Origin of the sequence: Chitinimonas sp. BJB300, assembly GCF_002735695.1 — a bacterium.
GTDB lineage: Bacteria > Pseudomonadota > Gammaproteobacteria > Burkholderiales > Chitinimonadaceae > Chitinimonas.
The window spans coordinates 1-51,526 of sequence record NZ_PDZH01000013.1; the positions used below are offsets into that span (position 1 = coordinate 1).

Here is a 51,526-nt window from a genome sequence, read left to right on the forward strand (position 1 = left end):
ACGATCCACGCTTCCTTCCCACGCTCGGTCGCCCTCACGCAGTTGCGCTTCACTTCGTTCGCTGTGATCAACTTACGGCGGGACTTCCACCCGCAGGAGTGCGCCCATGCTGGGCGCACATAAAAAAACCCCGACTCTCTTGAGTCGGGGCTGAGGCATAACTACTGCAACCAACTATTAGTCACTAGTATTTCAACAGACCATGCTGCGTTTTTCAGGTCTGGCGTACTTTAGAAACTGCCTTGCAAACCAAATCCTAAAGCGTTGCGCTTCTCTTTACCCAAACCAAACGTGTGGCTGTAGCTGACATAACCGGCCAGGGTCTTGGTGAAGCTCGCCCGTACGCCACCCATCGCTACCATATAGCTGGAGTCAGGTGCACCGACATCGGTGTTAAATGTAGTGGGTTGCGTCACCAAGCCAGATCTCACAGTACGTGCATCGTCCTTGGTGTCCTTATAGGCCATGAGCGAAGCAAACGGCGTGACATTGCCCATGTTCATCTCAGCCTTACCACCCAAACCGAGTAAGAGCGACTCCATCCGTTGCTTGTCGAAACGCATCGTGGTGCTACAGGCAATCGGCGCCGCGACAGTGCCACACTGATTCTTTTCAGCATAGCCACCTACAGTCTTCTCGCTAAAAGCCAAGCTGGCAGTAGGAATCAGGGATAGTGAACCCAAGGCCATGGTATAGCTACCTTGTAAACGGAAACCCACCGTCGTACCACTGGTATCGCCGCTCTCAGTACGCGTTGCTGTACCCAACGTGATATGACGATCGATGCTATCAAAGCGAGACGAACCAAAGAATACATCACCACCCAATGACATCATGCCCAGGTCGTACCGGCCATACAGCGACATCAAACGGCTGATGGCGCGGAATTCGCCGACACCGTTGGCGAATTCAGTGCTGTGGCGGACTTGGGTAACAGCCGCACCCACGACAGCATTCGCACCAATCTGGGTATCCATACCCAAGGTCGCGGCAGTATTGGCGCCACCACTTTCCAGAGTCTCAGCACTACCTTGGAAATCGTTATGCAAACGATTCATACGGAAGTAAACGTCCATACCGTTTACCGAACGTGCCCGTACACCACGCTCATCAATAGCAGCTTGTGCGGACTGTGGCGCAGCCGTCTGGGCGTTGACCAATTGAGCAGCGAAGTAAGGGGCATCCAACACCGAGGCAATGTATTGGTATACCGCGCGATGCACTTCCGGGGTGGGGTGGAACGTATCGGAGAAGAAATACTGCTGGCTACCGTCGTAACCTGCTGACATCGGTACGCCATTCGCACCGCTAAAGCAGTTATTGGCATCGGTAGCACAAGCATTGCCGGTTATGTTGGCAAAACCATAGGCGCTTGGATTTGCTAGTACTTCCTTCATCAGACGGTTCACATCCAATTGGATAATGGAACCATCAGCACCCAAGGCGCTCAGCCCTGCTGTAAGGCTAGGGTTAAAGACACTATCTACCAAGCCCAAAGCGCCTGCCGTAGCCGATGCATAACCTCCCGAAATCTGGCTATTGATAGTGGCTGACTGAGCATTGAGACTTGCGCTTGTCTGAGCCGAGATACCAGCGGTTAAGGCAGCAAGTGTTGCATTGTATTGCGCTGTTGTGGTGAGTACTCCCGCACCAAACAGCACGTCTGCAACTGCTTTGGCAGCGGCAGCCGGGTAACCAGAGACAATCGAGTTGGTCGCTGCCGTTGACGCGTTGCTCACAGTAGCAGCAGTGCTGGCAGCATTGGTATTCAGCGCAGTATGAACACTGCTGGCCAATGTAGCTGGTTTGACACTGGTCAGCGCCGTGGCCGTAGCCGCCACCAATGCGGCATTACCTGCCAGCGCAGGGTTGACGGCACCGAGCAAACTGGTTGCATAAGCCGTTGCACCACCCGCGCCGGCAGCAACGTTCTGCGCCACCGTAGCGGCAGCAGCATCTGCTACGGTAAAGAAAATACGCGGTGTCTTGCTGACATCTGGCGCATTCAACACCAGAATTCGCTTGGCCCCTGCGGCCTTAAGCGTGGCAACTTGAGTCACCGCATCGGTAGCCGCTTGCGTCATAATGGCCTGTCCTGCCAACGCACCACCTGTTCCCGTTGCCGCAGTTAGCGCCGGCACCACGTCATTGCCACCAATCCAAACGGTATAAAGCGCATTCGGGTCGGCCTTGCCACCATTATTGGCTAGAAAATTGGTTACCTGGGCTGCCAAGTCGGCTGGTGCGCCAGCTACTTCAGTAGCCCGAGCACCGCCCTGTGCGTAGTTATTGCCAGTCGTACCCAAGGCAGGATTCGCGCTGTTGACTGAGGTCAAAGTCTTACCATACTTGGCAGCCAAGTAATCGGCATAGAAGTTAGCCCAGTTGGTCGTAAAACGCACATTACCCGTGCCCGCAGCCGGGTTACCAAAGGCTCCCGTGTCCGTCAGGCTATCGCCAAAAAAGTAGGTATTCGAAAAACTACCTGCAGCCAGCACGGAGGCTGGAGCAAGCGCTGCGCTCACAGCAAAGGCGGTAAACGTTTTACGGGCCAAACCAATGCGTTTCATTTTTTTGTGTCTCTCTTAGAGGTAGTTGAGCTTTAGAATTCGATGCTGCCCCGCTCGCGCAGCATGTTGGACGCTTGGCCGACCTGGTTTACACACTGGGTCGATGAGTCAGAACCCGCATAGGGACTGGCTTGGCGGGGCTTATTTTGTCGCAACTATAGCGACTAGAGAGCTTTTACACTAGGTGGAACACTTGGAAACAGACGTTATTGTCATCGGTGCCGGCGCTGCCGGTATGATGGCTGCAGCCAGCGCAAGCCAACGCGGACGCGGCGTTACACTGATTGATCATAGCGAGCGCTTGGCCGAGAAGATTCGAATCTCGGGGGGTGGTCGTTGCAATTTCACCAATACACAAACCACCGCCGAACGCTATTTGTCGCGTAATCCACATTTTTGCAAGTCGGCGTTGGCGCAGTACACAGCGCAAGACTTCATCGACTTAGTTAATCGATACGGCATTGCCTGGCATGAGAAAAAACTTGGCCAATTGTTCTGCGATAAATCGGCACAGGACATCATCGACCTGCTCCAGGCAGAATGCGACCTGGGTGGAACGGTATGGCGCACGGGTACTGCTATCCAGGGCATTACCAAAACCAATACCGGGTTTCAGGTCGATACACTACAAGAACGCTGGCAATGCCAAAGCGTGATCATTGCAACGGGAGGATTGTCGATTCCCCCCATTGGGGCGACGGGTTTTGGGTATGAGATAGCCAAGCAGTTTGGCCTACCCATCACACCATTGGCAGCAGCGCTCGTGCCGCTGACTTTCGAGCCGAAAGATCTTTTCAATGAACTGGCGGGAGTATCGCTGGACTGCGATGCACATGGTGGTGAAGGGCCGAATTTCCGCGAAAACGTGCTCTTCACGCATCGCGGTGTTTCTGGGCCTGCCATTTTGCAGATTTCTTCTTATTGGCGACCTGGACAGGAAATTGCACTGGACCTACTGCCCGGTCGGGATGCCCATGCTCTGTTTGAGGAAGCAAAACGCGCCGATACGCTATTACCCAATGTATTGGCAGATTGGCTGCCCAAGCGCTTTGCCCAAGCCTTCTGCGAAGCCATTGTCCCCATCAAGCCGATGAAGCAGTACACCGTGCGCGAACTCGATAGCGTGGCGCAGCGCTTGCACAACTGGCGCGTTGTCCCCAGTGGCAGCCAGGGCTACAAGAAGGCCGAAGTCACGCGCGGTGGCGTTGATACCGATGCGTTATCAAGCAAGACCCTGATGTCTAAAAATGTCCCAGGATTGTTCTTTGTAGGCGAAGTAGTAGATGTGACTGGTTGGCTGGGAGGGTACAACTTCCAGTGGGCGTGGTCATCGGGCTGGGTGGCTGGTCAATACGCCTAGCATTAGTGCTCAAACATCTCTTGCCTGATCATTAACCCTATGTTTTACACGACGCCGAGCAATTGTTGACTACGCATCGCTATCGGAATCGGGTTGCTGGGGGGGACTTTCCGCCGTCTCCTCATTTTGAGGGGGATTTGGCACCACCTCAGCCAAGGTGGCTTCAATACGATGGGTCAACGCTGCGTCGGACGGCACCATGCTCGCGAGGCAAGCCTCCGCCTGTTCCTTGAATACTGGATCGCGCAAGGTTTGGTAACTCTTGGCGGCTGCATTGGCCGCGGCTGCAAGCAGGCGGTTGTTGTGGGTACGTTGGCCTTCGGCAATCAATATCTCGGTAGCGGCGCGGAAATTCTCCTGCACCATGAGTTCCGCAGCCTGGTTGGCAATTTGTGCGACATGGTCACCGGCAGAAGCCAGCACTACCAGCAATGAGGGGCGGTTGGCGAGCTTTTGCACCAACAATTCCTGGGCACTACGGCCTGTACCAAAACGCAAGGCGATGGGCTCGACCCATTCGGCCAAAGTTCCTGAAATATCATCGGCATAAAGTCGATCCACCACCGTGAAGTAGTCGAGCGCAAACTCAAAGTTGAAATCGAGCGCATCCCAATTGCCTGCCAGATTGCGCATGATATCAATCGCCGCCAGCGGCTCGCGTTTGGCAATGGCTTCACCAGCTTGTGCCAACTCGCCATACCATGCGCCGCGTAAGCCATCACAATCGGCATTTTCATGTTTTTGCTTGGCGGCCAGCTGCTTCACCAAACTGGCGGCATCGCCAGCATGACCTTGGTCGAATTGCAATAACGTAAGGTGAAACAAGGTACGGTAGTCGAGGTCAATCGCTTTGCCATTGATCTTTACCGCCTTGGTAAGGTATTCAGTCGCTTTGTCAGGCTGTCCCAGACTGTAAGCCAACTGACCGGCCAGTTGCAGTCGCTTCAGGCTGTGTGGGGTAATCTTGATGGCTTGCTCGGTAATATCCAGCGCCTCGGCGAAACGCTCGTCCGCGAGATAAAAATCGTTCAGTTGGTTGTACACCGGCAGATAACGCAGGTGCTGGCCGATGATGTCCTGCATCGCAGCCTCAGCCGTGGGCTTGTCACCCTGGCGCAATGCCACACGTGCCAACCCCAGCTTGGCCCAAGCTGGATTACGCGTTTCGAGTATCCGCCGGTACATGGCAGCGGATTCCTCCAGTCGCCCCAAGCGCATCAAAATATTGGCTGCTAATTTCGCGATATCCGTCAGGTATGGACTCTTGACGCCCATCATCTGCTGGGCAGCCTTCAACGCCTGGTTGTAGTTTTTGGCGTTGAGCCCTTCATAGATTTCCATCAAGGCCTGGCGGCGATTGAATGCCTTTTCGATCCGCTCGGACAAGTTACCTGCCTGGACTGGCTTGAGCATGTAATCGTCCGGCGTTTCCTCGGCCACACCCACCACGCGCGGATAGCTGGCCTCGCCCGTTACCATGATGAAGATGGTAAAAAGTGGCAACGCCTTCTTCTCTCGCATCTCTTCCAACAAATCCTGCCCGGTTTCTTCCGTATCGAAATGGAACTCGCACAGTACGATGTCGTACTTGTTTTCCAAGAGCCGTCGCTTGGTTTCATGGAGCGTGCTGGCCGTATCTATACGAGGGATGTCAAAGCCCTGAAGGATGGAGCGTAGCGATAGGCGGGCCGTGGAAGAAGGGTCGGCCACAAGAGCGGATAGGGAACGCTGTGGCAACATGTGAGGGCACCAATGGGGTTAAACCATCTTTAAGCCTGTCAATATCACGAGTAACCAAGCCCTTCATATTGCTCGGCATCGCGTCCTAATCAGCCTCACACTATTCGCTGCCTGTAGCGCCTTATTATCAGCGCTTGGCGTACAAGATACGTGCATCCAATGCATGCGCCAGCACAAACTCGTATCGACCACCTTCAGGTATTGCCGTTAGTGGAACCGTGGCGCTGCCACCTTTCAAATTCATTGCCAGCACACGTCGTTCGCTACCCACCTGCGTCACACTGAGGCTCGGGAAGGCTGCGGCATTCCAACTGACTATCAGCATGCCATGCTCTTCACGCCAATTCACCATCGGCGCGCTATCAACCGTACCGATCTGCTTTGCTGCAATAGGTGCCGGTTGATTCAATAGCCGGCCATTCTTCAACATCTCCAACTTAGCCAGCGGCCCAGGGTAAGGGATAGCAAGATTGAAATGCTCAAGGCCGGGTGCACCATCCTCTACCGGCACGCTACGAACCGGTTGCTCACGCACGGTACCATCCGCCAGCGTCATCCGGAGCCGGTATGCACCCCCAGCATCGTAACTAGGAAATCCGCGTTTGGCAGTCGGGGTGGCGAAGTGCACACCATTGGTGTCTATTGCCCCACTGATTACCAACAAGTCGGTTTCAGGTGCCTGGTTTATCAACAGAGGAAAGGTAATGGACTGCAAATAGGTTTGCGTTGCATTGTAGTTGTAATCGGAGAACCAACTGGAATCTGAACAATAACCCATGATGTCATTGAGTCCAGCCGGGTCAACTAAACTGCCCGGTGCACCCGTGCCACTGTAGTTAACAGCATAAACACTATTCATGTCATAGAGTGGAGCGCTACCCAATACACCACCTGCATAGGGGTAACTTGGATCAGGATTGCCGGCTCCACCGCAAGGCGCATGACGACGACTGAAGTTATGCCCCATTTCATGAATAAAGGTATCTGCCCAATCGGAGTAACCCGTATCCAAGCCAATGCCTGAAAGCGCACTACTGCTACCTACGCTATTGACATATGCCAAACCAGCTAAAAACGAACCATTGGTATTAGCCTTCGGCACAAAACCAAAATACTGCCGCCCATTACCTTCATTATCCCGTGTCGCTTCTAGATCACTGAGCACCGCACTCCAATCTGCCTGAGAAGATGGCGGACTGGCAACCGCTGGTGTGGAATATAAAGCCCGAGTGGTGATATCCAGATTAGTAGTGGCCAAGGGCAATGTCCGTAATATCGCTGTACGTGCAGCAGCCGGCGTTGGTGCAGTGCCATCTACAACGCCCGTACGGATAGGTACAAGTGTCAATTTAAGACTGGATGCGGTTCCCATCACAGGGGTAGCATCCAAACTAGCACCCCCAGCCCCGGCCGGCACACTGACCGTCACATTGAGCCCACTAACGACTTGCGCTGCTGTCAGTGTCGCATTGTAGGTTTGTGAGAGATCAAGCGGACTCTGCGTCGTAGGCAAGGTAGCTGGACCTCCTGTCATAGGCAGACTAACCAGCACATTGCTTCCATTCTTTACTAATAAAGTGATGCCTGGATTAGCCAGCCCATTCGTGCTTGTCACGTAGGCCCGTACAATAGCCGGCTTACCCGGAACCAAACGTTGGTATTGAGCTCCTGCGGTTTGTGAATAGGTCTGCACGAAATCAATTCGGCTAATGGTTGCGACTGCAGAGGAACTCACAGAATATTGCCCCGCATTAACGGGTGGCTGACTACTGGACATCAGTAAAATGGATCCTGTTGTCGCACTTGGTTGTACAGTAAAACTTAATGACGTATCAGTACGGCCTGCCGCAATGGTTTGTGCAACGCCGGACAAGCTCAAACTGGTCACTTCGCTAAAACCCGTCCCAGTGATTGTCACAACGGTTCCAGCCAAACCAAACTGTGGACTAAAACTGCTAGCCACAATCCTTGGAGCAACACGAAAGGTCTGCGTTGTAGTCAGGGAACTGTCATCGGCAACTAAAGTGAGTGTTCCACTAACCAAACTGGCATTAGTTGGTACCGAAACCACCAACTGACCAAACTGCTTGTTGCCCAACGTGCCCGGCACACTACCAAACAAAACCTGTTTAACTCGATCCAAACCCGCCCCCACCAAGGTGATGTCGGTACCAACCAGCCCTTCAACCGGGCTCAAGCTCGCGACTGCCAATGGTGTCAGTATCACCACCCCGACTTGGCTGGTGATACTGACACCACTCTTGGTAATCAATACAGGCGTACCCGTCAACGCATTGGTCGGGACCGTCACCACCAATTGAGTGGCAGACTGGCTGCTTATAGGAAGCGTCAACGTACCAAGTTGCACACTCGCCACTTGGTCTAGAAAGCTGCCGGTAATGGTGATAGTCAGGCCTGGCACGACCGAGGCAGGCGAAATACCTCCGACGGAGGGCTGTTCAACCACAATGCTGAAACTCGTGCTGGTGCTCGCTGACGCTGTCCCACTTGAAGCACTTAATGCCAATATCCCCGTATTTGTAGTGGAGGGTACAACTACTTTAAGAACAGTGTCGGAGACCACCGTAAAACTGGCATCCACGCCGGCCAAACGCGCAAGTGTAACCTTGCTCATCCCCACGCCAGTAACGGTCAACGTTGCACCGGGAACCGCAGATCGTGGGCTGACGTCACTGATGACCAAGCTGAGCACCGTCCCAGTGCCCGTGCCTGTTCCCGTGCTGGTCCCGGAACCTCCATCCCCACTACAGGCCGCCAGAAGCATGATCAAGCAAGTTATCAATATTCGGGCATGGATAGGCATGGTTCAGTCTCCATCAAGTAACCAAGAACCTATTCACAATCTCACGGCATAGCCGTAATCAAGGTTCATGTGCTGCTCAAAATCCACTGCTCGCGAGACGCCAGACTGCTATCGCGCTCCGCGCACGGAAATTCGCAGACTGTCATGTACCTCGGTACATTCAGCGCTGCACTTCAACTCACTGATAACCACTTCCAACAAGAGCCCAAAAAGGTTTTAGACTTGCTGACCTATGCCATTGCGAGGCAGCATGCACTTGTCAGCAAATCCTTGGCTGACGATGCTATGTAGCCAGCGATTGGGGTGAAACCACCATGCCATCTTCATCGGCATACAACCAATAACCCGGCTGAAAGCGCACACCGGCAAACTGCACCGGAACATTGCTGCTTCCTTCCCCTTTTTTCACACTCTTGCGTGGATGTGTGGCCAGAGCCCGAATACCAACGGCCTGGGTATTGAGCTCGACTGAATCGCGGACACAGCCATACACCACGATACCCACCCAGTTATTCTTAACCGCCAATTCACCTAGTTGGCCGCCCACCAACGCACACCGCAAACTGCCACCACCATCGACTACCAGTACACGGCCATTACCCGGGGTCTCCAGCGTGATACGCACCAAACTGTTGTCTTCGAATACCTTCAATGTAGCAATAGGGCCCGCAAATCGTACATTTTGGCCAAAGTGGCGAAACAACGGATCAAGCACCTGTACTTGTTCACCGTATTCATCACTAAGTTCCGTCGTCATGTAATGCATCAAGTCCATTCCCGTGTAAAAGTGCAAAGGGCTCAATCGAGCCTAGCAAAACGGGGAGCACTCGGCTCCCCGTTATTGTCTGAACTGATATTCGGCCGACGATCGGCAAGAATTTGTTTCTATTTGAATTTACGTTAATTGAATGGGCACTTTGGACAGTGTCGGCATCCAGCAGTACCATCCGACCTAACGTAGCCCTAGCACATCCTGCATATCGTAAAGTCCGACGGGCTGCTGACGCAACCATAATGCCGAACGCAAAGCACCTTGTGCGAACGTGGCGCGGGAACTTGCCTTATGCGTAATCTCAACCCGCTCGCCCTCTGCCATGAACATGACCGTATGGTCGCCCACCACATCCCCACCCCGCACAGTGGCAAAGCCAATGGTGGAAGGGTCACGTGCACCGGTAACCCCCTCACGGCCATAGACGGCGCATGTCTTCAGGTCCCTGCCAAGCGCATCGGCCAGCACTTCTCCCATACGTAAAGCGGTGCCTGATGGCGCGTCTACTTTGTGGCGGTGATGGGCTTCAACGACTTCGATGTCATACCCGGTATTCAGCACGCGTGCAGCGATATCGAGTAACTTGAAGCTGAGATTCACACCCACGCTAAAGTTGGCGGCAGACACAACACCTATATCGCGCCCCGCCGCCTTGAGTGCTGCCTTACCCACCTCATCAAAACCCGTGGTGCCCACAATCATATTCACCCCTAGTTCCCGGCAGATCGCCAGATGGGCCAAGGTCCCCTCCGGGCGGGTAAAATCAATCAAGACATCAGCGTCTTTCAAGGCAGTACGAAAATCACTTCGTATCGACACCCCGGTATTCCGGCCCAACGGCAAGCCGGCATCCTGCCCTAGCGACGTTGCCGTTTCACGATCCAATGCCACGCTCAGTACGCAATCTGGATGGGCTGTTACGGTATTGATCAGCTCCCGCCCCATACGGCCCGAAGCACCCGCAACGGCAATACGCAATGGCCGACTCATTTTGCCTGCTCCCTCGGGTTAGGCGGCGCCTTGCCGACAACGACAGTACGGGCTGGCAGGGACTCGCCGCCCATGCCAATCAAGCGATCGCCTTCAAACTGCACGTAATAGCGCTTGTTCTGGGAGGGTTTGCCTCCCTTGCTCTCGTAGTAAAGATAGTCCCAACGATTGGGATGAAATGCATCCGCCAGCAACGGCGTACCAAGCGCAAACCGTACTTGGGCACGTGACATACCGATCTTGAGTTTGTCTACTTGGTCGGCAGTGACGGCATTACCTTGTGGCACATCCAACTTATAAGGGGTGAGGTAGCTGCAGGCCGACAATCCAGCCAGCAGAAAGATAATCAAGAGTGTGCGCATGGGTTACAAATAAACCGTAAATAAGAGAATTCGGGAGCTTTTAAGCAATTTTCAACGGCCAGACAAATCTAGGCAGTAGAAACCCTAGACTGCGGCAAGGCACGGAAGTGCCGTATCATACTGCGAACCTTATTCCAGAACCTATCTCCCCGGACGCGATCATGAGCAAAGCAAGCGATCTCAAAGATGCCGGCCTGAAGGCCACTGGCCCCCGGCTGAAAATTCTCAACCTGTTTGAAACCAGCGACCAACGTCACCTGACGGCGGAAGATGTCTACCGTATGTTGCTTGATGAGCAAGACGATGTGGGCCTCGCTACGGTTTATCGGGTCTTGACCCAATTCGAACAGGCCGGCCTTTTGGTGCGGCACCACTTCGAATCAGGCAAGGCGGTTTTCGAATTGAACCAAGGGGGTCATCATGACCACTTGGTTTGTGTGAAGTGTGGCAAAGTCGATGAGTTCTTCGACGCTGAGATTGAAAAGCGTCAGGACACCATCGCCAAGAAACACAATTTCATGATCCAGGATCATGCAATGTACTTGTATGGAATTTGTGAAGACTGCCAGACCCGCCTCGCGGGCAAACTGAAAACGCAATGATCCCTTGGCTGGGCCGGGAGTTGGCCTTCCCCCCTTTGCAGTCCGCCTTGGTTGAGCCCAATGGCTTGCTGGCTGTCGGCGGTGATCTCAGTCCAGAACGACTTCTCCTGGCCTACGGCCAAGGCATTTTCCCCTGGTATTCGGCCGGAGAACCCATTCTGTGGTGGAGCCCGGACCCTCGCATGGTGCTTGTGCCAAGTGAGCTGCATATTCCCCGCTCGCTGGCCAAAACCCTACGCCACAAATCTTACGAAATACGCTTTGATACTGCCTTTCGGCGGGTAATGCAGTGCTGCGCCACCATACAGCGCGCCGACCAGGAGGGCACTTGGGTAAGTCCGGCAATCATTGATGCCTATTGCCAACTACATGACCTGGGGTGGGCGCATTCGGCCGAGTGCTGGATGGATGGCGAGCTGGCAGGTGGTCTTTACGGCGTGGCCATAGGTAGAATGTTCTATGGCGAATCGATGTTTGCAAGGCGGCCCGATGCATCCAAAATCGCTTTTGCGCACCTCGTACGCTGGCTTCAGACAGAAGGGTTTGGCTTGATCGATTGCCAGATGCATACGGCACACCTCAGTCGGTTTGGCGCCCGTGAAATCAACCGGGATGTCTTTTGCAACGAACTGGCTAGACTGAATCAACTACCCGGCATAGCCGGGCCATGGCAATACCCGACCACGCGAAAGTGGGAGGAATAACGTGAGCCATCCCAGCGACAGTCGCCTAATCCGCCTGCAGTTTTATGCGACAGCCCCCTATCAGTGCAGCTATCTGAATAACCAGATGGCGCGCTCGCAGGTGGCTATTCCCGCTGAGCTGATTGATGCCCATATCTATAGCCAACTGGTGCGCAGTGGTTTCCGCCGTAGTGGCTTGTTCACCTACCGGCCCTGGTGTGACCAGTGCCGCGCCTGTGTACCGGTACGGCTACGCGCCGATGAATTCCTGCCAGACAGAACCCAGCGCCGCACCTTGAAACGACACGAAAATCTGAGCGTCGCCATCCTGCCCTTGCTATACCAGGACGACCACTACGCGCTCTACCATCAATACCAAAAACAACGCCATAGCGGCGGCGGCATGGACGAAGACAGCCGCGAACAATACGAAAACTTCATCCTGAAGAGCCAAGTAGACAGTTTCCTGGCTGAATTTCGTCTGGATGGCCAACTCAAGATGGTCAGCCTGATTGACCAGCTCAACGATGGGCTGTCCTCGGTCTATACCTTTTTTGACCCCACTGATCTCAATGCCAGCTACGGTACTTACAACATTCTCTGGCAGGTAGAACGCACCCAACAGTTGCAACTGCCGCATGTCTACCTCGGGTATTGGATAAGCGAATGCCGCAAGATGGCTTATAAGACACGCTTCAATCCCATAGAAGGTCTGATTGACGGGGTTTGGCGGCTGCTTTCTCCATATGAAGAAACTGCCTAAAGCCTGTTGCCAGGCTGTAGCGGGCAACCTCTTAGAACGTGTCTAAAGTCTCGCGAGCTAAGGCAAGATAAGGCGAAAACAGCCGAGGAAGCAGAGTTTACAAGTTGTAAATGAGCATTCCGAGGATGTTTTCAACGCCATATTGCCGACGCGCAGCAGACTTTAGACAGGTTCTTAGCACTCAGGTATGGCTTGCTGATGGTACCCCCACACGAAAATGCCCCACATGCTGCCGTAATTCACTGACTACTTGGCGTAACTGTTCGACACCATCATCAATGGCACGCATATCAATCGCTGCAGCCTGAATGTGTTGGCCAATTTCAACCATGCTTGATGTGGTGTCTTCTACCGACGCGACCTGGCTGCGGGTAGCATCGGCTATATCGGTCGCCAATTCACGCATGGTGCCGGTGTCGCGCAGGATAGCTTCTTGCCCACCCATGGCCTCTCCCAAATCAACCACGCCTTGGCCTACACCCTCGCTCACCTCACGCATTGCCGCAGCTGCAGAGCGGGTGGCAGATTCGATCTGCTGCGTCATCTGGCTGATATCCGCCGTAGATGTAGCTGTTCTTTCCGCGAGCTTACGCACCTCATCCGCCACGACAGCAAAGCCACGGCCGCTCTCACCGGCCCGGGCAGCTTCTATTGCTGCATTAAGTGCCAGCAAATTGGTCTGCTCGGCAATTTCCTTGATGACAGATGCCACCTGCCCTATCTGATTTGCAGCTTGGCTAAGTGCATCGATCATTGAGGAGGATTGCGCACTTGCTCGGGTTAACTGTTCACTGGCAGCTTGAGAACGTGCAATGCTTTGATGCGCTTGTTTAGCGGTGGTAGCCGCATCATTTGCGCGGTCTACGGTACGCTGGATGCTGGCACTCACCTGCTGCACCGCTACCGATAGCTCTTCTGCCGCTTTGCCGATTCGTGACGCCTGAACGCTGGCTTCCTCGGTCTGTACGCAGGTGTCCGCCGCCCGGTCTTTCAACTCAGCGGAAACATCGTCCACGCTATGCACTGCACGTTGGATAAGTTCAATAGTACGGGCTTGCTCCTCAATCAGACGATTCACCGATCTGGCTGTATCGCCGATTTCGTTACGGCCCAGGTCGGGTAGTCGAAGCGTAAGGTCGCCTTCGATGCGGAGCAGAAAACCCCTGATCATTTCCAGCGGGCCGGTGATACCACCGACAATCCACCAGATAGCGACGAACAGGATAATCGCACCCACTACAATTACCCCGACGCTGATTTGCTGCACCTGGGCAATCATCTCAGCCTGCTCTTTGTGGCGGGCTTGCGAAGTTGTCTCAATCAGCTTGCTGAAATTCTCCATACTATCTTCGAGCTTGGAAAAGCTGCTCGAAAATGCCTGGAAAGCTGCATCGGCCTCCGGCGCGTGTTGTTCAAACTTATCCAGCGCAACCTGAGCCTGAGTAGCGTAGCTGGCCAAATTGGGCTTCAGCGCATCCAACGCAGCACGCTCTGCACTGGGCAGAAAATCCATCTTGTCGTTCTTATCGACAAGATCCCGAAAATTTCCCAGATGCTCGGCCAGATCAGTACGCACCTCGTCAATCGCCTCCTTTTTAGGTGCCGGCTGCTGCGCCATCAGCCAAAACATATGCAGTACATCCGACCGGATAGCGTCATGCATCATGTCCGCTTCGGTCTGGTTTCGTAGCAGGCTGACCATCTGATCCGACCGCATTATCGCATCGGTCAAATTCCGACTACTGAAGTAACCAACACCGCCAACCACTAGCATAACTGTCATCGCAATAGCACCTAATAAAAGGAGCCGATACTTGATCGTTATATGTTCCATTGCCTTCTCCTCCAGCTCAATCCATAAGCGACGCATGCTTCTATGAGCAACGCTGTCATTTCCCATCACAACGCCATGACTCCGGGAAAGGTGATTCCACAGTAGTAAATTTATAGGCAATTGAACTGACACCTTCTTGCCTGAGATTACTTCGACGGGCCCCTTTTCGATGCTGATACCTGTTTTGTGGGCGCGGCCGTGAGCGCATTCCGACGGTCAAAGCTATCGGAAGCCATCCGTCGGTAAATCTTTATACTGCCTACATATCAGCCTCATCCCATAATGTTTTCCAATTTGATAATTATTCGCATTCTAAGTTAGCATTTCACGCCAATTAGTAGCACTTATCATGGAACCCCTTGATGACCGCCTTTCGCCTGACTTTGATCGCCGCACTTCTAGCCGGCAGCGTGGTTGCACGCGCAGACACCACACCGCAAGCGGTCGCTGAGCATTACGCCACGGTGGTCCATGCCAGCTATGCCGATGCGCTGGGTGCTACCCGCACCTTGCAAACGGCGATTGATGCCCTGATTGCCAGCCCAAGTGATGAAACCCTCGCCAAAGCGCGGGAAAGCTGGCTGGCTGCACGTGAATGGTATGGCCAGACTGAAGCTTTCCGCTTTTACAGCGGGCCGATTGATAGCGAAGAAGGCCCGGAAGGGCGTATCAACGCGTGGCCGATGGATGAAGCCTATGTCGATTATGTGAAGGGCAAAACGCGGGCCGGCATCATCAATAACCCCAAGGCCAAACTTAGTCGTGAGGCACTGGTAAGCCTGAATGAAAAAGGTGGCGAAGAGAACGTCAGTACCGGCTGGCATGCGATCGAATTCCTGCTGTGGGGCCAAGACTTGAGTAAAACCGGTCCTGGCGCCCGCCCTGTCAGCGACTTCATCGATGGCAAAGGCCAGAATGCAGACCGTCGTCGCACCTATCTGAAGATTGTTACCGACCTGCTAGTCGACGACTTGAACAACCTCACCCAAGCGTGGGCCCCCGACGCCAAGAACTACCGTGCCGACTTCGTGGCCGACAAAGAAGCCATGCAAAAGATCCTCACCGGTCTGGGGGTTCTGTCGCGTGGCGAGTTGGCTGGTGAACGTATGGAAGTCGCACTCGCTTCCAAGTCACAGGAAGACGAACACAGCTGCTTCTCGGACAATACCCACCGCGACGTGGTAGCCAATGCCAAGGGTATCCAGAATATTTGGGAAGGCAGTTATACCCGTGCGGATGGCAGTGTCCTAAAGGGCGCTTCCTTGCGTGAACTCATTGCGGGCAAAGATGCCAAGCTCGCGGAGAAAACCAGCGCCGATATCGCCAATTCAGTCAAGCTGGCCCAGGAAATACAATCACCCTTTGATCAGGAAATCGTCGGCAAAGACAGCGCGCCGGGCCGCAAGCGGGTACGCGCCGTAGTCGACTCGCTGAAGAAACAGGCTTCTGACTTGGTGAATACCGCCAAGGTACTGGGTATCAAGAACTTGAACACCAAGGCCTGATAACCGGTTTACCGTCCTACCGTATCACCCGGGGCATGGCTATAGCAGCCATGCCCTGTTTTGCTTTTTTGTTGTGAAACGACCGCATGAAAATTTTGCTTCCCTTAGTACTTGTCACCGCCGCAACAGCAGCCAGTGTTGTGCTGGTCCCCCCTTATGAGGCAAGCGAACGCCTGCCCGGTGGCCAGACCACGATATTCGACCAGGGCCAGAATGCTTTTTCATTGCCCTTGGCCAATCTGACCGACCGCCAGCGCACTGACTTCGTGATCGGCAACTCCTTCTTCAAGAAGAACTGGGTGGAAGCACCCGCCTCCACCACAGCCCGTGACGGACTTGGCCCACATTTCATCGCCCGATCTTGTGGGGCCTGCCACACGCAAGACGGTCGCGGTGCACCGCCCAGTTTTGAGAATAACCTACAGGGCGAGCAACCGATGGCGCTGCTGTTCCGGCTTTCAGTGCCAGGCCAGGATGCGCACGGCGGCCCTAAGCCAGAACCCGTTTATGGTGGCCAGTTCAATAACGATGCGGTTAGCGATGTAAAGCCAGAAGGCCAGGTCGCTATCCACTACACCGAAGTCACTAACCAGTTTGCCGATGGCGAACCGTATACCTTGCTCAAACCCACCTATCAGTTTACCGACCTGGGCTATGGACCCATGCGCCCGGATACCATGGTTTCGCCACGCATTGCGCCGCAAATGATTGGCCTGGGGCTGCTGGAAGCCATCAAACCTGCCGACATTCTGGCCAATGCGAAAGCACAGGCGGCAGCGGGAGGTACGATCAAAGGCCGGCCCAACTATGTTTGGGATGCCTACGCCCGACAAAAACTGATTGGCCGCTATGGCTGGAAGGCCAATACCGCCAGCGTGGCACACCAAAGCGCTGGTGCGTTCATTGGCGATATCGGGATTACATCGAAGCGTAATCCGCACGAGGAATGCACTGCAGCGCAAACTGATTGCCTGAAAGCTCCTAGTGGTGGCAAACCTGAAATCAGTGAAGACCTCCTCAACAAAGTGATCTTCTATAGCCGGACCCTCGCAGTCCCTGCTGCACGGGATCAGAGCACCGCATCGGTCCAGCGGGGTCGCACTGTATTTTACGAGGCGCAATGCGCCACCTGCCATGTGCCCAAATATGTAACCGGCAACTTCAAATCCTTACCCCAGCTTGGCGGCCAGACAATCTACCCCTATACCGACCTGCTATTGCACGATATGGGCGAAGGTCTCTCCGATGGACGTCCAGACTTTGCAGCAGGAGGCCGCGACTGGAAAACGCCTGCGCTATGGGGCCTTGGCTTGGTAAAGGCGGTCAACAGACACACTCGCTACCTGCACGACGGCCGCGCACGGAACCTGATGGAAGCGATCCTGTGGCATGGCGGCGAAGCGGAAGGCGCCCAGCAATACGTACTGAAGCTGTCCAAAGAGGACAGAGAGAATCTTGTCGCATTCCTTCAGACGCTATAAACCCAATACAGGCCGGTTTCCTACATCTGTCCGCTACGTTGTTGAACCCACCGCGCAATCAGCACGTCAGCGTCGACCAATGCAACCAATTGTCATATTGTCGGTCTTTACGGCACCCTATCTCAGCTCTGCCCCTATTTGGCAGCCCTGTATCAACGAACCGATGAGGTTCGTCAGCAGTAAGGAATTCGCATATGAAACATCTCACCCTCGCGTTGACTACCAGCTTTCTGGCCACCGCCTGCGCCACCCAATCGCCGCGTATCGCAGCCGAACCAACAACCTCTGTGGCACAGACAGTCCCCACCGTTGCAACTACATCGTCGGCCTTAGTTACCACTACACCTGTCAGCAGCCTTGATGCCGCCGCCACTGTCATGAACTGGCAAACACAACAATTGCCGCGCATTCAGACCTTGGCTGACAACAGCGCCAAACTGCGTGATAGCGTAGCGACTCTATGCCAGCGCCTGAAAGCCGACCAACTTGAGCAGGCGCGCAAGGACTGGAAGAGCACCTATGCCGCCTGGCGTACTGTCGAAGCGCTGCCAATGGGCCCTACGCTGACACGGCGTACTGCGTGGCAGATCGACGTCTGGCCGAGCCGGTCACCCAAGGTGGAAGAAGCCGTCCGCCTCGTTGAAAAAGACGCGCCGATTGCCGATAGCGTCGGCGCCGCGGCGCAAGGCCTACCCGCCTTGGAGTACCTACTTTGGGGGGATGACCGCGCCAAAGCGCAGTTGGGCCGGCTGCACTTTCGCCAGCGCTGCCAATACAGCGTTGCCCTTGCCCGCGAAGTGGCGACAGAGAGCGCAGGACTATTAGCCGACTGGCAGACCTTCGAACGCCAGCAGTACGACACAGAAACCGGACGGCAAGCCTTTGAAGAAGCCGTTAACCTGATTGCGAGCAGTTTGCAAAATCTACGGGACAAAAAACTAGCCCGCCTTGGCAGCAGCAAGATCATCAAGCAAGCCGCAAGACAAGATTTCGATGCCTGGCGCAGCCACCAGACCAAGGCAGGCCTCACCGCAACCCTAGGCACGCTGGAAAGCATTTTCCTGGCCCCAGGCCCAAATAACAGTCCCAGTTTTGTTGACCGGCTGGCCGCAGCCGACAAACCCCTTCTGGCCCAGCACTTGAGGGATGAGATTCGTATTGCGCGCGAAGTGTTGGCCAAGCTGCCCGAAGACATCGCCCAAGCCGGCAGCCGCAACCCTATAGCGCTGAAGCCCTTCCTGGATTTGATTAAACGCTTGCAAAGTTTGGTGGAGTTACAGGTAGCAGATGCAGTAGGGATCACAATTGGTTTTAAAGACAGCGACGGCGACTAGCTGTTTCCCTGCCGAGCTTGGCGCTGGCAGCACCATGTCAGCGCCCCTTGCTCGGCTCAATGCCTAGTCCTACACCATGCCCCTAAGCCGCCGCCACTTTCTTGCTGCCAGCCTTACTCTAACCACTTGGTCGCTATACGCTGCCAATCCAGCCAAACGTAGTCCAGTCATTCTCTCCGCTGGTTGGGATGAGGAAGAAACGTGGTGCGCTGGAAATCTATCGCGCCCTTCGGCCAAACTACCCGGCCGCGGCCATGTGCTGATCCCCGACCCCAACCGTTTTGGCGAAGCCATCGTAGTGGCACGCCGACCCGGTTACTATCTCGCGCGTATCGACTGGCGACGCGGCCGGCTGTTGCAACACTTCGAGCTGGAAGACGAGCGTAATCTGGTTGGCCACGCAGTATTCAGCCATGACGGCAAGCAACTGATCACTGCTGAAACGGATGAACGCAACGGGGTAGGTCGCCTTGTGGTGCGTGATGCACGCAACTTCAAACGCCTGGAAGACCGCCCCAGCCATGGTGTGGGCCCGCATGAAATTCTCTGGCTCGATCGCCATACGCTTGCGGTTGCCAATGGCGGCATCCTCACCTTGCCGGAAACCGGCCGCTACAAACGCAATATCGGCCGGATGAACCCATCGTTGGTACTGATCGACAGCAGGGATGGTGGATTGCTGAAGGAATACCGCCTGCCTGATAACAAACTGTCCATTCGCCATCTGGATGTCACCGCAGATGGTACGCTCGGTGCAGCGCTACAGAATGAGGGCAGCAATTTGTCGCCCGTGCTGGCCATTCTGCGCGATGGCCAATTTGGTTACGCCGATACGCCACCTGATTTATGCCAAGCCATGCAGGGCTATGCTGCCAGCCTGGCTGCCTTGGGCGATCGCTTTCTTATGCCCTGCCCGACCGGCAACCTGCTTACCGAGTGGAGCAGCACAGGCCAGCCGACAGCCCAACTTCCCCTGCCAAGGGTCTTTGGCGCGGCATCACTGGATGGCAATTGGCTGGCCAGCGGCGAAGGGGGGGAAATCTGGCATCTGCAATCCGGTAACTTGAAATTGCAAATGGTGGAGCGTTATCCACATCATTGGGATAACCATTTGACGGTGATTTCCGGCGCACAATAGTGGGGCTACACACCTTCTGCCATGCTCAATAAAAATCTGCTGCGCAAACTCGATATTCAAGACGTTGCCATCTTCCTCAGCCTCATCGATACCAATAATGCTAGGCTAACGGCTGAACGTTTAAGAACCTGTCTAAAGTCTCGCGAGCTAAGGCAAGATAAGGCGAAAACAGCCGAGGAAGCCGAGTTTACAAGTGGTAAATGAGCATTCCGAGGGTGTTTTCAACGCCATATTGCCGACGCGTAGCAGAATTTAGACAAGTTCTAAGCATCAGCCAACCCACCGTCAGCTATTGCCATAAGCGGTTGAGAACCAGTTTTGACGATCCCTTATTCGAGATCTGCCAGAACCGCTTTATTGCCACCGCCAAGGCGCAGCGCATTGCCCCTTATCTGCAAAACATTCTCGACGCGGTCAATTTCTGCGCAGAACTCGATAACCCGGCCCCCATTCAGCCAGCACAGCAACCTATTCAGCTTTACTTGCAGGAGTATTTCGAATTACTGCTGTTACCCGACCTATTGGAACGCGTGCTCGACAGTCGCATTGCACCGGGCATCAACCTGCAGCACTTTCTGACGGAACTACCTATCGGATAGTTATTGGCTGGAGATGTGGATATGGCGTTTGGTTACGGACCGGGCTATCACCGCCTCCATCCCGATCTGCAGTGGGAATCGCTGTTTGAAGATGACTTTGTCTGCCTCTCTCCTGGCAAACAGCCACATAAGCTTACCCTGGCTGACTATTGCCAAGCCGAGCATCTCTACCCTACTCCCTGGTTGTCGCAGAACACCATTATTGATGGTTGGCTGGCCAGGGGCAGTCAAGGCACGTCGTGGCGCGGACTTCGTCCCACCAAGGGTGCATAAACAACCTCAAACACCCTAATCAGATACTCGCATTGCCACGCAGGTTGCTGCCTACCCTCGCCATTCCACCCGGCATCTCCGTCCACCACGCCCCAGCCGGCTGCCCCAGTTTCACCATCGATATGATCTGGCCCAAATACCCGTTGCGCCCAGTCACCACACGCTGATTGATGCAGCAGATGCGAGACATTGCGAAGACTCAGTCCACCAACCCAGGATAAGTTTTGGGGTTGAAGCGCAGGTTGATCACCAGCATCACGACAAACACCAGGGTCAACGTAAACCAGGCAGGCCCGAAGCTCGCGAATACTTCCTTCAAACGCCCGGCAATGAGCGGGGAAACACTGGCCAACAGATAACCGATACCCTGTACGAATGCGAGCAGCCCCCCTGCTCTACGCGGGTCATCATGGTGGTCCAAGGTCACGATCATGCTCAGGGGAAACAATCCACCAATACCCAGGCCGACTATCAACGCCCACAACCAAGCAAAGTGAAGCGGCGCAAGCCAAAGACCAACAAAGCCGATGATGGATAACAGGAGCACCCCGGCAAGCACCAGGCGGCGATCCTTGGAATGCTTGGCGAGGCTAGGCATCAGTAAGCCTGCCACCACCTCTGCAGCCGTCATGAAACTCAGCAGCAAGCCAGAGGCGTTGGCAGTCCAGCCCAGTGAGAGATAAAACGGCGGCAACCAGGCGAGCAGACAGGTATAACCTGCCGTGCCCAGGCCGAAAAAGAGCGCCAAGGTCCACGCACGTGGCAAACGATAAAACGGCGTGGCTTTTTCTTCGGCATCAAGTTTGATCGGCGGCAGCACCAGCACATCGCTCGACCGCTGCCACCCCCAAAGTGCCAATGCCGATGGCAATGCCCACAACGCTAAAGCAATGCGCCAGCCACCCAGATGGTCGGCAAGCCAAGGTACCGTCGCTGCGGATATCGCCGCGCCACCCATCAATGCGCTGACGTACACGCCCATACTGAAAGTAAGTCGGTCGGGTATGGCTGATTTGATCAATACCGGCATCAGTGATTGGATCAGTGCAATGCCAACCCCAGCGCATAACGCAGTCAGAAGCAGATCGTACAGGCCAGAACTGAAAGCACGCAGTGCCGTCGCAGCACCGATCAATCCCAGCGCCAGCACCATCACCCGGCTCTCACCAAAGCGCAGCGCCAACCGGATGCCCACAAACGAGGCCAAGCCGATTGCCAGTATCGGCAACATCGTCAGCAGTGATGCCTGGGTGAAGCTGATACCGATGTCCGCCTGGATGCGATTGAGCAAGGGCCCGATCCCTGCCATGGAGGGACGTAGATTCAACGCGACCAGAATAATGGTGCTGTAGGTCATCACCATGCTGGCAGGCAGTGCCAGACTTTGGGTCATACTTTTGGACATGTTCATCTTCCACCGGGACGTTGCATCAAGCATCGAGAGTACCCGATACAGCCGGCGCGCCAATCAGAAAGACAAATGGGATGATTTAAGAATCAAATACCCACCTAAATCGACAATCCTTGACCCTGCAAGTAAGCCGCATACCAGTGGCTACATTGTGATGCCGTATGTACGGCAGTCCCTAAGAACCGGTCAAAGTCTGCTGCGCAACCCTGATCAAGGCCCATGTACTGCCCGAAAGCCAGTGTCAAAAAGCAAAACAGCTAGCGCGAGCCGTAGCCTCGCAGATAAACAGGCTGTCGAGGAAATCACTCCCCACCCATCTGCCGCCGATATCGCTCGGGCGAGAAGCCAACCTGTTTACGGAACATCGCAATGAACGCAGAGGGCGTACCGTAGCTTAACCTGCCGGCAATGTCCTGTACCGGCCAGCCTTCCTTCAACCACGCCAACGCCTTCAGGAACCGCGCACGGTTGCGCCACTGTACAAAACTCATCCCCAGTTCTGCCTGAAAGCGACGGGCCAATGTCCGCTCGGTGGTGTGTACATGCTGGGCCCATTGCGCCAGGGTACGTGCATCGGCAGGGTCGAGGCGTATCGTCTGCAAAATAGGCATCAGCAGCCTGTCTTCGCTGTCTGGCAGATAGCTGGCTTGTCGGCCGGCGCGCACCAAGTGTTCCACCAGCAATTCAGCTTGGCGGACATCCCATACATCCACCATCGCCCCCACACGACGCTGACAAAAATCTTCAAACAGGGCGCGAATCAACGGGCTTTGTGCAATAAGACATGGATCGGCAGGTAGGCGTTCGGCTTGCTCGGTGCTGACATAGATCGAAGTGTATTCCAATGCTTGGCGCACGTAGGAAGCATGCGGTATATGGGCTGGAATCCAAACCAGATAATCAGCCGGTGCAGTCAATCTTTGGCTGGCGAATTCCAGTTCCATCAATCCAAGATTGATTAGGCCCAACTGGCCCCAAGGGTGGCAATGGCGGCCACACTCGCTACGGGCCTCCAAATGGTCATACCGAAAATACAGTGGAGCGGGTGGCGGCAGATCCAGGTCCCCAGCAAGGTAAGGTAGCGGCATATTGTCAGATTCTACTTATTGAATTGTCTGTTTTGAATTATAAGTAACAAAACAGACAAGCATAAAATGGCCACTTCCATGAGTAAGGAGCCTGCCATGCCTGTGCTATTTCCCCTTTTTGCCGTATTGATTTGGGCCGGTAACACGGTGGTGTCCAAAGCAGCGGCACAGGTCCTGGACCCTGCCGCCATTTCCTTCTACCGTTGGCTGATTGCATTGCTGGTACTCACCCCGTTCGCATTGCGCGCCTTCTGGCTACAACGGCAGGCAATCCGCCCTCACCTGGGCCGGTTCGCCGTACTGGCCTTACTCGGTATGGTGCTTTACCAGTGCCTTACCTACTACGCAGCGCACGATACAACCGCCACCAATATGGGTGTGATCTGTGCGCTAATGCCATTACTTGGTTTACTGCTCAACGGCCTGATCTTTCGCCAACGTGTTGGGCAGGCCGCCTTGTTGGGCGTGGCATTTTCGCTGACGGGCGTGCTGTATCTGCTTGGTCAGGGAAATCCGGTTAGCCTCTTGGCCAGCAGTATCAATCGTGGCGATGTGCTGATGTTGATCGGAACAAGCGCCTATGCGTTATACGGCATCTTGCTCAAGCGTTGGTCACCCCCCTTCGGCGCTTGGCTGAATCTATATGTGCAAGTGATGTTAGCCATGCTGGTGCTGACACCGCTGGCGCTGACAGCCAACAGTTTGGCTATTCCCAGCCAAGGCATTCCCCTGGTTCTGTTTGCTAGTGTTGCCGCTTCTGTGGTCGCCCCCTACTTCTGGATGCGCGGCATTACGCACCTGGGCAGCGAACGTACAACCATTTTCATGAACCTACTGCCTTTGTTCACCGCCTTGATTGCCAGCGCAACCTTGGGCGAAACCATCCAGACCTATCACTGGATAGGCGGTGGGTTGATCTTACTTGGGGTCAGCCTGACGCAAGGCGATGCCATCGGCAAGCTATGGGCACGTCGCCCACAAACGGCTTAGTGGCACACAATAGATCATGTGGCCTGTGCTCATCGCGGGCCAGGCTGGCACCCCATACGATATCGCACCGTCGCCACAAATCTGCGATACGCCGCTAGATTTGACGTTTTGATCCATCATCGTCGCCTGCATGCATGCACAACAGCACGTAATAGCACCACTACCGCGCCAGCGCGGCAAACTGAGGCGGCAGAGCACACTGTAAAGCGCCCCGGAATCTCCAATCCAAGCGGCTTGCACCAAACACAACTGCGTACAGAGTGCCCATTTACGGCAGGTCTTTAAGTCACTTATCCCTGTGTTCTGGTGTGCAGGACAAGTATGCATTTGGCATGCATTTTGCAGGTTACTTGGCTATCCAAAATGTGTCGGCCGCAAAGCCATACTCCATATCGCTCTTGTTTAGCAAGGGAAAACGCCATGCCAACCTCCAAAATTGAAGCCATGTGGCATCTTGTCCTTACCCAACGAAACCAGATATTGCAAACCCGGGAAGAAAGTGGATTTGGCATCCATCAATCGCAACGTACAGACTGTAAGCTACCCAATACGGCGACTTTGCCCACTCTTGCCCGGCCACGACAAGCATTCGCCTGATCTATAACGTCCTACCAGCTGGGCTTAGAAAGTCTGCTGTGCATCAGCAATACGGCGTTGAAAGCACCCTAGGAATGCGCATTTACCACGCGTAAACGCCGCTTCCTCGGTTGTTTTCGCCTTGTCTTGCTTTAGCTCGCGAGAATTTAGACAGGTTCTAACAACGACTAAGCATCCGAGCTAGAGTAGCGACCATGCTACTGAAAACCTTCTCGCTTTATCTTCTTACCGCCCTGTCAGAAATACTTGGTTGTTTTCTGCCCCTGCTTTGGCTTTCCGGTCGTGGCAAAGCGTGGTTGCTTTTACCAGCAACGGCCAGCTTGATGGCTTTTGTCTGGTTGCTGAGTCTGCATCCCGCCGCCAGTGGCCGAGTATATGCAGCCTACGGCGGCGTCTATGTCGCCGTGGCGCTGGCTTGGCTATGGTTGGTTGACGGCATCCGCCCCACGCTTTGGGACTTGGCTGGTGTAGCCCTGGTACTCTGCGGCACAGCCATCATCGTAATAGCGCCACGTCACTAAAGTCCATGCAATACATCCACCCCATTCTCCACCACGATGCGCAACTCATCGCCATCCATAAGCCATCTGGATTGCTGGTACATCGTTCTGAAATCGACCGAAGGGAAACGCGCTTTGCTTTGCAGGAAGTACGGGACCAGATAGGCCAACGTGTACATGCCATTCACCGCCTTGATAAAGGCACGTCAGGTGTACTGCTGTTCGGCCTGGATGCCGACAGTGCACGGGCAGTCTCACGCCAGTTTGAAGCCGGTACGGTACAAAAGCGCTATCTGGCCATTGTGCGTGGCTGGCCAACTGATGAAGGCGAAATCAACTACCCACTGAGCCGCCAGTACGATGATTACGAGCGCCAACCCGACACGATTGCCCCTCCGCAAGAAGCGCTTACCCGCTATCGCACATTGGCGTGCATCACCTTGCCCCATTCGGTCGACCGCTACCCCAGCAGCCGCTATGCACTGGTGGCGCTCGACCCGGTCACCGGCCGTAAGCACCAACTACGGCGGCATTTAAAGCATATTGCCCACCCCATCATCGGCGATGCCACCTATGGCAAAGGCCAACACAACCGATTGTTCACACAACTCTATGGCAGCCAACGCCTGCTGCTCGCATGCACTGAACTGTCTTTCATCCATCCTGCCAGTGGCATACCAGTAAAGATAGTAGCGCCACTGGGCGATGACTTCGCCAACCTCATACTGGCGCTAGGTTGGACATTGCCCAAATTTTAGGCAGCCCAGATTTACTCTTAGTGTTCAAGCACTTGTCCTGTCTGTCCACAGGCCACACACAGCCTTGTCCCGCCGGGATGTGGATTCACACACGCATCCGGCAACAGAACTACAAAGAAAAGGCGCGGCGTGGTGGATTTGGAGGCTTAACAAGGGGTTTAGGTGCATAAACCTCGGGATGCTTAATTTTTAGGCATATCTAAATTGCCACCTAAGTTCAAACACTTGGCTTAGCTGTCCACAGCCTGCACACAGCCTTGTCCCGCTGGAATGTGGATTCACACACAGACGCAATACCGCCAGTAGTAAAAATAGGGAAGGTAGCGAGTATTCACTGCTTACGCACATGATTTAGCTGTGTAAACCGGGATATGCCTTATTTTTAAGCAACCAGAAATTACTTTATGGGTTCAAGCACTTGGCCTAACTACCCACAAGCCACGCACAGCCTTGTCCCGTAGGGGTGTGGATTTAAACCACTCCCAATCCCCACCAGGAGGATGTCCCGCTTCGAGCTACGCTTGGCGCTTGGTTTGATACTGCCGCACAAAAGCCAGGAACTCATCAGCAGGTAGTGCTGGTGACCAGTAAAAACCCTGGCCTCGATCACAGCCTAAATCGCGTAACCTCGCCAATGTTTCGGCATCTTCGATTACCTCGGCGACAGTCGTCAGCTTCAGGCTATGCGCCATCTGGATAATGGCGCGGACAATGGCTTCGTCGTTTACTTCCTCGGTCAACCGGTGTACGAAGCTTTGGTCTATTTTCAAGCGCTCCACCCCAAAACGCTTGAGGTAGCCCAAGTTGGCGTAGCCAGTACCAAAATCATCAATCGAGAAAGTCAGCCCCCGCGCGCGTAAACGGCCCAGCAATTCCGTCAGTTGCGTTGAGTCATCAATCAGCAGCGACTCCGTCATTTCCAGATCAAGATGGCTGGGTGACAATCCAGAATGCGCCAAGGCGTTGACGACAACGCTTTCCACATCGCCACGGCGAAACTGTACTGGCGAAAGATTGACCGACTTCGTCAACTCACCCAGCCCTTCCTGCTCCCACAACATGCCTTGCCGACAAGCCTCTTGCAGTACCCAGGCGTCAATTTCAAGAATCAGGCCGGACTTTCCCGCCACAGAAATAAACTTGCCGGGAGGAACCAAGCCCTGTTCCGGGGAAGGTGTTCTCAACGCCGTATTGCTGACGTGCAGCAGTCTTTAGACAGGTTCTCAGAATTCGCGCACCTTGCGCGCAAGATTAGCCAGCGCCGGCTGGCTGCCATAACGCACCGCCAGATAGTCACCCAACACGTCGTCGATGGCTGACGCCCGTTCTGGCAAGGCCCGCTTTGCCCGCAGGGCGAAGTCGCTCGGCGCTTCTGCCAAACCAACTTGAAGGCCAAGGCCTGCCAACTTGCGGCAGAACCTATCCCAAGCCTGCTTGGCAGGGTCGGGGCGGCGCGGCCGTGCACGCCAGAGTAACCAAGCTGCGCTCAGTGCCACCAAAGAAAACACCGAGCCGATGAACCAAGCCAGAAAGCCCGAAGACAATAAATCGTTAATACCCAGCTTTCGTAACAGCTCTCGTTGCCGCTCTGGGGTATAGCCAATCACCCATTGATTCCACCCATTCACCGCACTATCGAGCAACAAGCGCATGCGTTTGATCACATTGTTGTCAAGTCGCATCAGGTAAGGCAGATCTTCAGCCCCAACTGCCGAAGCCAGACCTTCCTGAATACGGGAAGGCGCAACGGCGAAGGTCGGGTCCACCCGCTGCCAGCCCTTGCCCTCAAGCCAGACTTCCGTCCACGCATGCGCATCGGCTTGGCGAATGATCAGATAGTCCCCATTCTCTTCACCGCCCTGATAGCCACCCACCACGCGGGCAGGCACGCCGGCTGCGCGCAACATGAAAACGAAGGCACCGGCAAAGTGCTCGCAAAATCCCTGCTTACCGACAAAGACGAAGTCGTCCACTGCATTCTTGCCATACAAAGGCGGTTCAAGCGTATAGGTCAAGCCCTGGGTGCCAAAAAATCGCAGTGCTTCAATCACGCGCTCTGCCGGCAGTAGATTGCGCCACTTCTCCGCGGCGGCCCGGGCGAGCGGGTTAACCACCTTGGGCAATTGCAGAGAACGGTTCAATTGCGCATCCGCCTCCTTGGCGCCCACACGATATTGCACAGCAGCCTGCATATTCAGGCGCAAACGCTTGTCGATATTGCGTCGGCTCACTACTTGGTATTGCTCGCTCATGCGCGCGCCTTCGGGCAGCGCTGTGGGCATCTCCAATGCCAACAGCCACGCACGTTGGTGGGGCTCCAGCGTCATAACATAGGGGATGGACTTACCGGCCACCGCTTCGACGGGGTTTTCGGTCAGCAAGCCAGGCGATGCCTGGGTCCAGGTATGGCCGTCATATTGGTCAAATACGGGACCGCGCCAATACAACATGTCCTGGCTAGGACGTGTATCGCTGAAGCTCACGCGGAACGCCACGGTATCGTCCTTGGACATGTTCGAAAAACTGCCGGGCGACATGGTGTCCGACAAACCCGAACCCACCCCGCTCCTATCCTGTGGCAACCGCCACAATGGTCCCTCAATGCGAGGGAAGAATACGAACAGCAATACCATCAGCGGTATGGCTTGCAACATTAGACTCCCGGCGAAAACCAACTGGTCGACTGCCCGTTGCCTACGCCCCGTCCATCCCCCCAATGAATTCCAACTCACCAACAACGTGCTGATCGCCAATACCATTGCACTCAGGTACAAACCCATGGCGACACTTTGGTCGAACAAAAAATTGGTTACAACCAGAAAGTAACCGAGATAGACCAATAGCAAAGCATCGCGCCGGGTTCGCGTCTCCAGCAGTTTCGCCCCCACCAGTGCGGCAAGCAACGTGACACCGGCAGTGCGGCCTATCAGGGTATGGTATTCGAGGTATATGCCTGTCACCACGCCGAAAACAACCGGCAACAGCAGCCATTTGGGCGGCATGCGCCATTGTTTATGCTGCAACCATGCACGCCACACGAACAGCAGCGCCAACACCCCCAGCAACCAATTAGGCAGTCGGCTGACATGCGCCCCCAACAAGCCCATTAACACAACCAGCAGAGCGAAGACTTGGTAATGGTCCAGGCGCTCGATCTTCATTCGGGCTCCTTGATGCCATAAAGCGCCAACGCCGCCAAACAGGCATCGCGCTGTAAGTCTCCATGTTCGGGCGGCAAACGTCGGGTAGGTAGACTCAGGCCGAAGCTCAGCCCAGCCGCATGAGCCATCAACACCCAAGCGGTCAGCCGTGCCAGCCGGGCTTCGCTATCCAACCCGGGTGGCAAGGCATCCCAATCCAGCCACAGGGCATGAGATGCCTCGCCATGGAATTCCTTCACCATCAAGCCGTCGTCGCGCGCCGCTGCCTTCCAAGCTACATGACGTGGAGAATCGCCACGCTGAAAAGGGCGCAGCCCGGCAAAGTCATCCTGCCCGCGCGGGGTAATCACCCCCTCCCCGACACCCTCAGCCGCCTGCGGCAACGGTGGCGCATTCACTTCGGGCTTGGGGTAGATCAAGGTACGTTGTTCGAAATTGGCATACGACCACGACCGGAACACACCGAGAGGCCAATGGGTTTCAATACCCAGGCGGGGTGCTCGCAGCCAGCCCCGTTGCGGCGCCGGCAAACTGAGCCATACTCGGGCATTATCGGCCGCTAGCACATCAATTGCCGTCTCGGCTTCGTCATAACGCAGGACAATATTGTGGCGTGGCAGGGCACCGGCATTTTCCAACACCACTTCGAACCGCGCCGATTCGCCCACAAAACAGGGCTCGACCCGACCTGGCGCAATCTGCAAACCCAATAGGTTGCGGAAGGTATGGAAAATGGACACCAGCGCCATCGCCAGCAGCAAGAACACCAAAAGATAGGCGAGAGCCAAATCGTAATTGATGGCGCCACCCAGCATCGTCAGCGTCATGACAACAAACATCAGCCCGCTGCGGCTAAGGAATATGTAGACACGGTTTTGCGTCAACAGCTGCGCACGCCCACTTGGATGACGGCGGTGTAGCCAAGCTTGCCACCGGCTGCTGAACGGTTGGGTGAGGGCCTTGGGGAGTTTGAGCATGGTTCTAGGCGCAGCCTATATCCGCTTGATTGGTAGATGCGGAGAGGGAGATCGCCCACGCAGCGTTTGCCGGTAGAACGGGTAACCGAGCAACTGGTTGCCATAAACGGTGTACCGCACCGGCCACGGCGCTGCACAGCTCGTGGGGCAACGGTTTCAGCGCGGGAGGGTAAAGGTACATAAGCGTACGTGGTGGACTAAAGACGGATCAAGGGATCGCTACCTCGCCCAACAACCGGATTACCAGTTCGGGTTGCGGCCGATTGCTGGCGCGGGCCAGCAGGCGATGGGTGGCGACGGGGCCAAACACAGCCTGTACGTCTTCAGGAATCACCATCTCACGGCCTGCCAGCAATGCCCAGGCTCGGGCGGCAGCCAACAAGCCCAAGGCCGCACGCGGTGACAAACCATTGTGGAATTCAGTTGAATCGCGCGTGGCGCGAGCCAAAGCCTGCACATAGTCCACCAACGCAGGGGCGACATGCACGCGGCGTACCGCTGACTGAAATTCCGCTAACTCCGCATGGGTAATCACGGCGCGGGCATCTTTCAACATATCGCGCCGGTCCTCCCCTAGCAGCATGGCGCGCTCGGCTGCGGCATCGGGGTAGCCCAGGGTAATGCGCATCAAAAAACGGTCCAGTTGCGATTCAGGTAAGGGGAAGGTGCCAATCTGACTGGCCGGATTCTGCGTAGCGATGACAAAGAACGGGTCGGGCAGGATGCGTGTTTCGCCATCCAGCGTAACCTGGCGCTCTTCCATTGCCTCTAGCAGAGCCGATTGCGTCTTGGGCGTTGCACGGTTAATTTCGTCCGCCAACACTACTTGGCTGAAGATAGGCCCGGCATGGAAACGAAACACATGGTTATCACGATCGTAAATCGACACACCTATCAAGTCAGCCGGCAGCATATCGCTGGTGAATTGCACCCGCTGAAAGGCCAGCCCAAGCGTAGCCGCCAGCGCATGGGCCAACGTGGTCTTGCCGACACCGGGTACATCTTCGATCAACAAATGGCCTCGCCCCAGCAAGCAGGCCAGCGCCAGGCGCGTCTCGCGCTTCTTGCCGAGGATAAAGGCATCGAGCTGGTCCAACACGGCATGTACCGGCGCCAGAGAAGGGGAATTGGGAGGAGGAGCGTTCATGATGACGATATTTTCCCGCGTAAACCGCTTTTACAAGGTGGTGGTCTATTGGTTTATACCACCCCCGGCTTTAGACTGTGGGCAAGAGGCGCATCCATAACAACACGCCCGGGAGACATAACTTGCTTAGCTGGCTAGCCCGCAGAATCCTAGATTCATCCCCCCCCACTGCCTATATCACCCATCCGGACTGTGCCTTGCACGATATGGGCCGCCATCACCCGGAGTCGCCTGAACGACTCGCTGCTATTCAGGATAGGCTGATGGCAGCCGGTCTATGGGATCATCTCCTGCATATCGAAGCGCCACTCGTCGAACGCCAGCAGTTGGCCCTGGTGCATTCCCCCAGTTATGTTGAATCGCTCGACCATCTCTCACCTCATCATGGTCTTGCCCACCTCGACCCCGACACCGCCATGTGCCCCCATACCCTGCGCGCAGCATGGCGCGCCGCCGGCGCAGTAGTCCGGGCGACCGATCTGGTCATTGACGGCACCACCGCCAACGCGTTTTGCGCTATCCGCCCACCTGGCCACCATGCCGAATCCAAGCGCGCCATGGGCTTCTGCTTTTTCAATAACCTTGCCGTGGGGGTAGCCCATGCGCTTAGCCGCGGAGTCGAGCGCATTGCCGTCGCTGACTTTGATGTACACCACGGCAATGGCACAGAAGATATTTTCCACGACAACCCCAAGGTGTTGATGGTCTCTACATTCCAACACCCGTTCTACCCTTACAGCGGTGAGCAACCGATGGGTCCGAATATGGTGAATGTGCCACTCAAGCAAGGCAGTAAGGGGGATGAATTCCGCACAGCAGTTGAGCAATGCTGGCTGCCCGCACTTAATCAATTCAAACCGCAGATGATTTTCATATCGGCAGGGTTCGATGCCCACCGCGAAGATGAAATGGCCAGCATGGGCTTGGTCGAAGACGACTACGCCTGGGTAACGGAACGCTTGATGGACGTCGCAGCGGAATATGGCGAAGGACGGCTGGTGTCGGTATTGGAGGGCGGATATGACTTATCAGCACTGGGACGAAGCGTGGCAGCGCATATTCGGGTTTTGACAGGGTTGTGATTTATAGATAATGCAATAGGCGTCAGGGAGAAAAAACGTGGCTAGGGCTGCATTAATTTTCGGAAACGGATTGGGCATGACACATTTACTGATGCTTCAGCATTTAAATCTTCTCTGTCACCGCCAACTTGCACTAATGCCTTCCCTATTCTAAATTAGATACAACCAGCCTTTCTTTATCACCAAAAAATAATTAAATGCGAAGGATGGGCTAATCATAAACCCCGCATACTAACGCGCACCATGCTGAGTTTGTTTTTTGAGGCAAATTAAAGGCGTAAAACAATGACTCAATCGCCTCAATCAAAACAATGCCTCAGATTAATTATTTTTATCTACACTGCTTTCTTGGTGCAAGTACAGGTGGCTTATGCTGCGGATGAATTCAAAGACCTTACTATCTATACTGAAAACGACCCGCCATATGTCACTGTTGATACTGAAGGAAAAATTGGAGGGCTAGCTACAAAAAAACTCGATGACTTTCTTAAAGCAATAAAATACCCAAAAGAAAATATCAAAGTACAACCCTGGGCTCGCTCTTATCAAGAAGCACTGATAAAACCCAGTGTCATGATCTACCCCATTGTCAAGACACCGGAGAGAATAGAAAAACTTGAATATTTCTATAAATTATATGATGCAACCGTCTTTTTCTATCGCCTTTCAAACCGCAGAGACATTGTTATCACCAGTGTCAATGATGAAAAAAAATATTCAGTATGTGCTGTACGGGCTGATTACCGCGCTGAGTATTTAAAGAGTAACAATTTTCCAAAAATAGATGAATCACCTGATTCAACAACAAATATCAGAAAATTTCTGGCCGGCCGTTGTGATGTCGCTATCCTGACGGAAATTGGCCTTAACGCAAAGATGGAACAATTAAATCTTGACACTATCCTGGTAACTATCGCCTATCCTTTAAGTGAAATTGACAGCAACCTTTATATCGCTATTAATAAAGGGACAGATCAGAAAATTATCGAATCTTTAAATAGTGTGGCAAAAAAATTGGAACAATCAGAATAGTATCTATTTCACAATCACTTTCATTTCTGGCCCTAGCCACGCAATTAAAAGCGTTCAGTACGCCAATTGGCCCACTATCGGCATCTCTCTGTAAAACAGTCTTAAGGTGATGCCTACCCGTTCACCCACCCTTGCCTACCTCCTACTCACGCTAGCTATCAGGTAACTTTGTAGTTGGCAGGGCGACGCATGCGGCGATTCCGCCTATGTCGCTCAGTTTTGGCCGCTGGGTTATCGCATTGGTGATTCTGCTGCCCTTTGCCATTGGCCGCACATGGCGCAACCGCGCTGTATTACAGGCAAGCTGGCGGCGTGTGTTACTGCTGGGGGCAGTTGGCGTGGCCGCCTTTAATTCGTTGGCTTATGCCGACTTGCATTTCACCAGTGCGACCAATGCAGTGCTCACCAACAGCTTTATCCCCATCCTTATCCTGCCGCTGGGTGCCATTTTTCTGCGCGAGTCTTTTAACCGCCGCCAGGCTGCGGGCGTGGCAATCAGCTTTGTAGGGGTAATGACGATCTTCACCCACGGCCAACTGAATCGGCTGCTAGCACTCGACATTAACCAAGGTGACGTCTTACTGCTGCTGGCTGCGCTGGACTGGGCGGTCTACACCCTGCTGCTGCGCCGGCTCGACCCAAAAATCGATCGGTTGGGGCTCTTGTTGATACTGATTGTGGTAGGCCTCGTATGCATTGCCCCCTTCTTTTGGTGGGAACTCGCCCAAGGACGTGTTGCGGCGTTGACACCAAGTAATGTAGCCACCTTCCTTTATGCGGGTATTTTTCCTTCAGTGTTGGCGTACTTGTTCTACAACTATGGCGTGGCCCAGGTTGGTCCGGCGCGGGCGGGTAACTTCATCCACCTGATGCCGGTGTTCGGTACGCTGTTGGCCATCGTTTTTTTGGGCGAACGTTTCGAGTGGTTCCATCTCGCAGGTATCAACGGCATTTTTGCCGGCTTATTGCTGGGTAGCATCAATCCTCCACGACAGCACATAAGTACCTAACAAGTCTGGCCAATCGCGCGTTGCAGCTCCAACATATCAAGGAACCTGCTGTGCTTGCCTTCTCTGTCCGTGCTTTTCTGCTTTGCGTATGCTGCTATCTGCTGACAGCCTGCGGCGGCGGTGCACCGGCGAGTAGCAGTAGCGCAGTTACCTACCAGATTGCGCTGTACGCCGACAGCAATAACTTGGCTTCCGACGGCCAAACCAGCCTTGCGTTAACCGCGGTGGTAAAGGATCAGAGCAACCGGGTTGTCAGCGGCCAGACAGTAAGTTTCAGCAGTGACTCAGGCAACCTGAATTCGATTGTGGCCACAACCGATGCCAGCGGCACTGCCACTGCTCTGTTGTCTACCGCAGGCGACCCTGCAAATCGCACCATTGTGGTCACCGCCCAACTGGGCAGCCAAAACGCCAAATTGCAAGTAACGGTACAGGGCACCAGCCTTGCCGTAAGCGGCAATCTCGATACCGTGGTTGGCGGGCAGGCTGTATTGTCGGCAGTTCTGACCAATTCGGCCGGCCAACCCATTGCCAACCAAGTCGTCAACGTCACCAGCTCGGCAGGTAACCCAGTTGTCCTATCCGGCCCAACTGATAGCCTGGGCAGGGTATCCCTTACCCTAACCGGACAGAATACCGGGCCAGACACATTAACCATTACCGCCTTGGGCGCCATCGCCACTAGCGTCGTCACCGTCAACAGTGTGCAAAGCCTCAGTTTCACAGCGCCCGCTGCCGCCACCGACGTGTTGGTAGGTGCAAGCCAGACGCTGACCGCCCATTACGCTATCAATGGCACACCGCAGACAGGGGTAAACGTCAATTTCGCCGCCAGTCGCGGCATACTCACTAGCAGCACTGCGACAACCGATACCAACGGCGATGTCAGCACCAGTTTCAGCAGCAACTCGGCAGGCCCGGTAGTGGTCACAGCCAGCCTACCCAGCGGCAGCACCCAGCTCAGTTTCAATGTAAAGGCCACCACGCCTGCCAGTATCGCGCTGCAATCGACGCGTAGCACCCTAGGCCTGCGTGAAGAAACCCAACTGACTGCCACGGTGCGCGACGCCAACGGCAATCTCGTGGCAGACCAACCCGTCAGCTTCAATATCATCGTGGACAGCACAGGTGGATCGCTTTCCGCCGCCCTGGTACGCAGCAACAACGGGGGCCAGGCCAGCATTACCTATACCTCCGGCGGAGTGGCTTCGGGCATAAACGGCGTGACTGTGGAGGCAACAGTCGCCACCAGCATCACCTCTACCACAAGGCTTACCGTGGCACAGGCTGGCGTGGCAATTTCCCTCGTACGGGACAATAACCTTGTACTGAGCACCAACCCCAATTTCTACAGCAAGCAATTCACTGCCATCGTGACCGATTCGGCTGGCAACCCGGTAAGCAACCAGACTGTCGAATTTCGAGTTAAACCCGAACGCTACTACAAGGGCTTCCTGGTTTATGACAATGTTGCTGGAGTATGGGTCGTTTCCCTACCCTCCTTAAGCTGCGCTAAAGAAGACACCAACAGCAACGATTCGCTCGACGCCGGTGAGGATTTGAACGGCAATGGCCAGCTCGACCCCACACCAGCCGAGACCATCACCCGTACCGCAGTCAGCGACAGCAATGGTTTGGCAACAATCAACCTGCTCTACCCACGTGAGCGTGCCGATTGGTTGGATGTACGTATCGAAGCCTACGCAGGCAGCATCGGCAGCAATCTGCCACAAAGCGTGCGTTTCTTTACCCTGCTTCCTTTGGTCGATGACATCCTGGACAGCCTAGTGCCACCACCCAACGTCGACAGCCCATTCGGCACTGTGCTGGACTGTACCTCACCCAACTGACCTGCCACTTTCGCGCCCCTGCCATAGCAAGGACTTCCTCCCCTTATTCGCCCAACTAGCCGGAGCACGCATGCCACCCAGCATTAACCGCCGTGAATTCGTTACTGTATCGCTCGCCACCGGCTTTGCGCTGGCTGTCATGCCGGATGCTGCCGCAGAAGTAATCAGCACCTCTAGCGAAGGCTTGGTTGCAGGTGAAGTGAAGATTCCCGCGCAAGGCGGCGATATGCCCGCCTACCGCGCCATGCCACAGGGCAAAGGCCCTTTTCCCATGATCTTGGTGGTGCAGGAAATCTTTGGGGTACACGAATACATCCGCGACGTATGCCGCCGGCTGGCCCAGGCCGGCTACTTTGCCGTCGCCCCGGAACTGTATGCACGGCAAGGCGATGTATCGAAGATCGCCAACATCCCCGACATCGTGCAGAAAGTGGTATCGAAAGTACCCGACGCCCAGGTGATGGGCGACTTGGACAAAACCGTGGCCTGGGCCAAAGGCACCGGCAAAACTGATACTGCAAGGCTTGGCATCACCGGCTTTTGCTGGGGCGGGCGTATTACTTGGCTGTATGCCGCCCATAACCCGACGCTCAAGGCAGGCGTGGCTTGGTATGGCCGGCTGGTAGGTGACTCCACCACCCTTACCCCCAAGCATCCTCTTGATGTGGCCGATGCATTAAACGCCCCGATATTGGGGCTGTATGGCGGAGCAGATACTGGCATCCCGGTTGCCTCTATCGAACAAATGCGCGCTGCGCTGAAAAATGCCAACAAAACAGCTGAAATCGTGGTCTATCCTGATACGCCACATGGCTTTCATGCCGACTACCGCCCCAGCTATAACGCTGAGGCGGCCACAGATGGCTGGAAGCGGTTGTTGGCGTGGTTCAAGCAGAACGGCGTTTAAAAACCTGTTCCGCGATAGAAACGCGCAGTAAGAGAGAAACTCGTTCTAAGAATCTGTTTACGATCTGTCGCGAGCAGCTGTCAGCAGGGTGAAGCGCAGCGCAGAAAACGGAATGTATGTGGGTACATGAGGATTTCGAGCAGCACATGAACTCTGATCACGGCTGCGCAGTAAGATCGTAAACAGGTTCTAACGAGCATGACCTATATCAAGATGTGCCGCGGGCAACGCACGCAACATCGTTAACAAATCCCCAGAAGTAAGTAAGTGCTTCAGGCACACCTCACGGTGTGCCTGTTTTTTTTGCACCGCCGCAATAACCTAATTGCCCACAAACGCAAGCCGGCCTAGAGTGCCGCCATTCCTTATCAGACCATCCATGCCCATGTCCGCATCACCCAGCTTTTTCTGGCACGACTACGAAACCTTCGGCATACGCCCGCAGCGCGACAGGCCGGCGCAGTTCGCCGGCATACGCACCGACCTCGACCTGAACCCCATCGGCGACCCTGTGGAATGGTTCTGCCAGCCTACCAATGACTTCCTGCCCGACCCTGAATCGGTGCTGATCACCGGCATTACCCCACAAATGGCAGCTCAGAAGGGGGTGCCCGAAGCCGAATTCGTCAACCGGCTGCATGCCGAGCTGGCGACCTATGGTACTTGTGGCGTGGGCTACAACACCTTGCGGTTTGACGATGAGCTCAGCCGCCATCTGTTCTGGCGTAACCTGATCGACCCCTATGGCCGGGAATGGCAAAACGGCTGTTCACGCTGGGATTTGCTCGACTGCGTACGCGCTACCTATGCCTTCCGCCCTGAAGGCATCGTCTGGCCAGAGCGCGAAGACGGCAGTGGCGTGCCAAGCTTCAAGCTGGAGCACCTGACTCGCGCCAACGGCTTGGCCCACGAAGCTGCGCACGACGCGCTGAGCGATGTACGCGCCACCATTGCCTTTGCCCGCCTGATTAAGGCCCAGCAACCTCGCCTGTTCGATTTCTGCTTCAAGTTGCGCAAGAAAGATGCTGTAGCGACAGAAATCGGCCCGTACGACGGCCATCTATTCCTGCATGTGTCAGGCATGTACCCGGCAACCCAGGGTTGCTTGGCCACCGTCGCCGCTATCGGCGCGCACCCAACCAACAAAAACGAAGTGCCACTGTGGGACTTGCAATACGACCCGGCCGAACTGTTTGACCTCAGTGCCGAGCAAATCCGTACCCGCCTGTTCACCCGTACAGAAGACTTGCCGGAAGGACAGACCCGGCTGCCGATCAAGACCGTGCACCTGAATAAATCGCCCGTCGTCGTCAGCAACCTCAAGGTGCTGAGCGCCGAGCGCGCCGACGCACTGCGGATTGACCTCGTCAACGCCCAAGCGAACGCCAGCAAGCTTGCCGGACTATTAGCCCAACACAGCAAAACGCTGGCCAACAAGCTCAAACAGGTATATAGCCGCGAACAGAACCTGCCAACCCGTGATGTGGATGAAGCGCTGTACGACGGCTTCTTAGGCGATGGCGACCGTCGCCAGCTCGACAAATGCCGCGCCGCTACCCCACAGGCATTGGCAGGCATGGCGCTCAACTTTACCGACACACGCTTGCATGAAGTCGTGTTTCGCTACCGTGCGCGCAACTGGCCCAATAGCCTTAGCGAGCCCGATCAAGTCCGCTGGCAGCAGCACCGGGCTGAACGGCTGCTCGATGGCGCGCATGGCTATCTCAACCTAGACACGCTGCACGAGAAACTCGCCGCCCTGCGCACCGAACGTGAAGACGACGCTGCCGCGATGGCCTTACTTGATGAACTGGAAGCGTTTGCCGAACAGCAAACCGAAGACCTGCTTTAATTAAGAACAACTATGCATACCATCTTACTCACTGGCGTTAACGGCCAGGTTGGTCATGAACTGCGCCGCAGCCTGCAAGGGCTAGGGACAATCCACGCCCCCGGCAGCGCTGAACTCAACTTAGCCGACCCAACGGCCTTGCGTGACGCAGTACGAGCCCTCAAGCCCACACTCATCGTCAACCCTGCTGCCTACACCGCGGTTGATAAAGCGGAAAGCGAACCTAATGTCGCCTTCGCCATCAACGCCACGGCCCCCGGCGTGTTGGCAGAAGAGGCCCAACGGCTTGGTATCCCGCTGATTCATTACTCCACCGACTATGTCTACTCGGGCGAAGGCACGACGCCCTGGCAGGAGAGCGACGCCACCGCACCGCCAAACATCTACGGGGCCAGCAAACTGGCGGGGGAAGAAGCCATCCGCGCCAGTGGCTGCAACCATCTCATCCTGCGTACCAGCTGGGTGTATGGCGCACGTGGTAAGAACTTTCTCCTGACCATGCTGAAATTCGGCCGCGAGCGCGACAGCATGAATATCGTTGCCGACCAGATCGGCGCACCGACGTGGTGCCGCACCATTGCCGACCTCAGCAGCCACATCATCGCCCGCCAGCCCGACTGGCAAGGCGTATCAGGCACCTACCATTTGGTGAATAGCGGTACGACCAGCTGGTACGGCTTCGCCGAAGCCATCTTCCGGCTGGCAGCCGCGCGTGGCGATAAGGTACCCAGCACGCTCAATGACATAGCGACAGAAGACTACCCAACCCCCGCGAAACGACCGCAAAATTCACGGCTCAACCAGGAAAAGCTGCACGACACGTTTGGCTTGATACCGCCTAGTTGGGAGGAAGCACTGGCCATGTGTTTTGAGGATCAACGCTAAACCACGCCAGTCACTGAATGGTGCTTTTCGCTTCTGCTCAAAACACACCGTAAAACTGTGAATCGGTTTGAAAACTGATTCACTGTCGGCGAGTTATCGACCCGACTGGCAATCGATTACATTCGTCTGACTGGATCTGATGGCCTGCATTTTTTGTGGCGAGTCCGCAAGTACCGCATCGATGCCGAGACAGGCAGCAGCACGGTAGTCTTCCGCGCCATTGATGCCGATCGCAATAATATTGACCTTCCCGTTGGAGCGGAAGCAATCGACTGAAGTGGGCGTCCATAGCTTTGCAGTAACCGAAGAGCGTGCCTCACCCAGTGTGAAGGCTTCCAAAAGCTGAACCTTGCGCCGATATTCAAAGGCGACCCAGCTGTCTTTTGGGGGTGGCGATACACACTCTTGCGCCAATGCCATGGTGGCAAGCCGGCCACGCGTCTGATCACGCGATTCAAAATGCTTTGCCTGCGGGAATTTTTCGAAGGCGGACTGATAGGAAGCATCTGTCGAATAGATCAGTACACGGCTCCAGGCATGCATCTTGTCCAGAATCTGCGCGACAGCCTGCGCTTGTGGCTCGGCAGGCAGCGCCTTCATATCAAGAATAAGTGGAACCGAATCTGGGATCGCTTGCAATGCCTGCTCTAGCGAGGGGATTGGCAAGGCTTGTGACCGGTATGGGTAGGCTTTCGTACCGTCGTTGCCGGCATGCGTAAATTGCCAGCCGGCATTCAGCTGCTGCAACTCATGTAAGTTTTTATCCGCAACCGGCCCGGCGCCATTCGTATTTGCCGCCAAATCGGCTGGACGATAGAGCACTGGCACACCATCGCGACTTAATTGCACCGTAAGCCAGATTACATCGGCACGGTTACGCAGCGCCCCTTCGATCGCAAGCAATGTATTTTCCGGGTAGTCATCTGCGCCGGCACGATGCGCAATGATAAGTGGCAGCTTCCTGCTGGGCTTCTCGAACGCGGTGTTGCTTTGACCAAGGGGCAAAACGCCACAGGCGCTCAGCGTAGCGACCACCACAATACTGAGCAGTGTTTTCAAGTAGATATGGGTTTGTTGCGAGGGGATGCTGGGCCGTTGGGCACAGCATTGTTTGGAAGTTTTTCTACCGGCCTGTTGCACCCATCTGTCCTTTTCTAGCTGTACTTCTTGGTGGGCCGCCAATACTGCTGCCTACAAGAACCTGTTCAATTGATATTGCCCATTAATCATGCTGCGTTACGAACGCGTACGAAATACGCATTTACCCTGTCAATGCCCTGTCACCAACACGTAACAGACGTCAAGCAATCGTCAGCAGGGGAGCGCGGTACAGAAACCGGAATGTACGTGGGTACATGAGGCTGTGAACTTCTTGCGGGGACTTTCGAGCAGCATATGAACGCTGATCACGGTTGCGCAGTAAGATCGTCAACAGGCTCTCAGAACCTGTCTAAAGTCTCGCGAGCGAGGGCAAGATAAGGCGAAAGCAGCCGAGGAAGCGGAGTTTACGCGTGGTAAATGTGCATGCCGAGGGTGTTTTCAACGCCATATTGCCGACGCACAGCAGACTTTAGACAGGTTCTAAGGTGACAGCTCCGCATCCGAATCACACCCACACCCTGCCGCGATCTGCCTATACCACCACCAGCGTTGCCAGTTTACGGGCAACCAACGGCTATATCGCCCAGGCCGAAGCAGCAGGTCACAACCATAGCGCGATTGGTCTGGCTGCCACGCCAATGCTGGACACGCACCGCTTTGGACGCCGAATACCCGGCGTGCAACTGGGCAGGGCTCGGCTGCGCAGCAGACGCCACAACCGTTGCAAGGTTGGCCCCAGACAGGCTTGCCAGGGGCGGACAGGTGAAGGTAGATGGTTTGCAACATCGCAGCGCCACCAAGCAGGGAAGACCAGCTCAAATTTAGCTGATTGCTTGGCGATTTACTGTCAGCAGGCTGCAGCAACCGATTGACTAAGTAACTTCAACGCACACCTGCGCAAGCTGGCATGGGCGTCCAAATCCAAACTCATTTGTTCACCTTCGCCACGCGTTACCTCACTATCTTCAGCCTCATCAAGTTGGCGTTGCACGGTATCGAAATCATCCCAACCATGATTGACCCAGCCTGCTTCCTGCTCTGGCGATAGGCTTCTGCTTGATGAAGGATTGCGGATAGTACGGACTATCCGCTGGTTTAGCGCTGTTTGCCTTATTTGTCTATTCGTCATCTTTTCCTCACTCCGCGGGTTTCCCGCCTTCGCGTGAAAACACAGTTGCGGCTTCACGATGATGAGTACAAGCCACTATTCAGGCTCGTGGTCACGATTCCTTGTTTCAAAATCAAAATGGCGCACTTAATCACAAACAATATCAATCACTACTGGATAAAGAACTCTGCATTGGCAGCATACACATCGTGAACTGCCGGGTTGAGCAAGGTACCCGCCTCGTCCAGATTAAGTTCCTTAATGCGTTCGGCCTGGCTCTTTTGCTCATTTTTAAATGCAAGGGTAACGGGATGTTTTCGCTGGGGTCCTTTCACCAACGGCGTGATGGGATAGGTTTCCTGGATCATGGTGTTCCCCTTTATTCAGAAAGCAAAAGTTGAAAATCAATGTCCACACCCAATAGAGATAATTTGGATGCATCGCTTTTCAAATACCCAGCAAGTCGCATTCCTGGGCTGTAGTCGTAGTCTGAAAAGCGGCCTGTTTATGGCATGCTCCAAGCCGCTTCAGACATACCCCCGGCGGGGTTGCAATACTTACGAGGGTCTTTTGTCGATGCGTGCAAGCAGAAGTTTCTTTTTCTTGCTCATTTCATCGCCGAGTTCAGCTAGGTCCAGCTTTTTCTTGGCCAGGGGGAACATCTCTTCTTCCTCTTCCTTGACGTGGTGGTTGATGTATTCACCGAGCACCGTCACCTTGGCATCGTAAAAAGAGTCATTGGGACGCATCTGGAGGATCTGTTCAATCAACGCTTTTGCGCTCGCATGCTCAACCACGGCTTCATCCAACAGCCGGTCTGTTTTTTCATCCAGGCGCAGCGCGGGGTAGAAGATGGTCTCTTCGACCTCGGTATGGACTTTCAATTCATTGCAGATTTGCAACGCCAACTCGCCTCTTTCCTTGTTGCCACCCTTGCCGATCAGCTTGTCGTAATCACTGAATAGCTTCTTCACTTTTTTATGGTCGGCAACCAGCATATCAACAGCATTGGGTTCAGCCGTTTTGCGGGGCACACTATCCTTTTTCGCTTGCGTGGCAGTCATCATCGTTTCTCCAGTAAGGCAGCGTCCGGGTAACGCTGCCTACCAGCTAAGCAGGCAATTGGTGTTCCCAACAACGCCAGCTGTGTGCCTTCCAACCCACCTTGTACGGCATGCGGCTTGCTAGCGCTTCAGCCTACTCGCCCCTACACGCAGAAAAGAATAATCATCATGTCGGCTGAGCAGACCTCCAGGATGCGCCGTCGGTTCAACACCCTGGGCCCGGGTTTGGTTACCGGTGCGGCTGACGATGACCCGAGTGGCATCGTCACCTATTCCCAAGCGGGAGCCCATGTACGGCTATACGTTGCTTTGGGCTTTGCCGTTCAGGTATCCCCTTGTGGTGGCTATCCAGACTATCTCGGCCCTATCGGTTGTGCTAACAGCCATGGCATCGCTTACAACCTGCATAAGCATTACCCACGTTGGTTGCTAACGCCATCGAATTAGTGCTGGGCACAGCCACAGGCAAGCTTTACATTTTGCCGTTGCAATCTCTACATGCTCGATATACCCAACATCACTCCACGAGACGATAAGCCCAAATCAGGCGGAGATTACTCAGCCAACGAAACATACGATGCCCACATGCAGCGCTACCTACAACGCCTTGGGCAACAAGTAAAAGTGGCGGAGATCGATGTCGAGGCAATCATCACCACGTAGTAAACCCAGGCTAGGTTGTTCACTACGTGACACGCAAAAAAGTAAAAAGCTGCACCTGCCTCACGACAGCTGCAGCTTTTTGGATTTACGGCCGGCTACCAAACACCCAGATAAGCCAATATGCCCTCCGCCGCTTGGCGGCCTTCGAATACTGCGCGCACCACCAAATCAGCGCCGCGCACTTGGTCACCGCCGGCAAAGACTTTCGGGTTGCTGGTTTGGTGCTTGAAGGCTTGCCGCTCCTGCGCCAGCGTACGGCCACGTGCGTCAGTCTTGATGCCGTTGGTGGCAAACCATTCCTCGGGCTTCACTTCAAAGCCAAAGGCGATGATGACATGGTCGCAAGGGATGACTTGTTCCGAGCCGGGCACGATCACGGGCGAACGGCGCCCCTTGGCGTCCGGCTCTCCCAATTGCGTCGTCATCAGCTTTACACCCAATTGCCCATTCTGCTGCAGAATCTCAACCGGCTGACGATTCCACAGAAACTCGACGCCCTCTTCTTTGGCATTCCCCACTTCACGCTTGGAACCCGGCATATTGGCTTCGTCACGGCGATAGGCGCAGGTGACTTTGGCTGCATCCTGGCGGACGCTGGTGCGGTTGCAGTCCATGGCGGTATCGCCACCACCCAGCACTACTACCCGTTTGCCTGCCAAATTCATGTGCACTTCACCAGCCGGCAGGGTGCCCATACGATGGCGGATGTTATTGACCAGAAAAGGCAGCGCTTCCAATACATTGGGCAGGTCCTCGCCGGGGAAGCCGCCCTTCATGTACTGATAGGCTCCCATACCCATGAAGACCGCGTCGTAGTCCTTCAACAGGGTCTCAAATTCGATGTCGCTGCCGATTTCCGTATTGAGGCGAAACTCAACGCCCATTTCTTCCAGAATCGAACGGCGGCGGCGGACGATGTCCTTTTCCAGCTTGAATTCAGGAATGCCAAAGGTCAGCAACCCGCCAATTTCCTCATAACGGTCGAACACCACCGGTTTGACGCCATTGCGCACCAGCATGTCGGCAGCGGCAAGGCCCGCAGGCCCAGCACCAATAATAGCCACTTGCTTGTCGGTCTTTACAACCTGGCTCATATCCGGCCGCCAACCCTGCTTGTAGGCCTCGTCAGTGATGTATTTTTCCACCGAGCCTATCGTCACCGCCCCAAAGCCGCCTTGGTTAAGCGTGCATGCCCCTTCGCACAGGCGGTCTTGCGGGCAGACGCGGCCACAGATTTCAGGCAGCGAGTTGGTCTTGTGGCTTAGCTCGGCCGCTTCAAATAACTTGCCTTCCTGCACCAGCTTGAGCCAGTTCGGAATGTAATTGTGTACTGGGCATTCCCACTCGCAATAAGGATTGCCGCAACTTATGCAACGGCTGGATTGGTCAGCAGCTTCGCTTTTGTTAAGCGGCGCATAGATTTCAATGAACTTGCTGCGACGGAAGCTGGCGTCAAACTTTGCACCAGGGTCGCGCGGCAGGTTCAGGAACTGGAATACGTCACCCATCATCGTGTCCTTGACGCTCTCCCCTGCCCAGCAAGGGAGGCGTTCTGATTAGTCTTTCAACAAGCTTTCCAGCTTGGCGGCCTTCGGTTTCACCAGCCAGAAGTAATCGACATAGTCATCGAAGTCTTCCAGTATTTGCGCCCCGATAACCGAGCTGGTCAACGCGACATGCTGTTCGATCTTTTCCTTGAGGAAAGCCCGGTATTGACCCATCGCCTCACCGTTGATCAAGTGGATATCGATCAGTTCGTTGTTGTAACGGTAGGCAAACTTCTCATCGCGGTCGTAGACAAAAGCGAACCCACCAGTCATACCGGCCCCGAAGTTGAGGCCCGTCTGGCCCAACGCAATCACGCAGCCGCCCGTCATGTACTCGCAACCATGGTCGCCCAAGCCTTCTACAACGGCCAACGCACCTGAATTGCGCACCGCAAAGCGCTCGCCGGCCAACCCCGAGGCGAACAACTCACCGCCGGTTGCGCCATAAAGGCAGGTGTTGCCGATGATGGTGGCTTCGTGCGGCTGGTACATCACCTCCTTGGGTGGGTAAACGACCACCCGGCCGCCATTCATGCCCTTGCCCACATAGTCGTTGGCATCGCCTTCCAAGGTCAGATGCAAGCCCTTGGCGTTCCATACCCCGAACGATTGCCCGGCCGACCCTTTCAAGCGTACTGCCAAGCAGCCTTCCGGCAAACCATCGGCACCGTGTTGGCGGGCGATTTCACCCGATAGACGCGCACCGATTGAACGGTTGATATTGCGTACGTTGTATTCCAATACCAGTGGGGTCTTGGCGGTAATGGCCGCCAAGGCATCCTTGAGCATCTTCTCGGCCAGCTCACCTTTATCGAAACTCGGGTTGCTCTCGGCAGTACAAAAACGCGGTTCGTCTTCTGAAATCCCACCTTGGCTCAACAGTACACCGAGATTCAACTTACCCTGCCGCTCGCTTTCGCCTTCCAGAATTTCCAACAAATCGGTGCGGCCAATCAGGTCGGCCATTGAACGCACACCCAGTTTGGCCATCCATTCTTGGGTTTCGCGGGCCACGAAGGTGAAGTAGTTCACCACCATTTCCGGCAATCCGATGAAGTACTTGGACCGCAGCTTGATCTCTTGGGTCGCTACGCCCGTCGCACAGTTGTTCAGGTGGCAAATACGCAGGAATTTACACCCAAGGGCCACCATCGGGCCCGTGCCAAAACCAAAGCTTTCCGCCCCCATGATGGCGGCTTTGACCACATCCAGGCCGGTTTTCAGACCGCCGTCGGTTTGTACCCTTACCCGACCGCGCAAACCATTGGCTCGCAATACCTGCTGGGCTTCAGACAGGCCAAGCTCCCAAGGCGAGCCCGCATACTTCACCGAGCTGAGCGGAGAAGCGCCCGTACCGCCGTCGTAACCCGAAATCGTAATCAAATCCGCATAGGCCTTGGCGACACCCGCCGCCACCGTACCCACGCCCGGCTCGGCTACCAGCTTTACCGACACCAAGGCAGTTGGGTTGACCTGTTTCAGGTCAAAAATCAGTTGGGCGAGGTCTTCAATCGAATAGATATCGTGATGTGGTGGTGGGGAAATCAGGCTGACGCCTTCCTTGGCATGCCGCAGCCGAGCAATCAGGCCGCTTACCTTGTCCCCCGGTAATTGCCCACCCTCACCAGGCTTTGCGCCTTGGGCAACCTTGATCTGCAGCACTTCGGCATTCACCAGATAGTGCGGCGTCACACCAAAGCGCCCGGAAGCCACCTGCTTGATCTTGGACATCTTGACCGTGCCATAGCGCGCCGGGTCTTCACCACCTTCGCCGCTATTGGAACGCCCACCAAGGCGGTTCATACCCTCGGCCAGCGCTTCATGCGCCTCAGGCGATAATGCGCCCAACGACATGCCGGCTGAATCAAAACGCTTGAGAATGGCCTCCAGCGGTTCGACTTCATCAACAGCAATCGATTTGGCCGGATCAATCTTTACGCGCATCAAGTCACGCAACATGGCCACCGGCCGGGTATTGACCAACTCGGCATACCGCAGGTACTCAGCGTAATCGCCATTCTGCACCGCCTTTTGCAGTTGCATTACCACATCGGGGTTGTAGGCATGGTATTCCTCGCCATACACGTACTTGAGCAAGCCCCCTTGCGAAATCGGCCGCATAGGGTTGAACGCCAGCTTGGCCAGCTTTTTCATGTCAGCTTCAAAGTCGGCAAAGTTCGCACCACCAATGCGGCTTACCGTAAACGGCATGCAAGCTTCGACGATTTCGTCGGCAATGCCCACGCCCTCAAAGAGCTGCGCGCCGCGATAAGAGGCCACAGTTGAGATGCCCATCTTGGACAGCACCTTCAACAACCCCTTGTTGATGCCCTTGCGGAACTTGCTCATGGCTTCGGACTGTTTGTCGCCTACCGACCCTGTGGTGATCAGGTCCGCAATCACTTCATAGGCAAGATAAGGGTGCACAGCCGTCGCGCCATAACCAATCAGGCAGGCAAAATGATGCGAGTCGCGCGCGGTGGCCGTATCCACCAGCAAGTTGGTCTTGCAGCGCAAGCCAGCATTCACCAGGGCCGTATGGACCGCCCCGGTAGCAAACAAGGCGTGAATGGGCAACCGGTTGTGGGCGATATGCCTATCGGTCAACACCGCAATCGCCAAGCCTTTGCGTGACGCTTTGACCACTTGTTCAGTCAAGGCGGCAATCGCGCCTTTGAGGTCGGTTGCCGCCGGGTCGTAGCAAAGGTCGAAGGTTTGCGAGCGGAATTGCTCATCCGGCTGGCTGGTCAGCAGCTTGAACTTCTCGTAACTGAGAATGGGGCTGCTCACCTCGATACGCTTGGCGTGATCGGCGGTTTCTTCGAAGATATTCTTCTCAACCCCGAACACGGTATTCAGCGACATCACCACCGCTTCGCGGATCGGGTCGATCGGCGGATTGGTCACCTGGGCGAATTGCTGGCGTAGGTAGTCGTAGGGCGAGCGCACGCGCTGCGACAGCACGGCCATCGGCGTGTCGTCGCCCATCGAGCCAACTGCCTCCTGCGCCTCTTCCGCCAGCACACGAATCACCGCATCGCGCTCTTCAAAGCTGACCTGGAAATGCTTCTGGAAGACATTAAGCTGGTCGCGGCTCAACTCCGGCCTGCCACCGTCTTCATCCATCGAGAGTTCCAAACGGTTGGCGTATTGCTTGATCCAGCGCCGATAGGGGTGGGCCGCCTTGAGCTTGGCGTCAATCTCATGGGGTAACAACAACTGGCCGGACTGCATATCGACTGCAATGATCTGGCCGGGACGCACACGGCCCTTCTTCACCACGTCTTCCGGCTTGTAGGGCCAAACGCCGATTTCCGACGAAATCGTGAGATGGCGGTCACGGGTCAACACATAACGGCCGGGGCGCAGGCCGTTGCGGTCCAGCATGCAACCAGCGTAGCGGCCATTGGTCAGCACAATGCCGGCCGGGCCGTCCCACGGCTCCATGTGCATGGAGTTGTATTCGTAGAAGGCGCGCAGCTCCTTGTCGGTGCTGTCTACGTTCTGCCAGGCAGGTGGCACCAACAGGCGCAGGGCGCGGAAGAAATCGATCCCGCCCATCAACAAGCCTTCGAGCATATTGTCGAGGCTCATCGAGTCCGACCCATCGGTCTGCACGATGGGGCGGATATCATCCATGTTGGGAATCAACGGCGAAGCCATGATGGCTTCACGCGCGCGCGCCCAAGACCGATTACCCGAAATCGTATTGATTTCACCGTTATGGGCCACATAGCGGAACGGCTGCGCCAGCTTCCATTGCGGCCAGGTGTTGGTGCTGAAGCGCTGGTGGAATACCGCCAGTGACGAGGTAAATCGCTCATCCTGCAAATCGGGGAAGAACACCGGCAGGTTTTCCGGTGTTACCAAGCCCTTGTACGACATGGTATGCGCCGACAACGTAGGCACATAGAAGCTGACATCACCGACATTGGCTTTTTCAGCCAGACGCCGGCCTATATACAGGCGACGCTCGAAACTAGCGGCATCCATATTAGCTGGGCAGTTGACGAAAATCTGAGCAATGGCTGGCAGGGTCTTCAGCGCATATTCCCCACAGGCGCGGGTGTCGGTCGGCACCGTACGGAATCCCGCTACGTCCAGCCCCTGCTCTTCCAATGCAGCTTTCAATATGGCCAACGAGGCCTTGCCCACTTCCAGGTCAACACTATGAAACACGAGGCCAGCAGCGTAATGCTGAGCCAACTCCAAACCTTTTTCATGCGCCACAGCACGCAGAAAACTATCGGGCTTGCGGAACAGGAGACCACAACCATCGCCCGACTTGCCATCGGCAGCCACCGCACCGCGGTGGGTCAGATTGGCTAGCGAGGAAATGGCGGTAGAAACAAGCCAATGGGAAGGCTTGTCGTCCATATTCGCGATCAGGCCAAAGCCGCAGGAATCCTGCTCGAAGCTGGGGCGGTAAAGCGTGCCTTCAAGACGGCGCTGTCTGTCATCCATATGCGTGATACCCGTGTACGTGCGGAGCGGCATTCAGTGAAAGATGGGCTTTTGACGCACAAACACTTTGCGGCCCCTCTATGGGGAAAGCGGCGCTTGGTTCCGGCCGGTGTAGAAACACACGGGGCATTGCGTTGTAGCCAGCCAATCGAGGTTATCGCTTCTGGCGGCAGAGCATTGCGCGGGTGTCGCAATACCGTGGATCAACGCGGAAAAGGGTCGGCAACAGCCGTCCAAGCACAGCGAAAACAAAGCCTGCCGAACCAAAAACGGTTCTGACAGGCTTGAATGATTCTATCGGAGCGAAGGCTGCAGGCGCAATAATTTTGTGCAGCGCATGAATATTTATAAATCAATGACTTATGAAAAAATACTATCTATTATTTTCATAATCCTGACAGAAAATTACAAATTTGCGACCTGTGGTCACGCAACCCCCGCTATCAGCGCAAATCAACTACCCATATAGCCAGGAACCCGTGCACTGACCAACCCTAGCAAGTATCACGGCTTGGCGTTAGCAGCCCCATCCGCGCGCACCCGCTGGTAGTACTCATCCAGCCCATACTTGGCCCAGACATCTTGTGTGGACTCGGCAAACAAACCGTCACGAGCAACCTGTCGCAATGCCGTCAGCGTCGCCGGATCGGTATTGGGATGACAGGCAAGCCATCGGCCCACCTGGGTCACCATAAAATGGCGCTCGATAGCAAACTTGGTTTTACCGGTGGTCAGGGCGGGCCCGATATCACTGATCAGGACATCAAAGCGCCGCGCCATCAGCATGGGCAGACCGCGACTGCTTATTTGCAGCGCTTCGTAGAGAATCCCTTCCGACTCCAACAGCTGGCGAATCTCTGCAATATCGATGCTGCCGACCCTGAAGTTCTTCAAATCCGATAGGCGATTGATTTCACCCGCTAGGCCCGGACGGCTATAGACCCAGATTTCCATCGGCGCGATCCGTCCCAAAAACGTCAGTGCATTGACAATTCCCGGGTCAAAATTTAATGCAAGCACGCAGTAATCTGTACTTTTCACGGCCATGGTAACAGCCCTGCGAATGGGTAAAGTTATGACCTGCGCTTTTACCCCTTGCTCGGTAGCAAGCCGTAAGAATGCCTCCACGTAGGGGCCGCTGGGGGTACTGTCCCGCTCCACCACAAAGGGTGGATAGGCTTCCACCAACACAGTTACAGGCGCAGCCAATACGCCAGAGCCCAGCCCTAATACGCCACACCATAGTAGCCAGCTAGTCCGCAACGCGATCAACTCTGCCATAGCCACCACTTACATACCGGGTTGCCCGTGGGTTCGGGGAGGAAGCATTGGTGACTAAGTCAACCCAATACTCAATCGTTGAGCTTTTAGTGTCGAAAGAATGGGTTCACCCGCCATTAGCTGGGAGTAACCAGTACAAGCCGAGCAGGCAGGCTCAACCAGGCCCAGCTGGCTCCGACACGCCCCCCCCCCCCCCCCCCCCCCCCCCCCCCCCCCCCCCC

General features: G+C 55.2%; 44 protein-coding genes. 23 read left to right on the forward strand and 21 right to left on the reverse strand.

Translation table 11 applies throughout. The features are described 5' to 3' along the window. Positions 1-230 precede the first annotated feature (230 nt). Complete coding sequence (locus tag CSQ89_RS03615) at positions 231-2,570, reverse strand: autotransporter domain-containing protein (protein WP_099404825.1); 2,340 nt, start codon at positions 2,568-2,570, stop codon at positions 231-233. A gap of 193 nt (positions 2,571-2,763) precedes the next feature. Between CSQ89_RS03615 and CSQ89_RS03620 the strand changes: the two genes are divergently transcribed. Then, positions 2,764-3,930, forward strand: coding sequence for an NAD(P)/FAD-dependent oxidoreductase (locus tag CSQ89_RS03620; RefSeq protein ID WP_099404826.1), 1,167 nt, complete (start codon positions 2,764-2,766; stop codon positions 3,928-3,930). 69 nt (positions 3,931-3,999) lie between these two features. On the opposite strand, the gene CSQ89_RS03625 is transcribed toward CSQ89_RS03620, so the two are convergent. The 5 genes from CSQ89_RS03625 to CSQ89_RS03645 all read right to left on the reverse strand — a co-directional run bounded on the left by CSQ89_RS03625 (position 4,000) and on the right by CSQ89_RS03645 (position 10,618). Further along, positions 4,000-5,670 carry a response regulator gene (locus tag CSQ89_RS03625; protein ID WP_099404827.1) on the reverse strand — a complete coding sequence of 557 codons (1,671 nt, stop codon included), beginning with the start codon at positions 5,668-5,670 and terminating at the stop codon, positions 4,000-4,002. Positions 5,671-5,797: 127 nt separating this feature from the next. After that, positions 5,798-8,494 (reverse strand): IPT/TIG domain-containing protein, encoded by a 2,697-nt coding sequence (locus CSQ89_RS03630; protein ID WP_099404828.1) that lies wholly within the window; start codon positions 8,492-8,494, stop codon positions 5,798-5,800. Positions 8,495-8,777: 283 nt separating this feature from the next. Then, positions 8,778-9,260, reverse strand: coding sequence for a ribonuclease E activity regulator RraA (gene rraA / locus CSQ89_RS03635; RefSeq protein WP_099404858.1), 483 nt, complete (start codon positions 9,258-9,260; stop codon positions 8,778-8,780). 186 nt (positions 9,261-9,446) lie between these two features. Further along, positions 9,447-10,256, reverse strand: coding sequence for a 4-hydroxy-tetrahydrodipicolinate reductase (gene dapB, locus CSQ89_RS03640; RefSeq protein ID WP_099404829.1), 810 nt, complete (start codon positions 10,254-10,256; stop codon positions 9,447-9,449). Beyond that, positions 10,253-10,618 carry an outer membrane protein assembly factor BamE gene (locus CSQ89_RS03645; RefSeq protein WP_099404830.1) on the reverse strand — a complete coding sequence of 122 codons (366 nt, stop codon included), beginning with the start codon at positions 10,616-10,618 and terminating at the stop codon, positions 10,253-10,255. The genes dapB and CSQ89_RS03645 overlap by 4 nt, the downstream gene beginning before the upstream one ends. A 161-nt stretch (positions 10,619-10,779) precedes the next feature. Between CSQ89_RS03645 and fur the strand changes: the two genes are divergently transcribed. The 3 genes from fur to CSQ89_RS03660 are packed head-to-tail and all read left to right on the forward strand — an operon-like array spanning position 10,780 to position 12,666. Beyond that, the gene (fur, locus tag CSQ89_RS03650; RefSeq protein ID WP_099404831.1) at positions 10,780-11,220 is read left to right on the forward strand and encodes a ferric iron uptake transcriptional regulator; all 441 of its coding nucleotides are present in this window, start codon (positions 10,780-10,782) and stop codon (positions 11,218-11,220) included. Further along, the gene (gene aat / locus CSQ89_RS03655; RefSeq protein ID WP_099404832.1) at positions 11,217-11,924 is read left to right on the forward strand and encodes a leucyl/phenylalanyl-tRNA--protein transferase; all 708 of its coding nucleotides are present in this window, start codon (positions 11,217-11,219) and stop codon (positions 11,922-11,924) included. The genes fur and aat overlap by 4 nt, the downstream gene beginning before the upstream one ends. A gap of 1 nt (position 11,925) precedes the next feature. After that, complete coding sequence (locus CSQ89_RS03660; protein WP_099404833.1) at positions 11,926-12,666, forward strand: arginyltransferase; 741 nt, start codon at positions 11,926-11,928, stop codon at positions 12,664-12,666. Between the two features lie 181 nt (positions 12,667-12,847). Here CSQ89_RS03660 and CSQ89_RS03665 read toward each other — a convergent pair whose 3' ends face one another. After that, complete coding sequence (locus CSQ89_RS03665) at positions 12,848-14,449, reverse strand: methyl-accepting chemotaxis protein (protein WP_158228888.1); 1,602 nt, start codon at positions 14,447-14,449, stop codon at positions 12,848-12,850. A gap of 413 nt (positions 14,450-14,862) precedes the next feature. On the opposite strand from CSQ89_RS03665, the gene CSQ89_RS03670 reads away from it, so the two are divergent. The 6 genes from CSQ89_RS03670 to CSQ89_RS03700 all read left to right on the forward strand — a co-directional run bounded on the left by CSQ89_RS03670 (position 14,863) and on the right by CSQ89_RS03700 (position 20,830). Then, complete coding sequence (locus tag CSQ89_RS03670) at positions 14,863-16,005, forward strand: imelysin family protein (RefSeq protein ID WP_099404835.1); 1,143 nt, start codon at positions 14,863-14,865, stop codon at positions 16,003-16,005. A gap of 86 nt (positions 16,006-16,091) precedes the next feature. After that, complete coding sequence (locus CSQ89_RS03675) at positions 16,092-17,486, forward strand: di-heme oxidoreductase family protein (protein ID WP_099404836.1); 1,395 nt, start codon at positions 16,092-16,094, stop codon at positions 17,484-17,486. Between the two features lie 194 nt (positions 17,487-17,680). Further along, positions 17,681-18,820 (forward strand): imelysin family protein, encoded by a 1,140-nt coding sequence (locus CSQ89_RS03680; RefSeq protein ID WP_099404837.1) that lies wholly within the window; start codon positions 17,681-17,683, stop codon positions 18,818-18,820. 76 nt (positions 18,821-18,896) lie between these two features. Beyond that, positions 18,897-19,958: a DUF1513 domain-containing protein gene (locus CSQ89_RS03685; RefSeq protein ID WP_099404838.1), complete on the forward strand. Its 1,062-nt coding sequence runs from the start codon at positions 18,897-18,899 to the stop codon at positions 19,956-19,958. A gap of 200 nt (positions 19,959-20,158) precedes the next feature. Further along, positions 20,159-20,557, forward strand: coding sequence for a LysR family transcriptional regulator (locus CSQ89_RS03695; RefSeq protein WP_139022830.1), 399 nt, complete (start codon positions 20,159-20,161; stop codon positions 20,555-20,557). 21 nt (positions 20,558-20,578) lie between these two features. Next, positions 20,579-20,830: a hypothetical protein gene (locus CSQ89_RS03700; protein ID WP_099404841.1), complete on the forward strand. Its 252-nt coding sequence runs from the start codon at positions 20,579-20,581 to the stop codon at positions 20,828-20,830. A 19-nt stretch (positions 20,831-20,849) separates the two neighbouring features. Here the strand turns inward: CSQ89_RS03700 and CSQ89_RS22370 are convergent, their stop codons facing one another. From CSQ89_RS22370 to CSQ89_RS03710, 3 genes are all read right to left on the reverse strand, one after another. Beyond that, the gene (locus CSQ89_RS22370; protein ID WP_158228889.1) at positions 20,850-21,020 is read right to left on the reverse strand and encodes a hypothetical protein; all 171 of its coding nucleotides are present in this window, start codon (positions 21,018-21,020) and stop codon (positions 20,850-20,852) included. Positions 21,021-21,029: 9 nt separating this feature from the next. Further along, positions 21,030-22,235 carry a cyanate transporter gene (locus CSQ89_RS03705; protein ID WP_233202953.1) on the reverse strand — a complete coding sequence of 402 codons (1,206 nt, stop codon included), beginning with the start codon at positions 22,233-22,235 and terminating at the stop codon, positions 21,030-21,032. A 308-nt stretch (positions 22,236-22,543) separates the two neighbouring features. Continuing rightward, positions 22,544-23,329 carry an AraC family transcriptional regulator gene (locus tag CSQ89_RS03710; protein ID WP_099404843.1) on the reverse strand — a complete coding sequence of 262 codons (786 nt, stop codon included), beginning with the start codon at positions 23,327-23,329 and terminating at the stop codon, positions 22,544-22,546. A 96-nt stretch (positions 23,330-23,425) separates the two neighbouring features. On the opposite strand from CSQ89_RS03710, the gene CSQ89_RS03715 reads away from it, so the two are divergent. The 4 genes from CSQ89_RS03715 (at position 23,426) to CSQ89_RS03725 (ending at position 26,174) form a co-directional block, all read left to right on the forward strand. Next, on the forward strand, positions 23,426-24,319 hold the full coding sequence (locus tag CSQ89_RS03715) for a DMT family transporter (protein ID WP_099404844.1): 894 nt from the start codon (positions 23,426-23,428) through the stop codon (positions 24,317-24,319). Positions 24,320-24,739: 420 nt separating this feature from the next. Continuing rightward, entirely contained in the window at positions 24,740-24,916 is a 177-nt protein-coding gene (locus tag CSQ89_RS22375; RefSeq protein WP_158228890.1) for a hypothetical protein, read from the forward strand. Positions 24,917-25,110: 194 nt separating this feature from the next. Then, positions 25,111-25,437: a YnfA family protein gene (locus CSQ89_RS03720; RefSeq protein ID WP_099404845.1), complete on the forward strand. Its 327-nt coding sequence runs from the start codon at positions 25,111-25,113 to the stop codon at positions 25,435-25,437. A gap of 5 nt (positions 25,438-25,442) precedes the next feature. Beyond that, positions 25,443-26,174: a pseudouridine synthase gene (locus CSQ89_RS03725; protein WP_199065190.1), complete on the forward strand. Its 732-nt coding sequence runs from the start codon at positions 25,443-25,445 to the stop codon at positions 26,172-26,174. A 515-nt stretch (positions 26,175-26,689) separates the two neighbouring features. On the opposite strand, the gene CSQ89_RS03730 is transcribed toward CSQ89_RS03725, so the two are convergent. The 4 genes from CSQ89_RS03730 to CSQ89_RS03745 form a co-directional block, all read right to left on the reverse strand. After that, the gene (locus tag CSQ89_RS03730) at positions 26,690-27,358 is read right to left on the reverse strand and encodes an EAL domain-containing protein (protein WP_158228891.1); all 669 of its coding nucleotides are present in this window, start codon (positions 27,356-27,358) and stop codon (positions 26,690-26,692) included. 39 nt (positions 27,359-27,397) lie between these two features. Further along, positions 27,398-29,335 carry a transglutaminase TgpA family protein gene (locus tag CSQ89_RS03735; RefSeq protein WP_099404847.1) on the reverse strand — a complete coding sequence of 646 codons (1,938 nt, stop codon included), beginning with the start codon at positions 29,333-29,335 and terminating at the stop codon, positions 27,398-27,400. Continuing rightward, positions 29,332-30,312: a DUF58 domain-containing protein gene (locus tag CSQ89_RS03740; RefSeq protein WP_099404848.1), complete on the reverse strand. Its 981-nt coding sequence runs from the start codon at positions 30,310-30,312 to the stop codon at positions 29,332-29,334. Before CSQ89_RS03740 ends, CSQ89_RS03735 begins: the two co-directional genes overlap by 4 nt. A gap of 208 nt (positions 30,313-30,520) precedes the next feature. After that, positions 30,521-31,459, reverse strand: a complete 939-nt coding sequence (locus CSQ89_RS03745) for an AAA family ATPase (RefSeq protein ID WP_099404849.1) — start codon at positions 31,457-31,459, stop codon at positions 30,521-30,523. Between the two features lie 122 nt (positions 31,460-31,581). On the opposite strand from CSQ89_RS03745, the gene CSQ89_RS03750 reads away from it, so the two are divergent. From CSQ89_RS03750 to rfbD, 7 genes are all read left to right on the forward strand, one after another. Continuing rightward, a complete protein-coding gene (locus tag CSQ89_RS03750) occupies positions 31,582-32,541 on the forward strand; it encodes a histone deacetylase family protein (RefSeq protein ID WP_374701302.1) in 960 nt (319 codons plus the stop codon). A gap of 285 nt (positions 32,542-32,826) precedes the next feature. Beyond that, the gene (locus CSQ89_RS03755) at positions 32,827-33,573 is read left to right on the forward strand and encodes a substrate-binding periplasmic protein (RefSeq protein ID WP_099404851.1); all 747 of its coding nucleotides are present in this window, start codon (positions 32,827-32,829) and stop codon (positions 33,571-33,573) included. Between the two features lie 206 nt (positions 33,574-33,779). Next, complete coding sequence (locus CSQ89_RS03760; protein WP_199065194.1) at positions 33,780-34,583, forward strand: DMT family transporter; 804 nt, start codon at positions 33,780-33,782, stop codon at positions 34,581-34,583. Positions 34,584-34,633: 50 nt separating this feature from the next. Continuing rightward, complete coding sequence (locus CSQ89_RS03765; RefSeq protein WP_158228892.1) at positions 34,634-36,433, forward strand: Ig-like domain-containing protein; 1,800 nt, start codon at positions 34,634-34,636, stop codon at positions 36,431-36,433. 70 nt (positions 36,434-36,503) lie between these two features. Further along, positions 36,504-37,340, forward strand: coding sequence for a dienelactone hydrolase family protein (locus CSQ89_RS03770; protein ID WP_099404853.1), 837 nt, complete (start codon positions 36,504-36,506; stop codon positions 37,338-37,340). A gap of 379 nt (positions 37,341-37,719) precedes the next feature. Further along, positions 37,720-39,192: an exodeoxyribonuclease I gene (gene sbcB / locus CSQ89_RS03775; protein WP_308418111.1), complete on the forward strand. Its 1,473-nt coding sequence runs from the start codon at positions 37,720-37,722 to the stop codon at positions 39,190-39,192. A gap of 12 nt (positions 39,193-39,204) precedes the next feature. After that, entirely contained in the window at positions 39,205-40,077 is an 873-nt protein-coding gene (gene rfbD / locus CSQ89_RS03780) for a dTDP-4-dehydrorhamnose reductase (protein ID WP_099404854.1), read from the forward strand. A gap of 93 nt (positions 40,078-40,170) precedes the next feature. Here rfbD and CSQ89_RS03785 read toward each other — a convergent pair whose 3' ends face one another. From CSQ89_RS03785 to CSQ89_RS03800, 4 genes are all read right to left on the reverse strand, one after another. Continuing rightward, on the reverse strand, positions 40,171-41,259 hold the full coding sequence (locus tag CSQ89_RS03785) for a glycerophosphodiester phosphodiesterase family protein (RefSeq protein WP_233202954.1): 1,089 nt from the start codon (positions 41,257-41,259) through the stop codon (positions 40,171-40,173). Between the two features lie 766 nt (positions 41,260-42,025). Beyond that, a complete protein-coding gene (locus tag CSQ89_RS21960) occupies positions 42,026-42,307 on the reverse strand; it encodes a hypothetical protein (protein ID WP_139022831.1) in 282 nt (93 codons plus the stop codon). A 149-nt stretch (positions 42,308-42,456) separates the two neighbouring features. Next, positions 42,457-42,654, reverse strand: a complete 198-nt coding sequence (locus tag CSQ89_RS03795) for a hypothetical protein (RefSeq protein WP_099404855.1) — start codon at positions 42,652-42,654, stop codon at positions 42,457-42,459. Positions 42,655-42,843: 189 nt separating this feature from the next. Further along, a complete protein-coding gene (locus CSQ89_RS03800) occupies positions 42,844-43,353 on the reverse strand; it encodes a hemerythrin domain-containing protein (RefSeq protein WP_308418112.1) in 510 nt (169 codons plus the stop codon). 165 nt (positions 43,354-43,518) lie between these two features. Between CSQ89_RS03800 and CSQ89_RS03805 the strand changes: the two genes are divergently transcribed. After that, the gene (locus CSQ89_RS03805) at positions 43,519-43,797 is read left to right on the forward strand and encodes a hypothetical protein (RefSeq protein WP_139022832.1); all 279 of its coding nucleotides are present in this window, start codon (positions 43,519-43,521) and stop codon (positions 43,795-43,797) included. Positions 43,798-43,848: 51 nt separating this feature from the next. Next, positions 43,849-44,013, forward strand: coding sequence for a hypothetical protein (locus CSQ89_RS22380; protein ID WP_158228893.1), 165 nt, complete (start codon positions 43,849-43,851; stop codon positions 44,011-44,013). Positions 44,014-44,108: 95 nt separating this feature from the next. Here CSQ89_RS22380 and CSQ89_RS03810 read toward each other — a convergent pair whose 3' ends face one another. The 3 genes from CSQ89_RS03810 to CSQ89_RS03820 all read right to left on the reverse strand — a co-directional run bounded on the left by CSQ89_RS03810 (position 44,109) and on the right by CSQ89_RS03820 (position 51,305). Continuing rightward, positions 44,109-45,521 carry an FAD-dependent oxidoreductase gene (locus CSQ89_RS03810; RefSeq protein ID WP_099404864.1) on the reverse strand — a complete coding sequence of 471 codons (1,413 nt, stop codon included), beginning with the start codon at positions 45,519-45,521 and terminating at the stop codon, positions 44,109-44,111. A gap of 48 nt (positions 45,522-45,569) precedes the next feature. Beyond that, positions 45,570-50,024 carry a glutamate synthase large subunit gene (gltB, locus tag CSQ89_RS03815; RefSeq protein WP_099404865.1) on the reverse strand — a complete coding sequence of 1,485 codons (4,455 nt, stop codon included), beginning with the start codon at positions 50,022-50,024 and terminating at the stop codon, positions 45,570-45,572. A gap of 504 nt (positions 50,025-50,528) precedes the next feature. After that, positions 50,529-51,305, reverse strand: coding sequence for a hypothetical protein (locus tag CSQ89_RS03820; RefSeq protein WP_099404857.1), 777 nt, complete (start codon positions 51,303-51,305; stop codon positions 50,529-50,531). Positions 51,306-51,526 lie beyond the last annotated feature (221 nt).

Excerpts from the sequence above, each read along its gene's own strand:
- CSQ89_RS03745 (WP_099404849.1), bottom strand. The coding sequence starts at position 31,459 with ATGAACGCTCCTCCTCCCAATTCCCCTTCTCTGGCGCCGGTACATGCC.
- CSQ89_RS03740 (WP_099404848.1), bottom strand. The coding sequence starts at position 30,312 with ATGCTCAAACTCCCCAAGGCCCTCACCCAACCGTTCAGCAGCCGGTGG.
- CSQ89_RS03755 (WP_099404851.1), top strand. The coding sequence starts at position 32,827 with ATGACTCAATCGCCTCAATCAAAACAATGCCTCAGATTAATTATTTTT.
- CSQ89_RS03710 (WP_099404843.1), bottom strand. The coding sequence starts at position 23,329 with ATGCCGCTACCTTACCTTGCTGGGGACCTGGATCTGCCGCCACCCGCT.
- CSQ89_RS03805 (WP_139022832.1), top strand. The coding sequence starts at position 43,519 with ATGTCGGCTGAGCAGACCTCCAGGATGCGCCGTCGGTTCAACACCCTG.
- CSQ89_RS03715 (WP_099404844.1), top strand. The coding sequence starts at position 23,426 with ATGCCTGTGCTATTTCCCCTTTTTGCCGTATTGATTTGGGCCGGTAAC.
- aat (WP_099404832.1), top strand. The coding sequence starts at position 11,217 with ATGATCCCTTGGCTGGGCCGGGAGTTGGCCTTCCCCCCTTTGCAGTCC.
- CSQ89_RS03645 (WP_099404830.1), bottom strand. The coding sequence starts at position 10,618 with ATGCGCACACTCTTGATTATCTTTCTGCTGGCTGGATTGTCGGCCTGC.
- rraA (WP_099404858.1), bottom strand. The coding sequence starts at position 9,260 with ATGCATTACATGACGACGGAACTTAGTGATGAATACGGTGAACAAGTA.
- CSQ89_RS03735 (WP_099404847.1), bottom strand. The coding sequence starts at position 29,335 with ATGAAGATCGAGCGCCTGGACCATTACCAAGTCTTCGCTCTGCTGGTT.
- CSQ89_RS03720 (WP_099404845.1), top strand. The coding sequence starts at position 25,111 with ATGCTACTGAAAACCTTCTCGCTTTATCTTCTTACCGCCCTGTCAGAA.
- CSQ89_RS03675 (WP_099404836.1), top strand. The coding sequence starts at position 16,092 with ATGAAAATTTTGCTTCCCTTAGTACTTGTCACCGCCGCAACAGCAGCC.
- sbcB (WP_308418111.1), top strand. The coding sequence starts at position 37,720 with ATGCCCATGTCCGCATCACCCAGCTTTTTCTGGCACGACTACGAAACC.
- CSQ89_RS03615 (WP_099404825.1), bottom strand. The coding sequence starts at position 2,570 with ATGAAACGCATTGGTTTGGCCCGTAAAACGTTTACCGCCTTTGCTGTG.
- CSQ89_RS22380 (WP_158228893.1), top strand. The coding sequence starts at position 43,849 with ATGCTCGATATACCCAACATCACTCCACGAGACGATAAGCCCAAATCA.
- CSQ89_RS22375 (WP_158228890.1), top strand. The coding sequence starts at position 24,740 with ATGCCAACCTCCAAAATTGAAGCCATGTGGCATCTTGTCCTTACCCAA.
- CSQ89_RS03820 (WP_099404857.1), bottom strand. The coding sequence starts at position 51,305 with ATGGCAGAGTTGATCGCGTTGCGGACTAGCTGGCTACTATGGTGTGGC.
- CSQ89_RS03685 (WP_099404838.1), top strand. The coding sequence starts at position 18,897 with ATGCCCCTAAGCCGCCGCCACTTTCTTGCTGCCAGCCTTACTCTAACC.
- CSQ89_RS03800 (WP_308418112.1), bottom strand. The coding sequence starts at position 43,353 with ATGATGACTGCCACGCAAGCGAAAAAGGATAGTGTGCCCCGCAAAACG.
- CSQ89_RS03760 (WP_199065194.1), top strand. The coding sequence starts at position 33,780 with ATGTCGCTCAGTTTTGGCCGCTGGGTTATCGCATTGGTGATTCTGCTG.
- CSQ89_RS03795 (WP_099404855.1), bottom strand. The coding sequence starts at position 42,654 with ATGATCCAGGAAACCTATCCCATCACGCCGTTGGTGAAAGGACCCCAG.
- CSQ89_RS03630 (WP_099404828.1), bottom strand. The coding sequence starts at position 8,494 with ATGCCTATCCATGCCCGAATATTGATAACTTGCTTGATCATGCTTCTG.
- dapB (WP_099404829.1), bottom strand. The coding sequence starts at position 10,256 with ATGAGTCGGCCATTGCGTATTGCCGTTGCGGGTGCTTCGGGCCGTATG.
- CSQ89_RS03810 (WP_099404864.1), bottom strand. The coding sequence starts at position 45,521 with ATGGGTGACGTATTCCAGTTCCTGAACCTGCCGCGCGACCCTGGTGCA.
- CSQ89_RS03700 (WP_099404841.1), top strand. The coding sequence starts at position 20,579 with ATGGCGTTTGGTTACGGACCGGGCTATCACCGCCTCCATCCCGATCTG.
- CSQ89_RS03625 (WP_099404827.1), bottom strand. The coding sequence starts at position 5,670 with ATGTTGCCACAGCGTTCCCTATCCGCTCTTGTGGCCGACCCTTCTTCC.
- CSQ89_RS03770 (WP_099404853.1), top strand. The coding sequence starts at position 36,504 with ATGCCACCCAGCATTAACCGCCGTGAATTCGTTACTGTATCGCTCGCC.
- CSQ89_RS21960 (WP_139022831.1), bottom strand. The coding sequence starts at position 42,307 with ATGACGAATAGACAAATAAGGCAAACAGCGCTAAACCAGCGGATAGTC.
- CSQ89_RS22370 (WP_158228889.1), bottom strand. The coding sequence starts at position 21,020 with ATGTCTCGCATCTGCTGCATCAATCAGCGTGTGGTGACTGGGCGCAAC.
- rfbD (WP_099404854.1), top strand. The coding sequence starts at position 39,205 with ATGCATACCATCTTACTCACTGGCGTTAACGGCCAGGTTGGTCATGAA.
- CSQ89_RS03680 (WP_099404837.1), top strand. The coding sequence starts at position 17,681 with ATGAAACATCTCACCCTCGCGTTGACTACCAGCTTTCTGGCCACCGCC.
- CSQ89_RS03665 (WP_158228888.1), bottom strand. The coding sequence starts at position 14,449 with ATGACAGTTATGCTAGTGGTTGGCGGTGTTGGTTACTTCAGTAGTCGG.
- CSQ89_RS03705 (WP_233202953.1), bottom strand. The coding sequence starts at position 22,235 with ATGTCCAAAAGTATGACCCAAAGTCTGGCACTGCCTGCCAGCATGGTG.
- CSQ89_RS03725 (WP_199065190.1), top strand. The coding sequence starts at position 25,443 with ATGCAATACATCCACCCCATTCTCCACCACGATGCGCAACTCATCGCC.
- gltB (WP_099404865.1), bottom strand. The coding sequence starts at position 50,024 with ATGGATGACAGACAGCGCCGTCTTGAAGGCACGCTTTACCGCCCCAGC.
- CSQ89_RS03695 (WP_139022830.1), top strand. The coding sequence starts at position 20,159 with ATGAGCATTCCGAGGGTGTTTTCAACGCCATATTGCCGACGCGTAGCA.
- fur (WP_099404831.1), top strand. The coding sequence starts at position 10,780 with ATGAGCAAAGCAAGCGATCTCAAAGATGCCGGCCTGAAGGCCACTGGC.
- CSQ89_RS03670 (WP_099404835.1), top strand. The coding sequence starts at position 14,863 with ATGACCGCCTTTCGCCTGACTTTGATCGCCGCACTTCTAGCCGGCAGC.